The organism is Streptococcus sanguinis (assembly GCF_003943655.1).
Taxonomy (GTDB): Bacteria; Bacillota; Bacilli; order Lactobacillales; family Streptococcaceae; genus Streptococcus; species Streptococcus sanguinis_F.
This window is the reverse complement of the sequence record NZ_RJMM01000011.1, coordinates 1-57671: the sequence shown is the minus strand read 5'-3', so window position 1 is coordinate 57671 and position 57671 is coordinate 1. Positions and strand designations below refer to the sequence as shown.

54 protein-coding genes (1 of these 54 running past the window's edge) are annotated in these 57671 nt (G+C 42.3%); 46 read left to right on the top strand and 8 right to left on the bottom strand.

Annotated elements, in window-relative coordinates:
- The 12 genes from D8886_RS06235 to sdbB all read left to right on the top strand — a co-directional run.
- Nucleotides 1–132 carry the final stretch of an ABC transporter ATP-binding protein gene (locus D8886_RS06235; RefSeq protein WP_125434635.1) on the top strand. It extends 1605 nt beyond the left edge of the window, so 132 of the gene's 1737 nt are visible here — the last part of the coding sequence; its start codon lies off the left edge, out of view; the stop codon is at nt 130–132.
- Between the two features lie 13 nt (nt 133–145).
- Entirely contained in the window at nt 146–1924 is a 1779-nt protein-coding gene (locus tag D8886_RS06230) for an ABC transporter ATP-binding protein (protein ID WP_125434633.1), read from the top strand.
- A 55-nt stretch (nt 1925–1979) separates the two neighbouring features.
- The gene (locus tag D8886_RS06225) at nt 1980–2534 is read left to right on the top strand and encodes a GNAT family N-acetyltransferase (protein WP_125434631.1); all 555 of its coding nucleotides are present in this window, start codon (nt 1980–1982) and stop codon (nt 2532–2534) included.
- 412 nt (nt 2535–2946) lie between these two features.
- A complete protein-coding gene (gene brnQ, locus D8886_RS06220) occupies nt 2947–4275 on the top strand; it encodes a branched-chain amino acid transport system II carrier protein (protein WP_125434629.1) in 1329 nt (442 codons plus the stop codon).
- 157 nt (nt 4276–4432) lie between these two features.
- On the top strand, nt 4433–5143 hold the full coding sequence (gene ccdA2, locus D8886_RS06215) for a thiol-disulfide oxidoreductase-associated membrane protein CcdA2 (protein WP_125434627.1): 711 nt from the start codon (nt 4433–4435) through the stop codon (nt 5141–5143).
- A gap of 27 nt (nt 5144–5170) precedes the next feature.
- Nucleotides 5171–5491, top strand: coding sequence for a hypothetical protein (locus tag D8886_RS06210; RefSeq protein WP_125434625.1), 321 nt, complete (start codon nt 5171–5173; stop codon nt 5489–5491).
- A gap of 70 nt (nt 5492–5561) precedes the next feature.
- A complete protein-coding gene (locus D8886_RS06205; RefSeq protein WP_125434623.1) occupies nt 5562–6125 on the top strand; it encodes a redoxin family protein in 564 nt (187 codons plus the stop codon).
- A gap of 15 nt (nt 6126–6140) precedes the next feature.
- Complete coding sequence (msrB, locus tag D8886_RS06200) at nt 6141–7250, top strand: peptide-methionine (R)-S-oxide reductase MsrB (RefSeq protein ID WP_125434641.1); 1110 nt, start codon at nt 6141–6143, stop codon at nt 7248–7250.
- 59 nt (nt 7251–7309) lie between these two features.
- A complete protein-coding gene (locus D8886_RS06195) occupies nt 7310–8044 on the top strand; it encodes a response regulator transcription factor (RefSeq protein WP_125434621.1) in 735 nt (244 codons plus the stop codon).
- A complete protein-coding gene (locus D8886_RS06190; RefSeq protein WP_125434619.1) occupies nt 8041–9753 on the top strand; it encodes a cache domain-containing sensor histidine kinase in 1713 nt (570 codons plus the stop codon). The genes D8886_RS06195 and D8886_RS06190 overlap by 4 nt, the downstream gene beginning before the upstream one ends.
- 212 nt (nt 9754–9965) lie before the next feature.
- Nucleotides 9966–10673, top strand: coding sequence for a thiol-disulfide oxidoreductase-associated membrane protein CcdA2 (gene ccdA2, locus D8886_RS06185; protein WP_125434617.1), 708 nt, complete (start codon nt 9966–9968; stop codon nt 10671–10673).
- A gap of 14 nt (nt 10674–10687) precedes the next feature.
- The gene (gene sdbB, locus D8886_RS06180) at nt 10688–11248 is read left to right on the top strand and encodes a thiol-disulfide oxidoreductase-associated lipoprotein SdbB (RefSeq protein WP_125434615.1); all 561 of its coding nucleotides are present in this window, start codon (nt 10688–10690) and stop codon (nt 11246–11248) included.
- 203 nt (nt 11249–11451) lie between these two features.
- On the opposite strand, the gene D8886_RS06175 is transcribed toward sdbB, so the two are convergent.
- The 3 genes from D8886_RS06175 to D8886_RS06165 form a co-directional block, all read right to left on the bottom strand.
- Nucleotides 11452–12696, bottom strand: a complete 1245-nt coding sequence (locus tag D8886_RS06175; protein WP_002895552.1) for an NAD(P)H-dependent oxidoreductase — start codon at nt 12694–12696, stop codon at nt 11452–11454.
- Between the two features lie 17 nt (nt 12697–12713).
- Nucleotides 12714–13319, bottom strand: a complete 606-nt coding sequence (locus D8886_RS06170; protein ID WP_002906610.1) for an NADPH-dependent FMN reductase — start codon at nt 13317–13319, stop codon at nt 12714–12716.
- A gap of 169 nt (nt 13320–13488) precedes the next feature.
- Nucleotides 13489–14424 carry an FAD:protein FMN transferase gene (locus tag D8886_RS06165; RefSeq protein WP_125434613.1) on the bottom strand — a complete coding sequence of 312 codons (936 nt, stop codon included), beginning with the start codon at nt 14422–14424 and terminating at the stop codon, nt 13489–13491.
- A gap of 258 nt (nt 14425–14682) precedes the next feature.
- Between D8886_RS06165 and nox the strand changes: the two genes are divergently transcribed.
- From nox to D8886_RS06090, 15 genes are all read left to right on the top strand, one after another.
- On the top strand, nt 14683–16059 hold the full coding sequence (gene nox / locus D8886_RS06160; protein ID WP_125434611.1) for a H2O-forming NADH oxidase: 1377 nt from the start codon (nt 14683–14685) through the stop codon (nt 16057–16059).
- 149 nt (nt 16060–16208) lie between these two features.
- Nucleotides 16209–17765 carry a H(+)/Cl(-) exchange transporter ClcA gene (locus tag D8886_RS06155; RefSeq protein ID WP_125434609.1) on the top strand — a complete coding sequence of 519 codons (1557 nt, stop codon included), beginning with the start codon at nt 16209–16211 and terminating at the stop codon, nt 17763–17765.
- 117 nt (nt 17766–17882) lie between these two features.
- Nucleotides 17883–18755 (top strand): iron uptake system protein EfeO, encoded by an 873-nt coding sequence (gene efeO, locus D8886_RS06150; RefSeq protein WP_101771334.1) that lies wholly within the window; start codon nt 17883–17885, stop codon nt 18753–18755.
- Nucleotides 18756–18759: 4 nt separating this feature from the next.
- Nucleotides 18760–19968: an iron uptake transporter deferrochelatase/peroxidase subunit gene (efeB, locus tag D8886_RS06145; protein WP_125434607.1), complete on the top strand. Its 1209-nt coding sequence runs from the start codon at nt 18760–18762 to the stop codon at nt 19966–19968.
- A complete protein-coding gene (locus D8886_RS06140) occupies nt 19946–21637 on the top strand; it encodes an FTR1 family iron permease (protein ID WP_125434605.1) in 1692 nt (563 codons plus the stop codon). The genes efeB and D8886_RS06140 overlap by 23 nt, the downstream gene beginning before the upstream one ends.
- Before the next feature lies 1 nt (nt 21638).
- Nucleotides 21639–22355 (top strand): twin-arginine translocase subunit TatC, encoded by a 717-nt coding sequence (gene tatC, locus D8886_RS06135; RefSeq protein ID WP_125434603.1) that lies wholly within the window; start codon nt 21639–21641, stop codon nt 22353–22355.
- The gene (locus D8886_RS06130) at nt 22355–22543 is read left to right on the top strand and encodes a twin-arginine translocase TatA/TatE family subunit (protein WP_002897604.1); all 189 of its coding nucleotides are present in this window, start codon (nt 22355–22357) and stop codon (nt 22541–22543) included. Before tatC ends, D8886_RS06130 begins: the two co-directional genes overlap by 1 nt.
- A 64-nt stretch (nt 22544–22607) precedes the next feature.
- Complete coding sequence (locus tag D8886_RS06125) at nt 22608–23189, top strand: xanthine phosphoribosyltransferase (protein WP_125434601.1); 582 nt, start codon at nt 22608–22610, stop codon at nt 23187–23189.
- Between the two features lie 115 nt (nt 23190–23304).
- The gene (locus D8886_RS06120; protein ID WP_125434599.1) at nt 23305–24648 is read left to right on the top strand and encodes an MATE family efflux transporter; all 1344 of its coding nucleotides are present in this window, start codon (nt 23305–23307) and stop codon (nt 24646–24648) included.
- A 227-nt stretch (nt 24649–24875) separates the two neighbouring features.
- Nucleotides 24876–27119 (top strand): ATP-dependent Clp protease ATP-binding subunit, encoded by a 2244-nt coding sequence (locus D8886_RS06115; RefSeq protein WP_125434597.1) that lies wholly within the window; start codon nt 24876–24878, stop codon nt 27117–27119.
- Between the two features lie 196 nt (nt 27120–27315).
- On the top strand, nt 27316–28656 hold the full coding sequence (lpdA, locus tag D8886_RS06110) for a dihydrolipoyl dehydrogenase (protein WP_125434595.1): 1341 nt from the start codon (nt 27316–27318) through the stop codon (nt 28654–28656).
- 15 nt (nt 28657–28671) lie between these two features.
- On the top strand, nt 28672–29745 hold the full coding sequence (locus D8886_RS06105; protein ID WP_125434593.1) for a thiamine pyrophosphate-dependent dehydrogenase E1 component subunit alpha: 1074 nt from the start codon (nt 28672–28674) through the stop codon (nt 29743–29745).
- 18 nt (nt 29746–29763) lie between these two features.
- A complete protein-coding gene (locus D8886_RS06100; protein WP_004186958.1) occupies nt 29764–30795 on the top strand; it encodes an alpha-ketoacid dehydrogenase subunit beta in 1032 nt (343 codons plus the stop codon).
- A gap of 13 nt (nt 30796–30808) precedes the next feature.
- Nucleotides 30809–32068 carry a dihydrolipoamide acetyltransferase family protein gene (locus tag D8886_RS06095; RefSeq protein WP_125434591.1) on the top strand — a complete coding sequence of 420 codons (1260 nt, stop codon included), beginning with the start codon at nt 30809–30811 and terminating at the stop codon, nt 32066–32068.
- Between the two features lie 241 nt (nt 32069–32309).
- On the top strand, nt 32310–34910 hold the full coding sequence (locus tag D8886_RS06090; RefSeq protein ID WP_125434589.1) for a PRD domain-containing protein: 2601 nt from the start codon (nt 32310–32312) through the stop codon (nt 34908–34910).
- 112 nt (nt 34911–35022) lie between these two features.
- Here the strand turns inward: D8886_RS06090 and D8886_RS06085 are convergent, their stop codons facing one another.
- The 3 genes from D8886_RS06085 to D8886_RS06075 form a co-directional block, all read right to left on the bottom strand.
- Entirely contained in the window at nt 35023–36408 is a 1386-nt protein-coding gene (locus tag D8886_RS06085) for an MATE family efflux transporter (RefSeq protein WP_185761264.1), read from the bottom strand.
- Between the two features lie 115 nt (nt 36409–36523).
- A complete protein-coding gene (locus D8886_RS06080; protein ID WP_125434587.1) occupies nt 36524–38485 on the bottom strand; it encodes a family 20 glycosylhydrolase in 1962 nt (653 codons plus the stop codon).
- A gap of 83 nt (nt 38486–38568) precedes the next feature.
- On the bottom strand, nt 38569–39006 hold the full coding sequence (locus D8886_RS06075; protein ID WP_125434585.1) for a DUF3284 domain-containing protein: 438 nt from the start codon (nt 39004–39006) through the stop codon (nt 38569–38571).
- 371 nt (nt 39007–39377) lie between these two features.
- Here D8886_RS06075 and D8886_RS06070 point away from each other — a divergent pair, with 371 nt between their 5' ends.
- From D8886_RS06070 to D8886_RS06055, 4 genes are read left to right on the top strand one after another with little or no spacing between them, the layout of a single operon-like run.
- On the top strand, nt 39378–39710 hold the full coding sequence (locus D8886_RS06070) for a PTS sugar transporter subunit IIA (RefSeq protein WP_002895529.1): 333 nt from the start codon (nt 39378–39380) through the stop codon (nt 39708–39710).
- Complete coding sequence (locus D8886_RS06065) at nt 39707–39997, top strand: PTS sugar transporter subunit IIB (protein WP_002909758.1); 291 nt, start codon at nt 39707–39709, stop codon at nt 39995–39997. Before D8886_RS06070 ends, D8886_RS06065 begins: the two co-directional genes overlap by 4 nt.
- 13 nt (nt 39998–40010) lie before the next feature.
- Nucleotides 40011–41318 carry a PTS sugar transporter subunit IIC gene (locus tag D8886_RS06060; RefSeq protein WP_002909757.1) on the top strand — a complete coding sequence of 436 codons (1308 nt, stop codon included), beginning with the start codon at nt 40011–40013 and terminating at the stop codon, nt 41316–41318.
- A complete protein-coding gene (locus tag D8886_RS06055) occupies nt 41315–42700 on the top strand; it encodes a glycoside hydrolase family 1 protein (protein ID WP_185761263.1) in 1386 nt (461 codons plus the stop codon). Before D8886_RS06060 ends, D8886_RS06055 begins: the two co-directional genes overlap by 4 nt.
- A 68-nt stretch (nt 42701–42768) precedes the next feature.
- Here the strand turns inward: D8886_RS06055 and D8886_RS06050 are convergent, their stop codons facing one another.
- A complete protein-coding gene (locus D8886_RS06050) occupies nt 42769–42969 on the bottom strand; it encodes a 4-oxalocrotonate tautomerase (protein ID WP_223313121.1) in 201 nt (66 codons plus the stop codon).
- Nucleotides 42970–43074: 105 nt separating this feature from the next.
- On the opposite strand from D8886_RS06050, the gene D8886_RS06045 reads away from it, so the two are divergent.
- From D8886_RS06045 to D8886_RS06005, 9 genes are all read left to right on the top strand, one after another.
- A complete protein-coding gene (locus D8886_RS06045) occupies nt 43075–43647 on the top strand; it encodes a thymidine kinase (protein ID WP_125434583.1) in 573 nt (190 codons plus the stop codon).
- 36 nt (nt 43648–43683) lie between these two features.
- The gene (gene prfA, locus D8886_RS06040; RefSeq protein WP_125434581.1) at nt 43684–44763 is read left to right on the top strand and encodes a peptide chain release factor 1; all 1080 of its coding nucleotides are present in this window, start codon (nt 43684–43686) and stop codon (nt 44761–44763) included.
- A complete protein-coding gene (gene prmC / locus D8886_RS06035; protein WP_125434579.1) occupies nt 44763–45593 on the top strand; it encodes a peptide chain release factor N(5)-glutamine methyltransferase in 831 nt (276 codons plus the stop codon). The genes prfA and prmC overlap by 1 nt, the downstream gene beginning before the upstream one ends.
- Nucleotides 45586–46182, top strand: coding sequence for an L-threonylcarbamoyladenylate synthase (locus D8886_RS06030; RefSeq protein WP_125434577.1), 597 nt, complete (start codon nt 45586–45588; stop codon nt 46180–46182). The genes prmC and D8886_RS06030 overlap by 8 nt, the downstream gene beginning before the upstream one ends.
- A 40-nt stretch (nt 46183–46222) precedes the next feature.
- Entirely contained in the window at nt 46223–47485 is a 1263-nt protein-coding gene (gene glyA / locus D8886_RS06025) for a serine hydroxymethyltransferase (protein WP_125434575.1), read from the top strand.
- A 1-nt stretch (nt 47486) separates the two neighbouring features.
- Nucleotides 47487–48461: a nucleoid-associated protein gene (locus D8886_RS06020; RefSeq protein WP_125434573.1), complete on the top strand. Its 975-nt coding sequence runs from the start codon at nt 47487–47489 to the stop codon at nt 48459–48461.
- Entirely contained in the window at nt 48461–49063 is a 603-nt protein-coding gene (locus D8886_RS06015; RefSeq protein ID WP_125434571.1) for a lysozyme family protein, read from the top strand. The genes D8886_RS06020 and D8886_RS06015 overlap by 1 nt, the downstream gene beginning before the upstream one ends.
- A gap of 114 nt (nt 49064–49177) precedes the next feature.
- Nucleotides 49178–50032, top strand: coding sequence for an alpha/beta hydrolase (locus D8886_RS06010; protein ID WP_125434569.1), 855 nt, complete (start codon nt 49178–49180; stop codon nt 50030–50032).
- A gap of 276 nt (nt 50033–50308) precedes the next feature.
- Nucleotides 50309–51289, top strand: a complete 981-nt coding sequence (locus tag D8886_RS06005) for a DUF1002 domain-containing protein (RefSeq protein WP_125434567.1) — start codon at nt 50309–50311, stop codon at nt 51287–51289.
- A 136-nt stretch (nt 51290–51425) separates the two neighbouring features.
- Here D8886_RS06005 and guaA read toward each other — a convergent pair whose 3' ends face one another.
- Entirely contained in the window at nt 51426–52988 is a 1563-nt protein-coding gene (guaA, locus tag D8886_RS06000; RefSeq protein ID WP_125434565.1) for a glutamine-hydrolyzing GMP synthase, read from the bottom strand.
- Nucleotides 52989–53311: 323 nt separating this feature from the next.
- Here guaA and D8886_RS05990 point away from each other — a divergent pair, with 323 nt between their 5' ends.
- The 6 genes from D8886_RS05990 to D8886_RS05965 form a co-directional block, all read left to right on the top strand.
- The gene (locus D8886_RS05990) at nt 53312–54010 is read left to right on the top strand and encodes a GntR family transcriptional regulator (RefSeq protein WP_002909746.1); all 699 of its coding nucleotides are present in this window, start codon (nt 53312–53314) and stop codon (nt 54008–54010) included.
- Between the two features lie 152 nt (nt 54011–54162).
- A complete protein-coding gene (locus D8886_RS05985) occupies nt 54163–54495 on the top strand; it encodes a putative DNA-binding protein (RefSeq protein ID WP_032907526.1) in 333 nt (110 codons plus the stop codon).
- A 2-nt stretch (nt 54496–54497) separates the two neighbouring features.
- Nucleotides 54498–54713 (top strand): 2-oxoglutarate:acceptor oxidoreductase, encoded by a 216-nt coding sequence (locus D8886_RS05980; protein ID WP_125434563.1) that lies wholly within the window; start codon nt 54498–54500, stop codon nt 54711–54713.
- A 28-nt stretch (nt 54714–54741) separates the two neighbouring features.
- Nucleotides 54742–56316 (top strand): signal recognition particle protein, encoded by a 1575-nt coding sequence (ffh, locus tag D8886_RS05975; protein WP_002909742.1) that lies wholly within the window; start codon nt 54742–54744, stop codon nt 56314–56316.
- Nucleotides 56317–56394: 78 nt separating this feature from the next.
- Entirely contained in the window at nt 56395–57195 is an 801-nt protein-coding gene (locus D8886_RS05970; protein ID WP_002909741.1) for an alpha/beta hydrolase, read from the top strand.
- A 52-nt stretch (nt 57196–57247) separates the two neighbouring features.
- Nucleotides 57248–57671, top strand: a 424-nt coding sequence (locus D8886_RS05965) for a MepB family protein (protein ID WP_125434561.1), incomplete at its 3' end; no start/stop codon positions are given.

Below are 57671 nucleotides of genomic sequence, written 5' to 3'. Positions count from 1 at the left end.
GACCAAATTATCGTTCTGGATCAGGGGGAAATCGTCGGACGCGGGAAGCATGAAGAGCTGATGGAAACCAATGATATTTATCGTGAAATTGCGGATTCGCAGCTGAAAAATCAAGCTTTGACAGAGGAATAGAAAGGAAACTGATATGAAAAACACATCTAGTTTTGCTCGCCTGTGGAGCTATCTAAAAGTTTATAAGTTTGCAGTCGCCTTTGCGATCTTCCTCAAAATCCTCAGCGTCGTTATGAGTGTCGTCGAGCCCTTTGTCTTAGGTCTAGCCATTACGGAACTGACAAATAATTTGCTGGATATGGCTAAAGGTGTGGCTGGCGCCCAAATTAATGTGTCTTATGTCGGCTGGGTCATGGTCTTGTATTTTGTGCGAGCGATTTTTTATGAAATCGGTTCTTACTATTCTAATTACTTTATGACCAATGCAGTGCAGGCTACCATTCGTGACTTGCGCGATGAACTTAGTCATAAGATTAATCGTATCCCCGTTTCTTACTTTGATAAGCATCAGTTTGGTGATTTGCTGGGGCGTTTTACCAGCGATGTCGAAGCTGTTTCAAATGCTTTGCAGCAGTCCTTTCTGCAGGTTATCAATGCAGTCTTCACTCTGATCTTGGTTATAGTCATGGTATTGGTGCTCAATCTGCAGTTGGGTATAATTGTGGTAGTTTCGATTCCGATTACCTACCTCAGTGCTCGCTTTATCGTGAAGAAATCCCAGCCTTACTTTAAACAGCAGGCAGATGCACTAGGAGCTATGAATGGCTTTGTTCAGGAGAATTTGACAGGCTTTAATATTTTGAAGCTCTATGTCAGAGAAGAAAGCTCCCAGGAGGATTTTCGTCAAATTACGCAAAATCTGCAGAAAGTAGGTTTTAAAGCCAGCTTTATTTCTGGTTTGATGATGCCTGTTTTGAATGTTATTTCAGATCTGACCTACCTCTTGCTGGCTCTGCTGGGCGGTCTTCAGGTTATTGCAGGGCGATTGACAGTCGGAAATATGCAAGCCTTTGTTCAGTATGTCTGGCAGATTAATCAGCCCATTCAAAACCTGACTCAGCTGGCTGGTCAGCTGCAGAGTGCCAAGTCTTCTTTAGACCGGATTTTCCAAGTGCTGGACGAAGCAGATGAAGTCAATGATAGGACAGAAAAGCTGGAGCAAGATCTGACAAGTCAGGTTAGCTTCAAGGATGTGGACTTCCAGTATGTGGCAGACAAGCCGCTCATTCGGAATTTCAATCTGGAAGTCAAACCTGGAGAAATGGTAGCTATTGTAGGTCCGACTGGTGCTGGTAAGACCACGTTGATTAACCTGCTCATGCGTTTCTACGATGTAACCCGAGGCGCGATTACAGTTGATGGGCATGACATACGACATCTGTCCCGCCAGGACTACCGTAAACAGTTCGGTATGGTGCTGCAGGATGCCTGGCTTTATGAAGGGACTATCAAGGAAAATCTTCGCTTTGGCAATCTGCAAGCCACTGATGAAGAAATTGTAGAAGCGGCCAAGGCAGTTAATGTGGACCACTTTATCCGGACCTTGCCAGGCGGCTACAATATGGAAATGAACCAAGAATCTAGCAATATCTCGCTGGGTCAAAAGCAGTTGCTTACGATTGCGAGAGCTCTTTTGGCCAATCCTAAGATTCTGATTTTGGATGAAGCGACCTCATCTGTCGATACACGGCTGGAGCTCTTGATTCAGAAGGCTATGAAAACACTTATGCAGGGCAGGACTAGTTTTGTCATTGCTCACCGATTATCGACCATTCAGGAAGCGGATAAGATTTTGGTGCTTAAGGATGGTCAGATTATCGAGCAAGGAAATCATGAGAGCCTCTTGGCTGATAAAGGATTTTATTATGACCTCTATCAGAGCCAATTTTCTAAAAAGGCGGAAGAAGCTTGATAATGCTTGCTAAATTTTTTGACAACTGCTAGAATATAAGCAAAGTGAGGTAGCAATGTCTTTAACGAGTCAAATTATTACAGCAGAATTTCCTGATTTGGATAAGGTTGAGGTCTTAAACCGCGAGGCTTTTCCTGAAGAAGAGAGAGTTCCTATTAGTAAATTTCTTCGTTATACAAACGATAAGCGGTCTCATTTCTTTGCCTTCTACAATGAGGAAGAATTTGTTGGTTTTGCTTTTGCAGTTTATAACGACAAAATGTTCTACGTTAGCTTCTTTGCGATTATGCCGCACCTTCGCAGCCATGGCTATGGGGGAGAGATTATTCATAAACTGACAGAGTTTTATCAAAAAACTATGGTTCTAGAGGTAGAACGTGTCGATGAAGAATGTGATAATTTAGAGCAACGTCAAGCACGTATGGACTTCTATAAGTGTAACGGCTTTCGAACGACCAATGCTTTTCTGGAATATGAAGGCTTAAGCTTTGAAATCTTGTATTTGGGACATCATTTTGATGAGGAGGCTTATCGAGATATTTTCCATATGCTGCAAGAGAAGAACTTCTTTGAATTCGAAATTAAGTACAGAAGATTTAGCGATGTGTAAAGATTGCTAGATGATTTATAGCCGTTTTTAAAAGGTTGAGATAAGATGTCTCAACCTTTTTACTATGAAAAATCTCTTTTATTTTGTTTTGGATCAGGAAGTACAATATTGTATTTCTCACGCATTAAGCAATAATAGACAATGTCTGCTTAAAGTAAGTAAACCATCAAAAAAGATAGAGAGAGGTTGCTAAAATATACGATTTAAAACAAATTTATTTATATTACTTTAAAATGAGCCTTAAATCTGTGGATAAGTGAGGGTTTTGCCCAAAATTCCGGATAACTAATTCGATTTAAATCAGATATACCCTTTTGGTTTGAATCAATATTCTGAAAAATTCAAAAGTCTTGCGGAGCGGGCTTCTTCCGTATATAATGATAAAGCATGAAAAAATTTAAAGGAGATTCCTGTGATTAAAAAAGGTGCCTTGACAGGCTTGCTCTTGTTTGGAATATTTTTTGGTGCTGGGAATTTGATTTTCCCGCCTTCACTTGGAACATTATCTGGCCAGCATTTTTGGCCAGCTATTGCAGGATTTGTCCTGTCCGGGGTTGGGCTTGCTGTTCTGACTTTGATTATCGGGACACTCAATCCTAAGGGCTATATCCACGAGATTTCTCAGAAGATTGCACCTTGGTTTGCTATTGTCTATCTTGTAGCCTTGTATCTGTCAATCGGGCCCTTCTTTGCTATCCCGCGGACTGCGACAGTAGCTTATGAAGTTGGAATTGCTCCCATGCTGTCTAAAAACATGACTGATATAGGATTGATTGTTTTCACGACCCTTTACTTTGCGGCTGCTTATCTGATTTCTTTGAATCCATCTAAGATTTTGGATCGAATTGGGCGTGTTCTGACGCCAGTTTTTGCAGTTTTGATTATTATCTTAGTCATTCTAGGAGCTTTGAAATACGGAACAACGACACCTCAGCAGGCTTCACAAGCTTATTCTTCGTCAGCTTTTGGGCAAGGGTTCTTGGAAGGTTATAACACTTTGGATGCCTTGGCTTCCGTGGCTTTCAGCGTAATTGCTGTAACAACTCTTAACCAGCTAGGTTTCAAGAATAAAAAGGAATATGTTTCAACCATCTGGGTTGTTGGTTTGATGGTAGCGTTGGGCTTTAGCGCCATGTATATTGGTTTGGCTTTTCTGGGCAATCATTTTCCAGTTCCAGCTGAGATTATTGCCAAAGGCAATCCAGGTGTTTATGTCCTATCGCAGGCGACACAGGCTATCTTTGGACCTACAGCACAGATTTTCCTTGCAGCTATGGTTACTGTGACTTGCTTTACGACAACAGCAGGACTTATTGTATCGACTGGGGAATTCTTCCATAAAACTTTCCCTAAGGTATCTTATAAAGTGTACGCAACTGTCTTTACTTTGATTGGGTTTGCGATTGCTAATCTTGGCCTTAATGCTATTATTCAATATTCAGTTCCGGTACTGCAAATTCTTTATCCAATTACCATTGTTATCGTACTGATTGTCATTGTCAATAAATTCTTGCCACTATCCAAAATCGGTATGCAATTGACGTTAGCAGCAGTGACTCTGATTTCCTTTGCGGGTATTCTTGGGCAGCAGTTCCATATCACTAGGATAAGTGATATTGTAAATGCCCTTCCATTTGCTCAGGCTTCTTTGCCTTGGTTGGTGCCGGCTCTAGTTGGAATCCTACTTTCTCTCTTTTTGCCTAACAAGCAGAAGAGTGAGCGTTTTGAGATGGAAAGCTAATAGATAACATCCGCCACAATGTGGTGGATGTTTTTGCCCAAACCAGAAATCTCAAGCAATATAACATCAAATTCAAGTTTTTTCAAATCTTTCTCCCTATTTTTAGGGGGATTTTTATTTTATACTAGATTCAGAAATTGATAGAGAGGTTTTTGAAATGGCAACAAGTTTTTTGTTCTTTATTTCTGTTTTTCTGGCGGGGATTCTCTCTTTTTTCTCGCCCTGTATTTTACCGCTTATGCCAGTCTATGTGGGAATTTTGCTGGATTCAGATCAGCCGANAACGGTTCGGTTTATGGGAAAAGATGTTTCCTGGTATGGTCTAGCTAAGACTCTCTGCTTTATAGTAGGTCTATCTACTGTGTTTTTGGTTTTAGNTTATGGAGCTGGTGCTTTGGGGCAAGTCCTCTATGCACCTTGGTTTCGCTACGTTCTTGGCGGGATTGTCATTCTACTGGGAATCCACCAGATGGGAATCATTAATATCCAGCAGCTGCAAAAGCAAAAGAGCATCCAACTTAAAAAGAACAGTAAAAGAAGTGATTTTCTTAACGCTTTTCTCTTGGGTATTACCTTTAGCTTTGGTTGGACGCCCTGTGTGGGACCTGTTCTGAGTTCTGTTTTAGCAATTGCAGCTTCAGGAGGCAACGGCGCTCTTCAGGGAGGCTTGCTTATGTTGGTTTATACACTTGGATTAGCCCTTCCTTTTCTAGCCATGGCTTTGGCTTCTGGCTGGGTATTACAGCGCTTTGCGAAACTCAAACCTTATATGGGAACGTTTAAGAAAATCGGCGGTGCACTCATTATTCTCATGGGAATTTTGCTCATGCTTGGAAATCTAAACGTTTTAGCATCATTATTTGGATAAATATTATATAATTAAAGGAGAAACATCATGAAAAAAATCGCTACACTTACAATCGCTGCACTTAGTGTCTTTGTCCTAGCTGCCTGCTCTAATCAAAAATCAGATTCTGATATGAAGAAGATGGATGACAGTAGCATGATGAAGAAGGATGATATGAAAAAAGACGACATGAAGAAAGAGGATATGAAAGACTCTAACATGTCTGATGATAAAATGAAAAAGGATGATATGAAGGACTCTTCTATGATGTCCGACAGCAAGTCTGACATGAAAGATGATATGAAATCAAGTGATTCAAGCATGAAGGATGACATGAAAGATTCATCCGAAATGTCATCTGACAAATAAGAATTCCACCATAGGAAAGAAAGTCGTCAGTTTTGTCGGCTTTCTCCTTATTTTGAAAGGAAAGAAAACGATGAAGAAGATATCGATATTGACTGTCAGTCTGCTTTGTGTCGGCTTTTTGGGAGCCTGTTCAAATCAGAAGATGAACTCGGAAGTTTCTAAAAGTGATAAAAGTAATATGGAAACAAAAGCTGATTCTGAGCAATCTACCAAGATGGCCAAGGACTTTAGTCTGCAAGGAGTAGACGGCAAGACCTACAAGTTGTCTGATTTCAAAGGCAAGAAAGTCTATTTGAAGTTTTGGGCTTCTTGGTGCTCAATCTGTCTATCTACACTTGGAGATACCAATGATTTGGCTAAGGAGCAGTCAGGAAAAGATTATGTTGTCCTTTCGGTGGTGTCTCCGACTTTTAACGGAGAAAAGTCTGCCGATGATTTCAAGGAATGGTATAAGTCTTTGGATTACAAAGACTTCCCAGTTCTCATGGACACCAAGGGGGAATTGCTGAAAGAATACGGTATTCGCTCTTATCCATCTGCTCTATTCGTAGGCAGCGATGGTTCTCTTGCCAAGACACATATTGGCTACATGAGCAAGGAAGATATTGAAAAAACACTAAAGGAAATCAAGTAGAAAGGTGCAATGAAAATGGAAGGCAAATGGAAGATTTTTCTGGTTTTGATGAGCTTGCTTGTCTGCTTTGGGTTGGTATATGTGATTGCGGGGAATGGTAAGCAATCATCTCCTGAGCAGATTAAGAAAGCCTCTATGAGCAAGACAGAGGCTGTATCCCAACAAAAGCAAGAAGACGTCAAGGAAGAAGATAAGCGGGAGATTTATCTAGCTGGCGGCTGTTTCTGGGGAGTAGAAGAATACTTTTCTCGCGTGCCAGGTGTACTTGATGCAGTATCAGGCTATGCAAATGGTAAGGGCGACACGACCAAGTATGAATTGGTCTCCCAAACTGGCCATGCTGAGACTGTTCACATCACTTACAATGCCAAGAAAATTTCGCTAAAAGAAATTCTGCTTCACTATTTCCGCATTATTGATCCAACTTCTAAAAACAAGCAGGGAAATGATCAGGGTACCCAGTATCGAACGGGTGTTTATTATAAGGACGAAGCTGATCTTGGTACTATTAATCAGGTCTTTGATGAGATTGCTAAGAAATATGATAAACCTTTAGCTGTTGAAAAAGAAGCTCTGAAAAACTTTATCAAAGCAGAAGATTATCATCAGGATTACCTGAAGAAGAATCCTAATGGATATTGCCATATTGATGTCAATCAAGCTGCTTACCCAGTTATCGAAGCTAGTCGCTATCCTAAGCCTAGCGATGAAGAGATTAAGGCTAAGCTCTCGCCAGAAGAATACGCTGTCACACAAAAGAATGACACAGAGCGAGCTTTTTCTAATCGATATTGGGATAAGTTCGATGCTGGTATCTACGTGGATGTGGTGACGGGCGAGCCTCTCTTTTCATCAAAGGATAAGTTTGACTCAGGCTGCGGTTGGCCGAGTTTCACCCGTCCTATCAGTCCAGATGTTGCAACTTACAAGGAAGATAAGAGTTTCAACATGACTCGAACGGAAGTTCGTAGCCGAGTTGGAAATTCCCATCTGGGCCATGTTTTCACAGATGGTCCTAAGGACAAGGGCGGCTTGCGCTATTGCATCAATAGTCTGTCAATTAAGTTCATTCCAAAAGCTGAGATGGAGGAGAAGGGCTACGGTTATCTTTTGGATTATGTTTAAGAGCATTTTGATTAAAAATTTGCTATAATAAATCCAGTATAAATAAGGAGTTGAATCTTGTGTATTCAATTATGATTGTAGAGGACGAGTATCTGGTAAGACAGGGGATTGCGTCCTTGGTAGACTATGAACAGTTTGGTATGCAAGTCATTGCCCAGGCTGAAAATGGAATAGAAGCTTGGCAGAAATTTCAGAAAAATCCTGCCGACATCCTGCTGACCGATATCAATATGCCCCAGATGAACGGTTTAGAACTAGCCAAGCTGGTCAGAGAGCAAGCACCTACTTGCCATATCGTTTTTCTGACAGGCTATGATGATTTTGACTATGCTCGGTCGGCCATTAAGTTAGGTGCAGATGACTATCTTCTCAAGCCATTTTCCAAGGATGATGTTGAGGAAATGTTGGCCAAGCTGCAGACAAAGCTTGATAAAGAACGCAAAAAAGCCCAGATTCAAAACTTGGTTGATCAGGGGCAACGCTCTGAGTTGGAAGAGGCCATTCACGCGCGTCTAGCTGATTCAGAATTAAGCCTGAAAAGTTTGGCTTTCCAATTGGGGTTTAGTCCGTCCTATCTTAGCGTTCTTATCAAAAAAGAATTAGGCTTGCCCTTTCAGGATTATCTGATCCAAGAGCGGATGAAAAAAGCAAAACTCCTACTCTTAACTACAGATTTGAAGATTTATGAAATAGCAGAGCAGGTAGGTTTTGAAGATATGAACTATTTTTCTCAGCGCTTCAAGCAGGTGGTCGGGCTGACACCCCGGCAGTTTAAAAAAGGAGAGGAGAAATGAAACGATATCCGCTTCTTATCCAGTTGATTGTCTATATTTTTCTGTTGGTTCTTTTACTCTTGGGGGTTGTTGGGAGTCTTTACTATCAGACTAGCTCGGGGACTATTCGACAGCTGACAGAGCGGACGACGCGTAATAGCATGGAGCAAAGCGGGCAGTTCATTGCTTCCTATTTGCAGAAATTAAAACAAACCACCTCCACACTTAGTAAGAATGAAACGATTCGAACCTTTGCTCAAAATCAAGAAAGTAGTGAAACATCAGTTCAGACTTTGATGAAAACCATCATTGAAACAGATCCTGATTTGGTGTCGGCAGTATTGGTTACCAAGGACGGACGCGTGGTCTCAACAGATTCTCAAATCAGCATGCAGACATCTTCTGATATGATGAATGAAAAATGGTATCAGGAAGCTGTTCATACCAAAGCCATGCCTGTCTTGACTCCTGCTCGCAAGGAGTCTCTATCATCAGAGAAGGAGAAGTGGGTTGTTTCCGTCACTCAGGAAGTGGTGGATGAAGCAGGACAGAATCTCGGTGTTTTGCGTCTGGATATCGGCTATAACAGTCTCAAAGGCTATCTGGATCGGCTTCAGCTAGGGAAGAAAGGCTTTAGCTTTATTGTCAATAGCCAGCATGAATTTGTCTATCATCCTAAGAAGAGTGTTTATTCCTCTAGTCAGGAAATGAAAGCTATGCAGCCCTATATCTCGGTCAAGGATGGTTATGCAGACCAGAAGCAGGCTTTTGTCTACCAGATTGATATTGTGGACAGTGATTGGACTTTAATTGGCGTCGCCTCATTAGAGCAATTGCAGATGCTTCAGTCACAGATGCTTTATTCTTTTGTAGGAATGGGCGTTTTAGCCCTCCTGATGTGCTTGACTGGTATTTGGTTTGTTCTGCGTTTGTGGATTAAGCCTCTGCAGAATCTGCAGACTGTCATTCTGAAGATTGGGGCAGGTGACTCAAATCTGCGAGCGGAAGCTACGGGGTCTCCAGAGTTGGTTAACTTGGCTCAGCAGTTCAATAAAATGCTGGATCAGATTGAACAACTGATGGAAGCTGTCAAGATTGAAGAGCAAAATGTTCGCCGCTATGAGCTCCGAGCTCTCTCTGCTCAAATCAACCCCCATTTCCTTTATAATACCTTGGATACTATTGTCTGGATGGCTGAATTTAACGACAGCAAGCGTGTTGTTGAGGTAACAAAGTCACTCGCTCAGTATTTCCGTTTGGCGCTTAATCAAGGGCACGAACAGATTTCTCTTAGAGATGAGATTGATCACGTTCGTCAGTATCTCTTCATCCAGAAGCAGCGCTATGGTGACAAGCTCCAGTATGAGATTGAAGAGGATGAATCCATAGCTGATTATAAACTGCCCAAGCTGGTACTTCAGCCTTTGGTTGAAAATGCCATCTACCATGGCATCAAGGAAATTGACCGACAGGGCATGATTCGGGTGACGTCGGCAGCAGAAGAGGGACAGCTGATATTATCTATCTATGATAACGGCCGAGGCTTTGATGTCAACGCCTCTATGGATGCGACTCTCCTTCGCTTAGGTGGTGTCGGTCTGAAAAATGTCGATCAACGCTTAAGATTGCAGTTCGGAGACGACTACCATATGGAAATCCAGTCCGAACCAGATAAATTTACCCAGATTAGTCTTTATTTGCCACTAGTTACAGATGATCAAATCTATTAAGTTTTAAAATATTCAAGCCGGTAGGATTTTCTCCGGCTTTTTACTGTTTGAAAAAATGCACAGGTTTTGCTGTTCATCGAGCGAAATTTTCTCTTTTCCTAGTCTCATGAGTTTGCAAGAAAATTACCGTAGCGGATTTGTGAAAAATCTATAAGATTCATTTATAATGATAAGTGAATGTATATTCTACGTAAGTAGTTAGAGGAGAGAAAATGGAATCACCTTTATTTTTTGTTTCAGTTTTTTTAGCTGGTATTTTGTCCTTCTTTTCCCCTTGTATTTTTCCCTTATTGCCGGTTTATATTGGCATTTTATTGGATGACAAGGAGGTCAAGACCCTGAAAGTATCTGGCCGAGAGCTTGCTTGGCAAGGCATGGTTAAAACGCTCTTTTTCATTGCAGGCATCTCAACAGTCTTCTTTTTGCTAGGTTTTGGAGCAGGCTTTCTAGGAACAATTATTTACAGTTCGACCTTTCGTTATGTGATGGGGGGACTCATCATTCTGCTAGGTCTGCATCAGATGGAGCTTATTAATATTCGCCAGCTACAGATTCAAAAGAGTTTGACTTTCAAGAAGAAAGGCCAGAAAAATCATTTTTGGTCTGCATTTTTACTGGGGATTACCTTTAGCTTTGGCTGGACTCCTTGTATTGGTCCCATTCTCAGCTCAGTTTTAGCCTTAGCAGCTTCGGGTGGGAATGGTGCTTTTCAGGGAGCAATTCTGACCTTGATTTACACTTTGGGAATGGCTCTGCCTTTCTTAATCTTAGCTTTGGCGTCTAGCTTTGTTATGCAGTATTTTAATAAAATCAAGCCTTATATGGGCCTGATGAAGAAAATTGGCGGAGCCCTGATTATTCTGATGGGAATTCTGCTGATGCTAGGACAGCTTAATGCCCTGTCTGGACTTTTTGGATAAAAGGAGAAAGAAATATGAAAAAAATCGTTACGATATTAGCAACTGTGTCAGCTGTAGCCTTTTTGGCGGCCTGCTCGGAGCAGGAGGATAAGCCTATGACTATGTCCACAACCAGCAGCTCGTCTAGTGAGACCACTCAGACAAGCACAGTCGCCCAAGAGGCGCCTGACTTTACTTTGCAGTCTATGGATGGAAAAACAGTCAGACTTTCTGACTACAAAGGCAAGAAAGTTTATCTAAAATTCTGGGCTTCTTGGTGTGGACCTTGTAAGAAGAGTATGCCGGAATTGGTCGAATTGGCTGGTAAAACAGATCGTGATTTTGAAATCTTGACAGTTGTAGCACCAGGTCTCCAAGGAGAGAAATCTGTCGAGGAATTTCCAAAATGGTTTCAAGAACAAGGTTATAAAGATGTACCAGTTCTATTTGACACTTCAGGAGAAATTTTCCAAGCCTATCAGATTCGCAGTATCCCGACTGAAATCCTCATTGACAGTCAAGGGAAAATCGGTAAAATCCAGTTTGGAGCTATCAGTAATGCTGATGCAGAAGCAGCTTTCAAGGAAATGAAATAAAGCAAAAAAGAGGCTGGGACAAAAGTCCTAGCCTCTCAATTGTCTTTGGATTGTCGAGCAAGACGCAGTGGTTGAGTGGGCTCTACTACGCTGATTTCATCAGCTTTTACAGCCCTACTCAACTGTGCGGAGGTGGGACGACGAAATCGAATTCTAACGAATTCCCGATTTCTGTCCCACTCTCTTTTTAGTTTGTAAGGTAATTAAGCACTAGCACCTGATGTTGCATCAGCTCCTCCGTCTCCATGACCTCCATCGCCTCCAGCATCAGAAGCACCAGAAGTAGCGTCTGCGTCTCCATGACCTCCGGCAGGAGCAAATGGTCCGCTGCCTCCAACCAAACGTTGACCAGTTTCTTTTAAGTACCAGTCGAGCCATGGTTGGAAATTAAAGACGATTTCATTGATTCCTGCGTATGATCCGTCAGGATAGTACATAGCTTGGTAGTTGTGAGTATTGATAACGCCTGCAGGTGAACCTGGGACGATTGTACGAACGTATTCTTGATTTCCGTTGCGAAGTGTTCCGATAACCCACTCTACATTTTTCATCCGAGCTGGTGGAAGAGAGCCATGAACTGTTGACATGCGGCTACCTGATTGAGGTGGCACACGTTTGGCAAACATGGTGTCTGGGTCTTGGTGGGCGTTGTTGTAGTAGAGGAATTGGTTGTTATCGTCAGCGTATGTCAATTCAAATGGCATAGCTTTTAAGAACATATCAATTTGATTAACGGTCAAGATACCATGGTCGAGCTTGACATAAGTATCGCCTGAAACAGCGCCAGTGATTTCAGCGACTTTTTCCACCCATTCTGGATCATCTGGATCAACTTCTGTAATTGTCGTAGCGATTGGTTTTCCGCAGTCTAAGTCTTCAGGTTCAATTGGTTTTGGTTTTTTCAATTTTGAAACGACCTCTACATATTTGATAAAGTTATCTAAGCATGTTTCAAGGAAATTCACAGTTCCTTCGTTTGTAATATTACCATCATTGTCAAAAGCTTCCTTGGCTTTGCCCAGCAAGAACTCATTGCCTGGGAGGGTGTAAGCATTGACGCCAGGAGCATCTAGGATTTTACGTAGGTGAACTTGAGCACGAGAAGTTCCTTGGTCGTAGTAAGAAGCACCGACAATCATGACAGGCTTGTTTTCGAAAGGATGAACCTCGTAAGAGAGCCATTCTAAGACACTCTTCAAAGGAGCGCTGATAGTATGATTGTGCTCAGGGGTTGCGATGATGACACCGTCTGCACGTGTGATTTTGTTATACAAATAACGCAATTGGAAGCTTTCATCCCATTTTTCATCCTGGTTAAACATTGGGACTTCATCGATTTCTAAGACTTCCAATTCAAATTTAATTTTGAACTGACGACGGATGAATTCCAATAATTTTCGGTTATATGATTGTTCGTAGTTTGATCCTACAATTCCAACAAATTTCATTCTTTCAGTCTCCTATCTTACAATTTTTCCCAATTAAATTCTTCAGCATCTTTGCGAAGCAATTCTTGTGCGTTGCGCAATTTTTCAGTGATTTTGACAAAGATACGGAAGTCATCAAAGATAGCATCCAATTTTTTGACAACGTCAAGATCTACCAAGTCTCCGCTTTGGTCAAAAGCTTGAAGAGAATGTGAAAGCAAGAACTCATCTGGAAGAACAGTTGCCTTGATTTCTGGAGCGTTCAAAATTTGACGGAGCTGCAGCTGGGCACGAGAGGAGCCAAGTGTACCATAAGAAGCACCAGTGATCATGACCGGCTTGTTCAGCAGTGGATAGATACCATAAGAAAGCCAAGCCAGAGCATTCATGAGCACAGCTGGGATAGAATGGTCGTATTCAGGTGTGCCGATAAGTACGCCATCCGCAGCATCGATTTTTTCGGCAATTTCTGATACCAATTCAGGCACGTTTCTATCAGCAGGTTTATTAAACATTGGGATATCTTTAATCTCAACCAGCTCGATTTCAGCCTTGTCAGCGAAGTGCTTAGACATATATTGAAGAAGTTGCCGGTTTGTAGAACGGTTAGAATTTGTTCCAACAATTGCAATAAGTTTTAACATAAAATTTCCTTTCTGAAATGAAGATACAAATCCCTCGTAGGTGCATTTATTTTTCTTAAGGCAAGTAAAAACCTGAAGAAAAAGAGGGTGTTTTTAAATGGGCATGTTTATAAAAGCTAGAGCGATAGAGGTACCGCTTTTGTGGCAGTAAAATTATCACTTTTGAAAATTAAGAAGCAGGAATTATCTGCTCTAAAAGGCCTGAGCTACAGAAGAGCTGACTATCCTGGGTGATAATCAAGGCTTCAATCCCTGTTTGCTGTTCAATCTGGGACAGAATTGATATCGGACTTTCACCAAATAGGCGAGTCGTCCAGATTTCGCCATCTACCGACTTGTCTGAAACAATGGTCAGACTAGCTAATCGATTTTCGATAGGATAACCTGTTTTACGATCCAGAATGTGATGGTAGTTCCGCCCATCCACTGTAAGGGTTCGCTCGTAGATTCCTGATGTGACCACTGACTGATTGGTGATAGCAAGTATAGCTGAGTGATTGCCGCGTAACAGCTTGGGATTTTGGATGCCAATCCGCCAGGCGCGCTGGCTGACTGCATTTTGCCCAATGGTTAGTACATTGCCACCAAGATTGATAAGAGCAGAAGTCACTCCCTGACTCAGCAAATAGTCCTTAATCTTATCAGCGATATAGCCTTTAGCCAAGGCGCCTAGATCCAGTTTCATGCCTTTCTTAGCCAAAAAGACACTACGGTCTTCTGGATTCAGCTCAAGCAAGTTTGGGTCAGTCAGGCTCAGAGCTTGCTGAATCTCCTCTGTACTTGGGAGACGGGCGTCTGAAAATCCTATCCGCCAGGTCTGGACTAGAGGGCCGATTGTGATATTTAAGTGGCTGCCTTCTGCTAGGCTGTGATATTTTCCCAGCTCAATCAGCTCAAAAAGCTCTGGATGAACTGAGACACTTTTAATTCCTGCTAGATGGTTGATAGTCATAAGTTCAGAGTCTTCATCATTGGCACTGAAGCGATTTTTATAGACATGAAGCAGTTGGACCGCCTCATCTAAGAGTATTTCCGCTCGCTCATGATAGAGAGAGATGCAAATCGTACTCCCCATCAAATGGAGCGAGCGAGAAGCAAAGTCCACATTATCACAACCTTTCTAAAATTAACCTCTCTGACCTTATTATATCAAAAAGATACCGGTTTCACAATCTTAAATTTGTTATATTTTCAGAAAATGAAACATTGCAAAAGGTAGTTTTTCTGAAGCATTTAGACTACAGTGGTACAACTTTTTAGGTAGCCTAAGAATTTTTGAAAATTTCGAGCAAATTTCTTGTAAACGCTCACAGGAGATGATATACTTGTTTAGTAAATTATAAATTAAGGTAGGACTATTCTTATGAGTAAAATCGTTGTAGTTGGTGCAAACCACGCAGGTACAGCGTGTATTAATACAATGTTGGATAATTATGGTGCAGAAAATGAAGTAGTTATTTTTGACCAAAACTCAAACATTTCATTCTTGGCATGCGGAATGGCCCTTTGGATTGGACAGCAAATCAGCAAGCCAGATGGACTTTTTTATGCAGACAAAGAAACTTTTGAAGCAAAAGGCGCAAAAGTTTATATGAATTCACCAGTTGAGTCAATTGATTATGATGCAAAAACAGTTACAGCTATCGTTGATGGCAAAGAGCATGTAGAGTCATATGACAAATTGATTTTGGCAACAGGTTCTCAGCCGATTTTGCCTCCGATTAAAGGTGCTGAGATGGATCCTAACAGCCGCGAATTTAAGTCAACCTTAGAAAATCTGCAGTTCGTAAAACTGTATCAAAATGCTGCAGATGTTATCGAGAAATTGCAAGACAAGAGCAAACATATCGAACGTGTGGCAGTAGTAGGAGCTGGTTACATTGGGGTTGAGTTAGCAGAAGCCTTCAAACGCCTTGGTAAAGAAGTGATTCTGATTGATGTTGTGGATACTTGCTTGGCTGGTTATTATGACCACGACTTGTCTGATATGATGCGCCAAAACCTTGAAGACAATGGTGTTCAATTAGCCTTCGGTCAAACTGTTCAGGCTATTGAGGGTGAAAGTAAAGTAGAACGCATTGTAACAGATAAGGCTAGCTATGATGTAGATATGGTTGTCTTAGCAGTTGGCTTCCGTCCAAACACTGGTCTTGGTGCTGGCAAGTTGGAAACATTCCGCAATGGTGCTTTCTTGGTGGATAAGAAGCAAGAAACTAGCATCAATGATGTTTATGCAATCGGTGACTGTGCGACTGTCTACGATAATTCTATCAATGATACAAACTACATTGCCTTGGCTTCTAACGCCCTGCGCTCTGGTATCGTAGCAGCTCATAATGCTTGTGGTCATGAATTGGAATCTAACGGTGTTCAAGGTTCTAATGGTATCGAAATCTTTGGTCTGAAGATGGTTTCAACTGGTCTGACCGAAGAAAAAGCTAAACGCTTTGGTTACAGCCCAGCTGTGGTTGAGTTTAAAGATACTCAAAAACCAACCTTCCTTGAAAAGGTTGAGCATCATGATGTTACAATTAAGATTGTCTATGATAAAGATACACGTGTAGTTCTTGGGGCTCAGATGGTTTCTAGAGAAGATATGTCTATGGGTATTCACATGTTCTCATTGGCCATTCAGGAAAAGGTTACAATTGATAAACTAGCCTTGCTGGATCTCTTCTTCCTGCCACACTTCAACAAACCATACAACTACATCACTCAAGCAGCTTTGCGCGCTAAATAAGAAAATAAGTAAGTCTGGGACAATTCCCGGACTTTTTTGTGTAAATCTTTTAAAAAGAATACTGAAATAAGAAATTTATATTTCATCTGTTTATCAGGCATGCTTTGTGCTAGAATATTGGTAAAGTAACTATTTAGAGGAGATTGGGAATGGCAAAAGAGGCTAGCTCACGTGAGGACGACATCAAGAGAGAATTTAATTTCGCAACTCATTCGATTATTTCCCAGGTTTTGCGAGGTGTTTTAGTTGGGATTTTTGCTGGACTAGTAGTAGGGATTTTTCGCTTTCTGATTGAAAAAATCTTTCATTTAGTGCAGGTTGTCTACCATAGGAGTNAGCAGTCTATGCTTTGGTTACTGGCCTTGGTATTGCTTTATTGTTTCATCGTCTTGCTCAATGACCGCTTGGTAAAGTCGGAGAAAAATATCAAGGGGTCAGGGATTCCGCAGGTCGAAGCAGAGCTGAAGGGTCTGATGTCTCTTTCTTGGTGGAGTATTCTCTGGAAGAAGTTTGTATTGGGGATTTTAGCCATTTCCACTGGTCTGATGCTGGGGCGAGAAGGACCAAGTATTCAGTTAGGCGCTATGAGCGGCAAAGGAGTCTCTAAATTCTTGAATCTGAGTGCTGCTGAGGAGAGAGCGCTTATTGCTAGCGGTGCGGCGGCAGGCTTAGCAGCAGCTTTTAATGCACCAATCGCTGGTCTGCTATTCGTAGTAGAAGAAGTTTACCGTCATTTTTCACGTTTTTTCTGGGTTTCTACACTGGCGGCCAGTCTAGTTGCTAACTTTGTCTCGCTATCCATGTTTGGACTGACGCCAGTGTTGGACATGCCGGATAATATCCCGGTCATGAGGCTGGAGCAGTATTGGATCTACCTAGTCATGGGTTTGCTGCTGGGCTTGTCAGGCTATATTTATGAGAAAGTCATTTTGAATATTCAGCTGGTTTATCAGTTTTTTGGTCGGTTGTTTAAGATTTCAGAAGCCTATTATCCTATTCTGGCCTTTGCCTTGATTCTTCCAATTGGTTATTTCCTGCCTCACTTGTTGGGCGGGGGCAATCAGTTGATTTTATCTTTGACTGCTGGTCATTACACTGTGGAAACCTTGCTCTTGTTTTTTGCTCTGCGTTTTGTCTGGAGTATGTTAAGTTACGGGAGTGGATTGCCGGGTGGGATTTTCCTGCCTATTCTAGCTCTGGGTTCATTGCTTGGCGGAGCAATGGGTGCAGTCTGTCTGCAGCTTGGTTTGATTTCTCAGGAGCAATTTCCAATTTTCATTATCCTAGGCATGAGTGGTTATTTTGGCGCCATTTCCAAGGCTCCGCTGACAGCCATGATTCTAGTGACTGAAATGGTCGGTGATATCAGTAATCTTATGCCTCTGGGACTGGTCACTCTGACTGCTTACATTATCATGGATTTGCTAAAAGGAGCGCCCGTCTATGAAGCCATGCTGGAAAAAATGTTGCCAGACAGTATTGAGGATCAGGGAGATACGACTTTAATTGAAATCCCTGTTTCTGAAAAGATTGCTGGTCGTCAAGTGCATGAGCTAAACTTACCAGATGGAGTCTTGATTACCATGAATGTCCACAAGGGCAAGACTCAAACAGTCAATGGCAGCACGCGCCTCTATTTGGGGGATACGATTTACTTGGTGCTGAAAAAGACGGAGATTGGGAAAGTTAAAGAAGAGCTGCTTTAATGGTCTTAATATATAGTTTTTGATTAAATTGTCAGACAATTTCTTGAAATATGAGAAAAAAACTGGTATAATTTACAGGAAATAATCTCATATCAGAGAGAAAACAAAGGAGTCACCATGAAAAAACTTGGCATCGTCCTATTTTCAACGGCAATTTTACTGACTGGCTGTGCAGCCAACAATTCTACAAATAAGACTGGCTCAAGCAGTCAAGCATCCAGCAGCCAAACGGCCGTCAATCAGAAAGAATTGGACAAGGCGACAGCAGATTACAAAACGTTTGTCCAAGGACAAATCGATCAACTCCTGACAGATACGGAGAAGTTTCGTGATACCCTTAAAGAAGGCAAGCTTGATGAGGCCAAAAAGCAATATCCGCTTATCCGGATGGCCTACGAGCGCTCGGAGCCGATTGCTGAGAGCTTTGGTGAATCAGATGTTAAAATTGACTTCCGCCTGGTCGACTATGTAGACGAAAACAAGACCGAAGAAGGCTGGTCTGGTTTCCACCGCATCGAAAAAATCATGTGGGAGCAAAATACAACCAAGGGAACGGAAAGCTATGCCGATCAGCTGGTCAACGATATTAAGGAGCTGAAAGCTAAAATCGCAACAGTTGAAGTGACTCCAGATATGATGCTGACAGGTGCTGTTGACTTGCTCAATGAAGTAGCGACCAGCAAGATTACAGGTGAGGAAGAAGTATTCTCCCATACAGATCTCTATGATTTCCGAGCAAATATTGAAGGAGCAGAAAAGATTTTTGAGCTCTTCAAGCCATTGATTCAGGACAAGGACGAGAAGCTTGTCAAGACCTTGGAACTTGAGTTTAAAAACGTCAATAGTCTCCTAGATAAGCACATGACTGACTCTGAAAACTACAAGCTCTATACAGAATTGACAAAAGAAGACACCAAGGAGCTGGCGGAAGCAGTTACCAAACTGGGTGAGCCTCTTTCACAAATGGGAGTCATTCTAGACGGGGAGTGATCATATGACAAACGACGAAAAATGGTTTAATAAAAAGATGGATCGTCGTGAATTTCTTAAAAAAGCAGGGATTGGAGGCGCTGGTCTTGCACTGGGTGTCTCTGGTGCATCTGCTTTTTTCGCTAATCAGTCGAAGGAAGATAAGAAATTCGCTGACGGTGAGGAAGAAATTAGCTTCTATGGGGAGCATCAGGCAGGTATTACAACTCCGATGCAGAAGAATATCTACTTTGTTATTCTGGATTTGCATACGACAGATAGGGAGTCCATTATCCAGCTCTTCAAGGACTGGACGGCCTACAGCGAGAAGCTAGTAGACGGAGAATTGGTCAAAAAAGATAATTCTAATGCTCTTTTGCCGCCAACAGACACTGGAGAAACTGTTGGTCTCAACCCTTATCGACTGACCTTGACCTTTGGTGTCTCAGCCTCTTTTCTGAAAAAAATGGGCTTATCAGACAAACGACCTAAGGCTTTTCGGGATTTGCCGCCTTTTCCAAAAGAGCAGCTCAAAGAAAAATACTCGGGTGGCGATATTGTTATTCAGGCCTGCGCAGATGATGAGCAGGTAGCCTTTCATGCGGTCCGGAATCTAATCCGTAAGGGCAGAAATGCCATCACCATGAAGTGGAGTCAGTCAGGCTTTGCAGCTATCGGAGACCGGATGTCAACGCCTCGTAATCTCTTTGGATTTAAGGATGGCACGGCCAATGTGACCAAGGAAAAAGATTTTGAAAAGGTCATTTGGTGCGACAGCAAGGACTGGATGCAGGGCGGCTCTTACATGGCTGTCCGCCGAATCCAGATGTTCCTTGAGACCTGGGACCGGACCAATCTCCAAGAGCAGGAAAATACTTTTGGCCGCTATAAGGAAAGCGGAGCGCCTTTTGGCAAGAAAGACGAGTTTGACGAGGTTGACTTAGACTTGCTGCCAGAGGATTCACATGTCCGTCTGGCCAAGGAAGTCGATAAGCCAATATACCGCCGGTCTTACTCGTACTCTGATGGGATTGATGAGAGTACTGGTCAGTTCGACACAGGCTTGCTCTTTCTTTCCTTCCAGAAAGATCCAGATAGCTTTGTCAAAGTTCAGACCAATCTAGGCGCTCAAGATAAGATGAATGAATACGTCACACATGTCGGCAGTGGCTTGTTTGCTTGCTTTGGCGGAGTGAAAAAAGGAGAGTACCTTGGTCAAAAATTATTTGAATAAAAGTCTCTTGATATTGGGTCTCTTGATAGTTGTTTTAGCTAAGCCAGTTTTAGCGGATGAGAGCTACAGCAGTTTATTTGTCAAAATCACTGATGCCAGCACTGCGGTCAAGCAGAAGGAGCAGGAAAAAGCCAAGCAGCTAGTCGGAGAAATCAAGACTGAGTTTGATAGAGTGGCTAATCACGACTCAGCAGCGGGACAAGAGGTAAGCAAGGCACTAGACTTATCGGGTCAGGTGACTGAGGAGAAGCTGACAAAGATTTCTTCAGCCCTCTTGAAATTTGAAAAAGAGCAGAATCCAGTCGACTTAGAGGCCGAGAAAAAGAAGCTTCTCAGTAAGCTAGAGCCAAAATTTGAAAATCTACAAAAGGCTATTAGTGCTAAGGATTTAGAAGCGACAAGAGAAGCATACAAAAAAATGAATAGCACCTGGACTACCAATGAAAGCGTGGTGCGAGACAACAGCACAGCCCATTACGGCAAGGTAGAAACAGCTATTTCATTCCTGCGCAGTGCCATTGAGACGGAGCCTACTGACTTTGACATGATTCAGACTTCTTTTGATGATTTGAAAACCGCCATTGATAATTTTGTCAAAGGAGAGAAAGTCCAAGAAATTGCTGGCAATCTGACGCTGAAAGATGGAATTAAGCTCCTAGAGGAAGCCTTGAGTCTCTTTCAAAGCGGAGATGATAAAAAGGCCGCTGCTAAGATGAAAGAATTCATCACCATTTGGCCAACGATTGAAGCAGATGTCAGCGTCAATAATCCTTCGCTTTATACCAAGGTTGAGAGTCAGACACCTCTTATTATGGTCAAGGGGAGCGAAGAGAAGTATCAAAAGCAGCTGGAATCCTTGATTAGTGAGCTGTCGCAGATTGACACGACAGCTTCCTATCATTTCTTTGATGCTATGCTGATTTTGCTGCGTGAGGGTGTAGAAGCGCTCTTGATCGTCATGGCTTTGATAACGACCCTAAAAGCCTCCAAGCTGAAAAAAGGACTCAAGTGGGTCTATGCCGGCGCAGCAAGTGGAGTTCTAGCCAGTGCTGCGATTGCAGCTTTGTTGCAGTTTCTTTTCCCGGCAGTTGCTTCTGGATCCAATCGTGAGATTATCGAGGGTGCAGTGGGAATTTTCGCCGTCGCCATGATGATATTAGTTGGTATCTGGCTGCACAGCAAGGCATCTATCGAGAAATGGAATGACTTCATGGAAAGCCAAATGAAGGCTGTAACAGCCACAGGCAGTTTTCTTTCCATGTTTGCTCTTAGCTTTCTGGCAGTTTTCCGCGAAGGGGCTGAGACCATCCTCTTTTATGCAGGAATTCTGCCGCGCATTACTATGACTGATTTCCTTTTGGGAATCGGCTTGGCTCTTCTAGTCCTGGTCTTGCTGGCCTTTGTCATGAGCAAGGCGTCAGGTCTTCTCAAGCCACACAGCATTTTCTTCTGGCTGACCTGGCTAATCTATGCACTGGCCTTTAAGATGCTGGGCGTCAGCATCCATGCCCTTCAGCTGACCAATATCCTCCCGACTCACCTAATCAATGGCTTTGTGACAGTAGACTGGATGGGGATTTATCCAAGCCTAGAAGTGGTCGTCAGTCAGGCGCTCTTTATCCTGCTGGTGGTCTATGTTAGCTTCAAAAATCTGAAAAGCGAGCAGTAGCATGGATAAAAAAGAACAGACTATTATTGAGCATTTGATTGAGTTCAGACGGCGTTTCCTAGCGGTATTGGCTTGCTTCTTCATAGTTTTTCTGGTTGGCTTGCTCTTTTCAGCCGATATTTATCGATGGCTAACTAGTAATTTTGAACAGAAACTGCTGGTGCTGGGGCCGGATTATATCCTCTGGATTTATATCAGTCTGGCTAGTCTGGTCGCTTTTTCCTTGACCTTGCCATTTTTGGTTTATCAGGTCTGGGAGTTTGTCCGACCAGCTTTACGAGCCAATGAAGCGCGAGCCGTTTTCGTCTATATCCCAGCTACCTTTATCTGTTTTGTTCTTGGGCTGGCTTTCGGCTTTTACTTTGTGACTCCGGCTATTTTACAGGTGTTACTGTCGCTGGGTGAGGGTCTCTTTGAGACTCGACTGACAGCGCAGAATTATCTAAGTTTCGTCTTCCATACCACTATTCCGATTGCATGCCTTTTTGAGCTGCCAGTTCTTGTGTCCTTTCTGACTTCTATTGGTTTGCTCAATCCGAAATTTTTGGTAAAATATAGACGATACGCTTACTTCATTTTGCTGGTTTTAGCTGTTGTCCTGACACCGGCCGACTTTATCAGCGATCTGACTATGACAGTACCTTTGATTTTGCTCTATGAAGTCAGCATCTTGCTCAGTCGCATCATTTATCAAAGAAAATCAATGAGGAGAAATTAATGGGACTTTTAAAAGACATCGGAGTACCTGGGGTAATCATTATTGTTCTGGGAGCCCTGCTCATTTTTGGACCAAAACGTCTGCCCGAACTGGGGCAATCTATTGGTAAAATGTTTTCAGAATTTAAAAAAGCAGTCAATCATGCTGGAGAAGAAGACAAGACCGAGAATAAAAATGAAAAAGAGTAAATGAAAAGCACGGATAGCCGTGTTTTTCTGCTAGAGTGAAGTTGGTTTGTGAAAAGGAGGATAAATGAAAAAATTAGAAGAACGGATTCTCAGAGATGGACAAGTGTTAGGTGAGAATATCCTAAAAGTTGACTCTTTTCTGACCCATCAGGTTGATTTTTCATTGATGAAAGAGATTGGCCAGGTCTTTGCGGAGGCGGTAAAGGACGCAGGAATTACCAAGGTAGCAACTATTGAAGCTTCTGGTATTGCTCCGGCTGTCTACGTTGCAGAGGCACTGGGTCTACCAATGATTTTTGCTAAGAAGGCCAAAAATATCACGATGACAGAAGGGATTTTGACGGCTGAAGTTTATTCTTTTACCAAGCAAGTGACTTCGACCATTTCGATTGCTGGGAAATTTCTCAACTCTGATGATAAGGTACTGATTATTGACGATTTCTTGGCGAATGGTCAGGCAGCCAAGGGATTGATTACCATTATTGAGCAAGCAGGAGCACAGGTTGAAGCAGTTGGTATTGTCATTGAAAAATCCTTTCAGAATGGCCGCAAGCTTTTAGAAACAGCTGGATATCGTGTCCTTTCTTTGGCGCGAATCGCAGGATTTGAGAAAGGTCAGGTTGTCTTTACTGAGGCAGATATATGATTTCCTTTTCCTTTTGACTATCTGTCTGGCTTATAGTATAGTAAAGATAGTTGATATTTTAAAAATCTAAGCTCATTGATTTTACTTGGGTAGAAAAAGTTTTTGAGGGATTTCTATGCACCAAACTCATAATTTAAATCAGCGGATGCGGCTCTTTATTTCTATTTTTTTGCCAATTTTGATCTACCAACTGGCCAATTTTTCAGCCTCATTTGTCGATACGACCATGACTGGCCAGTATGACACTCTGCATCTAGCTGGTGTTTCCATGGCAACTAGTCTTTGGATTCCATTTTTCGACCTGCTGATAGGGATTGTTTCGGCCTTGGTACCCATAATCGGGCATCATTTAGGACAGGGAAAAAAAGAAAAGATTGCTTCTGATTTTTATCAGTTTATTTATCTTTCTTTGGGGCTATCGCTAATTTTATTTGCCTTGGTATTTGTGGGCGCTCCTCTAGTTTTGTCTCACCTTGGCCTAGAGCCTTTGGTAGAAGAAGTGGCTAAGAACTATCTTTGGTATCTGGCGCTTGGTATTATCCCTCTTTTGCTCTTTAGCACCATCCGTTCTCTGTTTGATGCTCTGGGGTTGACCAAACTTTCCATGTATCTCATGCTCTTACTCTTGCCCTTGAATGGCTCTTTCAATTATGCCCTAATCTACGGAGCATTTGGCTTTCCGGAAATGGGCGGAGCTGGAGCTGGACTTGGGACTTCTTTGGCTTATTGGGTTTTGCTCCTCATATCCTTGTTAGTAGCAGTCAAACATCCAAAAGTCCGAGCCTATGAGCTGTGGAAGATTCGACCGCTAGATAAAAAGGGCTTCATCGAAGGCATTCGACTTGGACTGCCTATTGGCGGAACGTTTTTTGCAGAAGTTGTGATTTTCTCGGTTGTCGGCTTGGTCATGGCTAAGTTTTCGTCTCTAATCATTGCTAGTCATCAGGCGGCCATGAATTTTTCAAACTTAATGTATGCCTTTCCTATGAGTATTTCAACCTCAATGTCTATTATAGTTTCTTATGAAATTGGAGCTAATCGTCCTGACGATGTTAGGAAATTCTGTAAACTTGGGCGGCTGACGGCTTTGGGAATCGCTGGATTTACCTTTCTCTTTCTCTATATCTTACGCGACCGTGTGGCTGCTCTCTATGGGTCGGATACCGAGTTTATCCGTATGACATCTGTTTTTCTGACCTACAGCCTCTTTTTCCAATTAGCAGATACTTTTGCGGCTCCTTTGCAGGGTATTCTTCGGGGATACAAGGATACTCAGGTGCCATTTTACTTAGGTTTGATTGCTTATTGGGGAGTTTCGCTGCCCCTGGGACTCTTCTTAGATCATTTTACCAGCTTGGGCCCTTATGGATATTGGATTGGTCTCATTGCTAGTTTGGTGACGAGCGGCATTCTCTTTCAGTGGCGGCTTAACCGTTTGGCTAAAAATATCATAACTTAAAGAGCGCTGGCTTGTCCTTTTAGGATAAGTCAGTGTTATTTTTTTCACAAACTTTTGTTAAAATTAGATTAAAACGGTAAAACGCTTACATATTTTCTAGTATATTGATTGTGAAAATGATATAATAGTCATAAGATTATCAAGTCAAGTTTTTGTTAAAATAGGTTAATTTTTAAAATATTGTTTACAGTTATCTTTGGTTTTCAGTAGAAAAGCGAGGGAACTATATGACTGAACACTATACCCATCTTTTACAAGAAGTACTAAATGCTGCAAAGGAATTAGCTATTCAAAAACACAATTATCAAGTGGACATTCCGCATGTCTGGACAGTGCTGACCCAGCCTCAGGCTTTTGCCTTGGAATTCTATACCAGTTTGGACCTTGATATTAATGAATTTATCAGCGTCATCAATCAGGAACTAGCCAAGATTCCTGTATTTTCACACACGGACAAGAACCGATTTGGACGTCAGTATAGCCAGCGTCTCAAGAATCTTTTAGATGATGCGGAGGCTGAGAGGGCGGAACTGAGGGACGAGGTAGTAACAGTAGAACACCTGATTCTCAGTCTATTTCATCAGCAGCGAAATCCGATAACTGTCTTTTTGAAGCAGGCAGGGATTGATAAGGAGCTAGTTGCGAAAAAGTTGAATAAGGTTCGTCAAGGCAAACGAGCAGTCTCTTCCAGTCAGGAGAGTCGCTATCAAGCCCTGAGCAAATATGCAATTAACTTTAATCAGTGGTTAGCAGACCAGACCGGTAGGAAGGTGATAGGCTGCCAAGAGGAAATCAATGATATTATCCGTGTCCTTTCCAGAAAAGACAAGAGCAATGCCATTCTCATAGGCTTTCCAGGTGTTGGAAAATCCAAGGTAATGGAGGGATTTGTTGGCAGACTGCTTGCTGATGATGTTCCAGAACATTTACTGGGCAAGGAAGTTTTTAAGTTAAATCTAGGCGGACTGATTGCCGGGACTAAATATAGAGGAGAGTTTGAAGAGCGCTTCAAGGCTGTTTTGGATGAGGTGCTGGCTGCTAAGGGGAAGATTATTCTTTATATTGAGGATATCCACCAAATCGTGACAGCAGGTCGTACAGAGGGCTCTCTTGATGCAGGCAATCTTTTAAAGCCGCTCTTGGCTCAGGGACAGATTAATATCATCGGCACAACGACTTTTGCTGCCTATCGAGAAAGCTTCGAGCTAGATCAAGCTTTGGAGGGGCGCTTCCAGCGCATTCGCATTGAGGAGCCTGATCAAGATAAGGCATTGACAATTCTGCAAGGACTGCGAGAGAATTATCAGGACTTTCACGGAGTTAGGCTGACGGACGAAGCTCTGCAGGCAGCGATTAGTCTTTCAATTCGTTATCTGTCAGATCGTTATTTGCCTGATAAGGCACTGGACTTGATTGATGAGGCGTGTGCTGTCAAGAAAATCCAGCTAGCTCAAGCAGGAACTGAGCAGGTAGACGTCAGTCGTGAGGATATAGCCAGTATCGTAGAACGTATAACAGGAATCAAAGTGCAGGGAATCATGGACAATGAGCGCGAACACCTGCTAAATCTAGACAAGCTCCTGCGCAAGAGAATTGTAGGACAAGACCAAGCTGTTCAAAAAGTTTCGGAGGCCATTTTACGCTCGAGAGCAGGAATTCAAAATCCAAAGCGTCCTATTGGTTCTTTCCTCTTTCTGGGGCCTACTGGAGTCGGAAAGACCGCTCTGGCAAAAGCCCTTGCTGAGCGGCTGTTTGGCAATGAGCTGGAAATGGTCCGACTGGACATGTCTGAATACATGGAAAAACATGCCGTAGCTCGTTTAGTTGGTCCGCCACCAGGCTACGTAGGATTTGAAGAGGGAGGACAGCTGACAGAAGCTGTTCGTAGGAGGCTTTATTCGATTGTCTTGCTGGATGAGATTGAGAAAGCCCATCCGGATGTATTTAACACCTTGCTGCAAGTCTTGGACGAAGGACGCTTGACAGACTCTAAAGGGCGTACTATTGATTTTAAAAATACTATTTTGATTATGACAAGCAATATTGGCTCCCAGCAGATTTTGGAAAGTCTAAAAAGTAAACAGGGACTGACTGCTGAAGCGCAGGAAGAAGTTCTGTCCCTGCTGCAACATAGCTTTAGAGCAGAGTTTTTAAATCGGATTGACGAGACGGTTATTTTCAACTCTCTGAGGGCAGAAGATATGATTAATATCGTAAAAATTATGGTTCGGCAACTTCAGGAAAGGTTGAAACATCAGAAGATTCAGCTTCATCTGAGCGAAGAAGTCTATGCTTTTTTAGCCCAGAAAGGTTACCAACCAGAATTTGGTGCCCGTCCTATTCAAAGAAGCATTATGCGCTATCTCGAAACGCCTTTGGCTCGTTATTTGGTAGAAAATAAGGAAACAACTGAAATGACAGTTCAAGTCAGTTTGAAGGATAGGCAACTGGATTTTAATTATTTGGTATAAGTTTCTTCTAAAAGTAAGCGCTTACTATGTATATACAAAGAAAGGGGGTTCATGGTTTCTGAGCAGACTCTATCCTGAGATTTTGAAATGAGTCTTAGAAATACGTAAAATAATGAGATACTTTTTGTATCTATAGCCGACAGCAATCATTTTGATTGTTGGAGCACCCTTTGTATTTTATGAAAGGAGGAGTGTTTTGTCTGTTTATGATGTTTTGATTATCGGTGCTGGACCGGGCGGTTATGTGGCTGCTGAAGAAGCAGCTCGTTTAGGTAAGAAAGTCGCCGTAGTAGAAAAGAAGTCTATCGGCGGAACCTGCCTGAATGTGGGATGTATACCGTCTAAGGCCTATCTCCAGCACGGTCATTGGTTGCTGACAATGGAGGAAGCTAGGCGTTATGGCATTGAGAGCAAGCTTGAAAGGATTGATTTTGAGAAATTGGTAGACCGAAAGAATCAGGTTGTTGCCAGTTTGCAATCTGGAATTCATGCTAGCTTTAAGTCTTTAGGTATTGAATATATCCAAGGGCAGGCCAAGTTTGTCAAAGACCGAACTTTTTCCGTCAATGGTAAAGAAATCAGTGGCAAAGATGTGATTTTGGCTACTGGCAGTTATCCTTTTGTGCCTCCTATCAAGGGATTGGAACAGGTTGACTATCTAACGACGGATACGTTTTTTGACTTGAGGGAGCTTCCTGAGAAGTTAGTCATTATCGGAGGTGGCGTTATCGCAATTGAGCTAGCTTTCGCTATGGCTCCTCTGGGTGTCGCTGTCACTGTTATTGAGGTTGCGCCGGAAATTCTTTTGACCGAAGAAGCTGAAGCGCGACATGTGATTCAAAAGAAACTAAAGAAAATGGGGGTGATGATTTATCAGGGAGCGCAGATAAAGGAAGTAACTGCTAATTCTGTCTTACTTGAGAACGAGCAGGTTGCTTTCGACCATCTTTTGGTCGCTACTGGCCGCAAACCAAACCTAGAGCTAGCCAAGGATATGGGATTAGCCTTGACAGATCGGAATTTTGTCAAGGTAGATCAATACTATGAGACATCAAAAGAGCATGTGTATGCTATCGGTGATCTTTTGGAATCTTATATGTTGGCTCACGTAGCTAGTGCAGAAGGAATAAAGGCTGTAAGAGCTATCTGCCGGAGAGCTGAAGAAGCAGTTGATCCGCTGGGTGTTCCCCGTTCACTCTACACCAATCCTGAAGTGGCTTCTTTTGGTCTCAGCAAGGAAGAGGCTGAGAAGGCGGGCTATGATGTTCTGGTCGAGCAGCTGCCTTTCTCTTATAATGGGCGGGCTATCGCTATAGGTGAGACGGAGGGCTATGTCAAGCTAATCTCAGAAAAGCAATACCATCTTCTGCTAGGTGCAGTCATCGTCGGTCCGAACGGTACAGATCTTCTGCAGAATTTGATTTTGCTGAGGCAGGCCGAAGCAACGCTGGATCAAGTTCTTGAAACGGTTTTTGCTCATCCTACCACATCAGAACTAATACAAGAAGTCGCTAAAAGACTCGTTCAGGACGATTAATGAGGAGGTAAAAATATGTCAAATTATAAAGATTTACCACAACGATTGACCAAAACAAGAAACCAAAGTGCTGTATCAGAGCTAGTCGATTTAAAAGTCCATGATGCTACCGAAGTTGAGGTGGAGCAGATTTCCAAAGAAAAAGCCAAAACCATGTATAAAACCATGTGGGATATCCGAAATTTTGAGGAAAATACACGGCGTTTCTTTGCTGCAGGACAGATTCCTGGCTTTGTTCACCTTTATGCTGGAGAGGAAGCGATTGCTACTGGTGTCTGTGCCAATCTGACAGACCAGGACTATATTACAAGTACTCACCGGGGACACGGTCACTGTGTTGCTAAGGGCGGTGATTTAAAGGGAATGATGGCAGAAATTTTTGGCAAGGAGACTGGGCTTGGAAAAGGAAAAGGCGGATCTATGCACATCGCTGACTTGGACAAGGGAATCCTCGGTGCCAATGGTATGGTTGGTGGAGGCTTTGGTCTAGCTACCGGTGCAGCAATGCGCAACAAGTACTTGAAAACCGACAGTGTAGCTGTCTGCTTCTTCGGTGACGGTGCGGCCAATGAAGGGAATTTCCACGAATGTCTCAATATGGCATCAATTTGGAAACTGCCAGTTATCTTTGTCAATGAAAACAACTTCTTTGCAGAATCGACACCGCAATGGTATTCTTCAGCGTCTGGCACCATTGCTGAGAGAGCGGCTGCTTATAATATGCCCGGCGTTCGGGTTAATGGTAAGGATTTATTCGCTGTCTACCAAGTAGCCAAGGAAGCTGTAGAGCGGGCTCGTAGAGGTGAAGGTCCTACCTTGATTGAGGCTGTAACATATCGCGACAATGGTCACTTTGAAGGGGATGAGCAGAAGTATAAGGCTTTGGAAGGTGAAGAAAAAGACTGGGCTGATGTGGATGCTCTAGATGTCTTCCGTGACTACGCTATCGAGCACGGCCTCTTGACTGAAGAGGAACTTGATGCCATATTAGAGGAGTCTAGAAAGGATGTGGAAGAAGCTATCAAATTTGCTCAAGACAGTCCGATTCCTCGTTCCGAGTCTCTGCTGGAAGATGTATTTGCTGATTGATAGAAGGAGGTTGATCAAATGGCTAGACAACTGTTATTTATGAAAGCAATCAATGAAGCGCTGGATCAGGCAATGGCAAAAGATGACACCGTAATCCTTCTGGGAGAAGATATTGCTGGCGGTGTAACAATCAAGCACTTGGAAGAAGAAAACGAAGATGCTTGGGGCGGTGTAATGGGTGTAACCAAAGGGCTTATGCCAAAATATGGTCGAGAACGGGTAATTGACACTCCAATTTCTGAGCACGGATACGTGTCAGCTTCTGTTGGAATGGCTCTGACTGGCTTGCGTCCAGTACCGGAGCTGATGTTCAATGACTTTATCGGTTTCTGCTTTGACGCCATTTTGGGGCAAGGCTCAAAAATGCGCTATATGTTTGGCGGTAAGGCAAAGGTTCCGATGACAATGCGGACCATGCATGGGGCAGGAGCTTCGGCTGCAGCTCAACACTCGGGTTCATATTACGGCCTCTTCGGATCCATTCCCGGCATTAAGGTAGTCGTTCCGGCAACACCTTACGATGCTAAGGGCTTACTGCTGGCTTCTATTGAAGATGATAATATCGTCATTTATTCAGAAGATAAGACTCTCTATGGTATCAAGGGAGAGGTACCAGAAGAATATTATACAGTTCCAATTGGGAAGGCTGCTGTCCGCCGTGAGGGAACTGATCTTACTATCGTCACTATCGGTAAGATGCTCTATGTAGCCTATGAAGTAGCGGATCGCTTGGAAAAAGATGGTGTTTCGGTTGAAGTGATTGACTTGAGAACGGTAGCTCCTTGGGATGAGGAGACTGTCTTTGAATCAGTCAAGAAAACTGGACGGCTGATTATCGTTGATGAATCCAACCCTCACAATAACACAGCGACAGATATTGCAGCAGCAGTGACAGACAAATGCTTTGACTATCTAGACGGCCCAGTGAAATGCGTCTGCGCGCCAAATGTGCCGGTACCATTTGCAGTGAATTTGGAACAGCTCTATATCCCTAATGCTGATAAGGTTCTGACTGTTGCTGCAGAATTGATTGACGATCTGAAGAGATAGAAGGGAGGCAAGTATGGCTACAGAAATTGTAATGCCTAAGCTAGGCTTAACAATGACCGAAGGTCTGATTAATAACTGGCTGGTCAAGGAAGGCGACACCGTAGCTGCTGGTCAGCCTGTCTTGGAAATCAGTTCTGAAAAATTGACCAGCGATGTAGAGGCGCCAAGCGCAGGGGTGATTTTAAAAATTATCAGTCAGGCAGGCGATACTGTCCCGTGCAAGAAAGTAATTGCATGGATTGGTGAAGCAGGAGAATCTATTCCAGGTATGGAGACGGAAGAAGTCTCTGCGAATAAATCAGAAAGTGATAAGGGAGCAGTTGATTCAGAGCCAGAGCTAGCTGAAAAAACTGTGGCAGCAAGTTCCAACACTGTTGGAAAAAGTGAACAGGGACGTATTTTTATCACTCCGCTGGCCCGCAAGATTGCTAAGGAAAAAGGATATGATATTTCCATGATTTCAGGAACGGGAGGCAAGGGCCGCATTACCCGACGTGATGTAGAGAATCATAAACCAGAGGCACTCCCAACCCAAGCACCGGAAAGTAGTTTAGCAGTCCTTCAGCCAACTAGTCAGGCTGACTACGGTGCAGGATTGACAGGTATGCGTAAGACTATTGCAGAGCGGATGATGACCAGTCTGCAAGCATCTGCTCAGGTCACCTTGCACCGTAAGGTTGATATCAGCAAGCTGATAGCCTTTAGACAGGATATGAAGGATAAGGTAACTTCTCCATTAGAAAATGGCGAAATCAACATCACAACTCTGCTTACAAAGGCTGTTGCCAAGGCGTTGAAAGATCACCCTCAGCTCAATGCTTGGTATTTCAATGGTCAATATCAGGAAGTAGAAGATATTCATATTGGTATCGCGACGGCACTTAGTGATGGTTTGGTGGTTCCGGTCATTCGTCACGTGGATAAGCTAACACTGGCCGACTTGGGCTTAGCTATCAAAACGGAAGCCAATCAAGCTCGTAAAGGAACTTTGGATCCAGCTCTTTACTCAGGTTCAACCTTCAGTATTACTAATCTCGGGGGAGCAGGAATTGAGTATTTCACTCCTATCCTAAATACACCAGAAGTAGCCATTTTAGGAGTTGGTGCCTTGCAAACGTCCTTGGCTCTTGACAGCCAAGGACAGGTCTACGAGCAAAAATTCCTGCCGCTCAGCTTGACTTTTGACCATCAAGTCGTAGATGGTCAGCCCGCAGCGGAGTTTCTAGCCAGTCTAGCGGACAAATTGGAGTCTCCTTACGACTTGGTTTTCTGATAAAAGAATGAATGGTGAATTTCATTCCTGAATGATAAAGAAAAAGGCCAGCTGTTTAAATCACTCATTAACAGTTGGCCTTTATGTATTATATCATCCTCTTCTTCAAATTTATAATGAATAGGTAAGGAAATGACAGGTTGGTAGGGAGTGAGTTCTAAGACTCTAAGTAGGTAAAAAAGCTGCATTATAAGATAAATTGAATGACGATAATGGGAGAAAAATATCAGTGAGGTAGAATATGAAGGTTGCCAAAACACTAGTCTTAGAATATCTAGAGCAAGAATTACTAAAGAATAATAAGCAAGGCCTTGAAACGAAAGTAATTGCTGCTGCTTTAGGAATGCAACGCTCAAATGTGAGCACTATTTTGAATCAATTGGTAAAAGAAGGGATACTCGTTAAAGGAAATAAACGGCCAGTTCAATACAAGTTAAAAGAGGTATTTGTGGAAAATCCTTTGGATTTTCCAAGCATTATAGGTGAAAATGGCAGCTTGCGAACAGCCATCCAGTTAGCACAGGCAGCTATTTTATACCCAAATTATGCCCTTCCAGTACTCATTTTATCCGAGGTCGGTGCTGGTAGAACTCACTTCGTTAATAAAATGATGGAGTTTGCTATTCAAAATCAAGCGATTAGTAAGCCTCAGTTGTTTGAAAAAATTAACTGCTTAGACTATATTGATGTTCTAGATGATTTGCTGAAGTTGTTATTTGGCTCAGAGGCGACGAAGTCTGTATTTGAGAAAGTGGCAGAGGGAATTTTATTTATAGATAACATACAAGTTCTATCTTCGGCGGATCAAAATAGATTGATTTCCTGGCTGAATCACAGAGAAGGAGAACAAAAGAGACGTCAGAAGAAAGGTTTGGTAATTATCGGAAGTAGCGCTAAGCTATCTGAACATTTATCCAATAAACTTCCTGTTGTAATCNAGCTGCCTTCTTATCCGAATCGACCGATTAGTGAAAAGCTAGAGTTACTAAATTACTTTTTAGCTATCGAATCAAAGAATTCTGCGCATGATATTCAAGTGCCGCGTGATGTCATTCATTCCTTCATCCTATCAGCGAATATTAGCAATATAAAAGAATTAGAATATGCAGTTCGAACAGCTTGCGCTAATGCTTTTGTAAGAAGTCTGAGGTCGGAGCTAAAAGATTTAACACTCAGTAATGACGATTTACCCATTCCTTATCAAGGGATTCGTCATTTAGGTAGTCATAATGTAGTTAAAATTGATGAATTGATTGGCAAACGTAAGGTGCTAATTTATGATAAGGAGTTGGGATTGCTGGATTTTCCAGAGCAAGAGTCGGATGATTTATATAACAAAATTAAATCAGAATATACTCAGTTATCAGAAAGAGGCATTGAGCAGGATGATGTTTTTGAGGCAGTGAGAAACTATATTCAAAGCTATATTGAATACAAACCTTTTGTCGAGAAAGAAGATGAGTTGGAAAATCTTAATCAGCTTGAGACGATTGTTTCTGCTGAAGTGATTCAGTTGGTACAAGCCTTTGTTTTATCTGTTCAAAAAGAACTCAATATAGAGCTTAATTCGACGGCATATTACGGCATCAGTCTTCATGTCAATGCGATGATTAAGCAGAAAGGCTCGTTGAATCGGCAGTTGGATAATGATGCTATTGTGAAAGTGATTCGGGATTATCCAATAGAGTATGCACAATGTTCTAAATTTGCTAGGCAACTAGAAACAAGATTTCAACTAGCTGTTCCAATAGATGAAATCGTCATCCTAACCATGTTTATTATTGAATCCGAAAAGAAACAAGATAGTCTACGACCTATCTTGCTCTACGTTCTGCACGGTAAAGGGGTTGCCAAGTCCTTGGCTGAGTCAACCAAGATGTTGACCAAAAATAGCCAAGTGTATGGCTTTGATATTCTATTAGAAGAATCTCTAGAGGAAAGCTATCGTAAATTAAAAGGGCAAATTGAGGAACTAGACCAAGGTTTAGGGGTCATTGTCCTCTATGATATGGGATCGATTAAGGAAATGCTGGATAAAATTCGAGAAGAAACTCTGATTAAAATCAGAGAATTTGAAATTCCCATTACTATGATTGGCATGGGGATTGCACGGCGCTGTTTGATAGAAAATGATATTGACAGTGTCTTTCACGCTTTTCATATGGAAATGAATCAGCTTTATAAAAATCGGAACCAAGAAAAAATCATCATCACGCTCTGTTATACCAGCGAAGGTGGTTCTCTTCAGCTCAAGCACTATCTTGATCAGTATTCAAAGCTGGGTTACCGTGTCATTGCTTTGTCAGTTGCTAATAAGGAGATGTTGATTGAGGAAGTGATGGCCTTAAGAAAGACCTATCAAATTCATGCTTTTGTTGGAACTTTCGATCCTCAAATTATGGGTATNCCTTTCATTTCCATTAAAGATGTTTTTGAGCAACCCCAGGAGCACCTAGATAAATTATTGATGTTTGTACCGACCTCTGTCAATAGCTACGATTATGAGAAAGTTTACCAATTTTTAGAAGAGCAATTTGTCTATACTTCCTTAGCTAAGATTAAAAAGATTCTTCCTGCTATTTTAGATGAATTTGATTTTTATTATCAGCTGACAGAGGAGCAAACAATAGGCTTGTTTGTTCATATTGCGTGTCTGGTGGAGCGAACCCTTTCAGGAGAATGCCTGAAGAAGGGCAGTAAAGAAATTGCTGGTGTTATCGAAAAATTCCCTGATGACTATAAGCATGTTAGGAAAATCATCCGAACAGTGGAGCGAAGCTTTAAGATTCTTATAGATGACGCAGAGATTAGTGTTTTAATTCAGATGCTGCGCAAGTTATAAAATTGTATGTTAGAGTAGCAAACCAATAAAAAAGCACCTAACTCTCATTACCCTGTTTAGTCGGGATTTGCACTTCCGATTTCTGTGGTAATGTTGTGATTTAGATGCTTTTTTACATGCGCTCTTGCACAAGATTATGCAGCCATTTTCCTGAGAAAACACGAGGGATGCCCCAGATTGGTTTGAGAATATCTTCGCCATTTATCACAAGAAAGATTAGCCAAATGGGAGCCTGCAGACTAACCAGAGCATAGCCAAGTGGAATGCTGAAGAGCCAGACAGGTAAAACATCTAGCAGGCAGGCATAGTTGGTATCGCCTCCGCTACGTAAAATCCCGACGATTAAAACAACACTAAAAGCTTTTGGGATAAACAATAGGGCATTTAACTGAATCATCAGGATGGTTAGCTGCTCTGTCTGATTGCTTAAGTTGTAGAGTTTCAGGGCTAAGGGCATAGCCCAGATGAGTAGGATGCTGACGATGAGCCCGATGAGAGGTAATAGAAGTAAGAAGCGCTTGGCATCTTGTAAGGCTTTTTCTATTTGATTCTCTCCGATGGTATTGCCTAGCATAACAGCTACGGCATTTCCCGCACCGCGTACAAAGACAAAACCAATTTGGGCAATGGCGCTAGCAATCTGGGTGGAGGCCACCACTTCAGTACCTAATAGTCCGATAATAGCCAAGCCAATTGATGTTCCAAGAGACCAGGCGCCTTCATTGAAGACGACTGGCAAGGTTTTTTTCAAAAATTGATAAACGAAGTCTTTGTGGAAAGCAAAGAGTTCAGCTATGCTAGCGGCTCCAGCCATCCTTGTTCGATAGACACCAAAGACTAACCAGCAAAGCTCTAGCAATCGAGCCATAAAGGTAGCAATAGCGGCACCAACCAGTCCAAGTTTAGGAAACCCAATCAGCCCAAAAATAAGGACGGCATTGCCAATGATATTGGTCGCCATGGATAGGAGACTAGCAAGAGTTGGTAAGAAAACTTCGTTACTACAGCGACACATAGTAGCCAGAGAAGTTGTAATAGCTGTCATCAGGTAGGTCCAGGAGACGATAGATAAGTACTGGGCGCCCAACTGAATAGCTTCGGTATCATGAATATAAAAACCAATCAGTTGCTTGGGAAAAAGTAAAGCGACTAAAGTAAAGGAAGCGGAGATGAGCCCGCTCAGCATATAGACTAATCCCAAGGTTTTTCTCATATCAGCAATTCGCTGGGCTCCCCAGTATTGGGCCATGAAGACAGAAGCTCCGCTACCGATACCAAACTGTACAATAGTCAAGAGAAAGAAAATCTGGTTGGCAGCACCAGCAGCTGCGATTTGTTTTTCCCCTAGCTGTCCAATCATGACAACATCAGCTAGATTGACAGCGCTAGCCAGTAGAAATTGAAGAGAAAACGGTAGACTGAGACGTAAGAATTGTTTCAGAAATGTTTTCTTTTCACTCACTCTCCCACCTCCTTTCGTTTCAAATAGGATAAGCAATCAGTATGTCTAGTAACCTGATATCTAGAAAGTTTCTGCTTTTTTTGAATTGGATGATTCTGATTCCTCATAAACTTCGTTCTTTCTACCTGATAGCTTGAACTAAGCCTCAAGTTTAGTGATAATAGGCAATTTGATCAACAAAAATTTGACAATCTTTGTCAGCTTCTGTTTGAACTTCTACATTCTTCAATTCCTTTTCAGGATAAGGGTTTTGAATAGGAAATGCGAAGAAGGTCTGACCGTCTTTCTGATAAGGTTTGGTGCTAAGCGAGACTTCAAATAATTGCTCATTTACTTTATAGATAGGTTCACCAGGTAAAGGGTTGGTATTGGTAGTCCGATCCCATTCAACACTTGTTTTGCCAATGTTTTCTCCAAAGATAATGGGAAGAGTGAACTCGGTTTGATCAGTATAGGTTAGTAGGATATTTCCGATTTGATAGGTTTCCATTTCAGGGAAGACACCGTCCACAAACCATTGGTATTCCACAAAATAGTCAGTAGCATAGCCGATTTCAATCCAGCTGGGATGCGCCAGTGCTTCAAGACTGCGCGTGTGGTTTTGCAGGTCGGGATAGTGGTAATGGAAGAGATAAGATAAGGTTTTATCACGGATAGTCGCATAGTCTTCATCACGATAGTCATGATTCCAAAACATCTCGTAAGCATAGGCCAAGCCGAAGAAAATGACATTTCTCTGCAGGATTACCTCATTTAAGGTGCTCCAGTTGGAGATGATAGCTCCCTTGCTCCCCTTCTTCAAATGCTCAGCCCAATGCGGAAAGAGATAGCCTTCAAAATTACCATAACGGATGCTAAAGCCTTCTTCCAAAACTTCATCTTCCAATGTTTCATCCAAACTCCAGAGCCAATGGAGAATCTCGACATCTTTGGGAATCTGATGAATGGCCTGCCAGGTTGCCGGCATAATGCCAACTTTTGTGCCTGTATCTTTTTTGAACTGGGGAGTGTACATGATGATTTCTGCTCCACCAAAAGGCCCAGCATCAGGAACGATAGCGTTTTTCAGTAACTTGTCTCCCCAAATCATGGTTCGGACATTTTTCTGCTTGAGGTGGTCATAAATCTTGATAATGTCCTCTGCAAAGATATCAGCTCCAGCCTTCCCTTTGCAACGCTCACACATGGCAATTGAATAGTATTCATCATGCCCGATATTGATGACTTCAGGTTCAAAGACCTCAATGATTTCATCCAGAACATCAAAGAGGAGTTCATAAGAGGCAGGATTTGATGGGCAGTAAGTGTCTGGATAAGGATCTTCAGGGATTTCTGCAATTTCTGGGTGGCCAAGCATCAAATAATCGCAGTGACCGAGGGATGGCACTTCAGGAATCACCTCAAAAAATCGTTCCTTGCAGTAGAGGACCAGATCTTTCACATCATTTTGACTTAGAAACTCCCCGTCACCATTCTCCATGTGAATGGCATTCTTGTACCAAGGGAAGGTATAGTCTTGGATTTCTTTGGTCTTGCCAGAGTATTCAGCCATTTCAGAACAATATTTGATCCACTCTTGATTAATTTCAGGGTGTTTTTTATATTCCATAGCACCGCCGATTTCAATCATGAGGGTATTGTACTTGAAGAAAGCAAGCATATCCACAAATTGCTTGAAGAAATCCATATTCTTACGAGACGGTAAAAAGACTTTGAGGCCACGCTCGGAACAGACAGGTTCGTCGTAGGCCAAGCCATAAGGCAAGTAGCCATCCTGCAACATTTGGATAATTGAAATAGCCCCATAAAATAAGCCACGCTGGGATAAGGCATAAACGAAAATACCGTTTTGAGCAACCTTTACGATGTGCGCTTCAGGGTTGGATGGATAGGGAAGTGAAAAGGACTGCATAACCTCTTGTCCGACTTCTCGGGAAATCCCTTCTATGAAATGAATGGCAGGGAAAGCCAGCTGGCCATCATTTCTTACTTTTGGATGAGCCAGTAAGGTGTCGGTCAAAATAGGCAGAGGGCTGAATATTTGAGTTTCTTTAGTGAAATAGCGACCGTTGTTTTCTTGTTTCCAATATTGAGGTGTGATGCCTTGTTTCATGATCTACTCCTTGAACTATCTGAATATCTGCGAGTCATAAAAAATTTGGTAGCAGAAAAGAAGGTATGGATCGGATTTGCCTTTTACTGAGTTTTCGCTTTTCTAGCCTTTTCAATTTCCCCTTGAATCTTATAAAGATTTTCCGAAAGGCGACCAAAGTAGAGAAGCTCTCCCATCCACTTGATGAGCTTGCTTTTTGAATTTTTTGTCAATTTATTTTGTTCTTGTTCTAGCGTAACCTCAAGCCCTTTTGAGCAAGGCTTGGTCTTGTAGCAAGTAATCGTTTTTTCACTGTGGGACGAGATTTGAATGACGTAGGTTTCATGGCGACGATAGTCCAGAATCTCATAATCAGTCTTGGTATAGACATTGTCTGACAATTTTGAGTAACGAAGTCCTTTCTTTAACCTATCTATCTTTTTTGTTTGATTGTCAGTTTGATTGATTTGATTCAGAAACTCGCTTTCCAAGAAGTCATAAAATTCATCTGAAGTGACTTGGAGTTCTCTAATAATCTTCATAAATTAAGTATATAATAAGCCCTTGCGGAAAGTAACCCCCTGAGGAAAAAGAGACGGATTTTAATGAAATTTATACTCTTTAGCTTTGTGTTATACATTATCATAAAAAACGATTAATTTTTATACACTAATTTTACGATAGGTTCTAAAATATATTAAAGGAACTATTTAAAAATAACAGAGTACCAGAGGTAAAGCACGTAAGAAACTGTTGCTTTAAATTTTTTATAATAAATTGAGTATGAATGGCATTTGAAAATGGATACACTAAGCTAGAAAACTGTATATTAAGAAAATATAAACGCTTTTGACAGTAGAATAGAGCTATAGTAAACTTTGGGTAAGAAGTCAAATTGAAAGGAGGAGTTTGTATGGAAGAATGGAATAGTTCAGCGGAGATTATTGCCATGTCCTTAATTGCCAATTCTGGTGCAGCCCGATCCTTAGCTTTTGAAGCACTTAAAAAAGCAAAACTAGCAGAATTTGATGCAGCTAAGGAATTAATGGATGAGGCAAATAGTGTTATTTTAAAAGCCCATCATTCCCAAACAGATTTATTGCAGGAAGAAGCACAAGGAAACGGTCATCAGTTGAGTATACTGCTTGTTCATGCACAAGATCATTTTATGACGAGTCTCTTGGCCATTGACCTTATCACTGAGATGATTGAGCTGTATTCCAATCGAGAAGGAGAAAGACAATGAAAATCTTATTAATATGTGCAGCCGGAATGTCCACGAGCATCCTGATGAAAAAAATGGAGCAATATGCAAATGACCAAGGTATTGACCTCGATATCAAAGCGGTTGGATTGATGGACTATCAAGATTATGCTCAGGACTATGACGTAATTTTATTAGGCCCTCAGGTTTCTTATAAACTTGATTCAGTCAAAGAGACAGTTTCAAAACCTGTTGCCACCATCCCAGCTATGGATTATGCAATGGGAGATTGTAAGAATATCTTTCAATTAATTAAAGCAATATCTTAAGGAGGTTTTTCTGATGGAAAAATTCTTTAACAGTAAATTCATGACCAAACTTCAGGAAATTGGTTATAAACTGGCCAACAATGTGTTTATACAGTCTTTACAAGCTGGATTAGGCTCTCTCTTGGGATTGATTACCGTGGGTTCCTTATTTCAAGTCTTAGCTGCGATTGGAAATGAAACAGCTCTAGGTTGGTTCAAAACAGGGGATGCAGTGTATAATACATTGACCTTGCCTTTCCGTTATTCAATGGATTTTATTTCTATCTGGGTTGCTATCTTCTTTGCTTATCATTATGCTAAGAATTTGAAATTGAAATCCCCTATTATGGCAGCTGTTGATACAGCAGTTACTTTCATGCTTGTGGCAGGAGCTTTTGTTGATACTGAAGAATTCTCCGGTCTGCAATTAGACTATCTCGGCTCACAAGGTATGTTTATCAGCTTCTTTATTGTCTTTGTCGTCGTACAGATTGAAAAATTCTGTTATGAAAAAGATATTAAAATAAAGATGCCAGATGTTGTGCCGCAGTTCCTGCAAGATAGTTTCGGCTCTATTCTGCCGGTATTCTTCTCCATCACTCTCTTCCTCTTGCTGAATGTTGGAATTGGAGCCTTGACAGCAGGAGCTTATAATGTTCCGTCTGGTTTTATGGCTCTCTTGCGTGCACCGCTTGGCGCTGTATCATCTGTTCCAGGTATTGTGATGCTTTGTATGTTAGCGCTGATTCTTTGGTGCTTCGGTATTCATGGTACCCTCATCATTATTCCAATCATTTCTCCGCTTGGGATTCAAGCGGCAACAACCAATGCTGCTCTTCATGCGAACGGTCAGCCAATGCAATTCTTCCCAGTCTTACTCTACACTTCCATGGCTTTAGTTGGAGGTACAGGGAATACCTGGGCCCTGGTCCTGATGGGCTTACGATCAAAATCTAAACAAATCAGTGCCGTGTCTAAGATTTCTCTCATTCCTGGATGGTTTGGTATCAATGAGCCGGTAACATTTGGTATGCCAATTATGTTCAACCCAATTCTTTGTATCCCTTATGTACTCAATGTGCCTATTATGATGATTTTGACTTATTTTGCTTACAAAACAGGCTTTATCATTCCGGCTTGGATTGTTGTCAGCGCTCAGTTGCCAATGGGCTTTAGTAACTATCTGACCACCCTTCGTTGGCAAAACTTTGTTTGGGACTATATCTTGATTTTACCAGCTATGTTAATCTACTATCCATTCTTCAAAAAATACGAAGAGCAATTGGTTAAGCAAGAAGCTGAAATGGAAGCTCTAGAAGCCAAAGGAGGTGCAGCAGCTTGATTGATGTGACAAAATTTTCCAGAGACTTTCTCTGGGGATCGGCTTCAGCAGCCTATCAAGTTGAAGGAGCTTGGGATGAAGATGGTAAGAGTCTGTCTATCTGGGACATCTTTGTCCGCCAGCCTAATAGGACCTTTAAAAACACGACAGGCGATGTGGCAGTGGACCATTATCATCACTACAAAGAAGATGTTAAACTGATGGCCGAAATGGGCCTAAAAGCTTATCGATTTTCTATTGCATGGACCCGTATTTTGCCCGAAGGACGAGGAGAGGTCAATCAGAAAGGGATTGAATTTTATTCAAATCTGATTGATGAGCTTCTCAAATATAATATTGAACCCATTATCACGATCTATCACTGGGATTTGCCTCAAGTACTGCAAGATGAGTACGGCGGTTGGGAATCCAGAAAGATAATCGACGATTTCCTGTATTATGCAGAGATTCTGTTCAAAAACTTTGGAGATCGAGTGAAATATTGGATTGGACTCAATGAGCAAAATGTTTTTGTTGGACTAGGCTATCGGGATGGTCTTTTTCCACCAGGAATCAAAAATATTCAGTTAATGCACCAGGTGAATCATATTGTCAACTTGGCTAATGCGACGATTATCAAACGATTCCATGATTTAAAAATAAAAGGTCAAATCGGTCCAAGCTTTGCTTTTCCTGTCCTTTATGCTCTGGATAATCATCCAGAGAATGTTCTAGCTATGGAGAAATCCTTGGATGTTAATGTTTGGTACTGGATGGATGCTTATCTATTGGGCCGTTATCCAAAGACAGCCTTAGCTTATCTGAAAAATCAATTCGGGATAGAATTAGATATCCGAGAAGGAGATTTAGAGATTTTAAAAGCTGGTCGTCCAGATTTCGTTGGTGTCAACTATTACCAATCTCATACTTTTGCTGCTAATGTACCGAATGCTGAAGCTGGTGAGCCGGACCAGTTTAAGCATGTGCCAAACGAACACTTAGAGCGTACTAGCTGGGAGTGGGAAATAGATCCAATTGGTTTACGAATTGCTTTACGGCGGATTACCAGCAGATATGACATCCCGATTATGATAACTGAAAATGGGCTAGGAGAGTATGATACCTTAACGGAAGATAGAAAGATCCATGACCCATATCGGATTGAATATCTTGATAATCATATTACAGCTGTACAAAATGCCATAGAAGATGGTTGCCAAGTCATCGGCTATTGTACGTGGTCTTTCACAGATCTACTTTCATGGCTCAACGGTTATGGCAAGCGCTATGGATTCGTTTATGTAGACCGTGATGAGGAAGAAGGGGGTAGTCTAGAGCGGATTCGAAAAGATAGTTTTTACTGGTATCAAAAATTAATTAAAGAATTTGAGAGCAAAAGATAAAACAGTAGAAGCCATTCATAGAAAAAAGCCAGCAGTTTGTATCCCTATACACTGCCAGCTTTTCTTTTTTATTTTTCCCTCATTTCTCCTTGTGGGAAGTAGGTTCCTTCTGGCATGTCGTTAATAATGACATGGACAGCAGACTGAGGTGCGCCTGTATTTCTGACAACGGCTTCAGTTACTTCCTTGGCAAGAGCTTTTTTCTGCTCCAGAGTACGACCTTCAAATAAATCAATTCTAACAAATGGCATATTTTCTGCCTCCTTTATTTCTTTATCATTATTTTATCACAAATGAGGTTTTAAAGAGTAATGAATTATGGTAAAATAATGTGAAGTAAAAATGGAGATAGTGAATTAGCAAAGATTTAAATTATGGCTCAGTTATACTACAAATATGGCACGATGAATTCGGGCAAGACCATTGAAATTTTGAAAGTGGCCCACAATTATGAAGAACAAGGCAAGAGCGTCGTTATCATGACCTCGGCTGTTGATACCCGGGACGGCTTTGGTGTCGTTTCTAGTCGTATCGGTATGAAGCGGAATGCTATGGCTATTGAAGATCAGACCGATATTTTTGGCTATATCCAGCAGCTGCCTGAGAAGCCTTATTGCGTTTTGATTGATGAGGCTCAGTTCTTGAAACGCCATCATGTCTATGATTTGGCTAGAGTGGTGGATGAGTTGGATGTTCCAGTTATGGCTTTTGGTCTGAAAAACGACTTTCGCAATGAACTATTCGAAGGCTCCAAACATCTCTTGCTCTTGGCTGACAAGATTGAGGAGATTAAAACCATTTGCCAATATTGCTCTCGTAAGGCAATCATGGTTTTACGGACTGATAACGGAAAGCCGGTTTATGACGGAGAACAGATTAAAATTGGCGGCCACGAGACCTATATCTCAGTCTGCCGCAAACACTATTTTAACCCCGACATTAAGTAATCCAACGATAGAAACAAAGGAGATGATGAAAAATATATGAACATCTATGAACAGTTACAAGCGGTAGAAGATCGCTACGAAGAGTTAGGTGAGCTTTTGAGTGACCCTGATGTGGTCAGTGATACCAAGCGTTTTATGGAGCTTTCTAAGGAAGAAGCCAGCACCCGCGATACAGTGGCAGCTTACCGCGAGTATAAAAAAGTTCTGCAAAACATCACAGACGCCGAAGAAATGATTAAAGACGCCTCTGGTGATGCGGACTTGGAGGAAATGGCCAAGCAGGAGCTCAAGGATGCCAAGGCTGAAAAAGAAGAATACGAGGAAAAACTAAAAATCCTTCTTTTACCCAAAGACCCAAACGATGATAAGAATATTATCCTTGAAATCCGCGGTGCAGCAGGAGGAGACGAGGCGCAGTTGTTTGCAGGAGATCTCTTGCAGATGTATCAAAAATATGCTGAAAGCCAAGGCTGGCGCTTTGAAGTTATGGAAGCTTCTTACAATGGTGTAGGTGGAATCAAGGAAGTGGTCGCTATGGTCTCGGGTCAGTCGGTCTACTCAAAGCTTAAGTATGAATCTGGTGCTCACCGCGTACAGCGGGTTCCTGTAACCGAGAGCCAAGGCCGCGTTCACACTTCGACGGCAACAGTGCTGGTAATGCCAGAAATCGAAGAAGTAGAATACGACATTGATCCTAAAGATTTGCGGGTGGACATCTACCATGCTTCAGGTGCCGGCGGACAGAACGTCAATAAGGTTGCGACTGCTGTTCGTATTGTTCACTTGCCTACCAATATCAAGGTCGAAATGCAGGAAGAGCGTACCCAGCAGAAGAACAGGGATAAGGCTATGAAAATCATCCGAGCTCGCGTGGCAGACCACTTTGCTCAAATTGCTCAAGATGAGCAAGATGCAGAGCGCAAGTCAACGATTGGTACTGGCGATCGCTCGGAGCGGATTCGCACCTATAATTTCCCGCAAAACCGGGTGACAGACCACCGTATCGGATTGACTCTGCAAAAACTGGACACGATTTTAGCTGGGAAACTGGATGAAGTCGTTGACGCTCTGGTTCTCTATGACCAAACGCAAAAACTAGAAGAGCTGAATAAATAATGACATTAGCTCAATATTTGGCGGAGTTAGAGCAAGAGCTGGTAGCAGCTGGAGAAGAAGCAGAAAGCCTGACTTTCGTTTATCGGGCTCTCAAGAATCTCTCCTTTACGGAATTTGTTCTCAAGCTTCGGACAGAAGTCAGCCAAGAAGATCGTGACCAGCTAAAAGCAATTCAAGAGCAGCTGCTTGCTCATAGGCCAGCCCAGTATATCATTGGCAGCAGTGACTTTCACGGCCTGGCTCTCAAGGTTGATGAGCGGGTTCTAATTCCTAGGCCTGAGACGGAGGAGCTGGTGGAGCTGATTTTGTCAGAAAATCCTGAAAGTTCTCTGTCTGTCTTGGATATCGGAACAGGTAGCGGAGCCATTGCTCTTGCACTAGCAAACAGCCGTCCAGACTGGCAGATTACTGCTTCTGATCTCTCAAGCGATGCTCTTTCCTTGGCAGCAGAAAATGCTCAGTCTTGCGGACTCAACCTCACTTTTGTCCAATCTGATTGTTTGGAAGCAATTAGAGGGAGCTTTGACATCGTTGTCTCCAATCCGCCCTATATTTCAGAAGCAGATAAAGACGAAGTCGGACTTAACGTTCTGACCTCAGAGCCTCACATGGCCCTTTTTGCAGAAGAGGATGGCTATGCCATCTACCGAAAAATAGCAGAGCAGGCAGGGGCCTATCTAACAGAAAAAGGAAAAATTTATCTGGAAATTGGCTATAAGCAAGGAGACGCTGTTAGGGATTTGTTGAAAGAATCCTTCCCGCAAAAACGAATCCGAGTTCTGAAAGATCAATTTGGCAAAGATAGAATGGTGGCGATGGACAATGGATAAGATAGAAAAGACCCTGGCAGCAGGCGGAGCGGTCGTTCTGCCGACAGAAACTGTTTATGGCCTCTTTGCACAGGCTTTGAATGAAGAGGCGGTTGAGCGAGTCTATGAATTAAAACGAAGACCTCGCGACAAGGCTCTTAATCTTAATGTGGCTAGCTTAGAAGAGATTTATGCTTTTTCTAAGAACCAGCCCACTTATCTAGATCAACTCTACCAAGCCTTTCTGCCTGGGCCACTGACTATTATCCTCCAAGCCAATGACCAAGTGCCGACTTGGATAAACTCAGGTATGGATACTGTAGGATTTCGGATTCCTAAACATCCAGTTACCCTGGACTTGATTAGCAAGTACGGTCCCTTGATTGGTCCATCCGCCAATCTTTCTGGAAAAGCCAGTGGAACTTCTTTCCAGCAGATTATGATGGATTTTCAAGAGGAGGTCTCAGGTGTAGAAGATGATGCATTCTTGACAGGTCAGGATTCAACTATTCTAGACTTGTCTGGAGAAAAGGCACTTATTCTACGCCAGGGAGCGATTACTCGCGAGGATATTCTCGCCCAAGTAAATGATATAAAATTTCAACTTTAGGACCGAAGGTCCTATTTTCGCAAAAGAAGGGAGACACCTTATGATTTTTGACCAAGAAGACTACAAAGCATTTGACCCAGAGATTTGGGAAGCAGTTGCTAAAGAAGAAGAACGTCAGCAGCATAATATTGAGCTGATTGCTTCAGAAAATGTCGTTTCTAAAGCTGTCATGGCCGCTCAAGGTTCTATTTTGACCAATAAATATGCCGAAGGTTATCCAGGACGCCGTTACTATGGTGGGACAGATGTAGTGGATGTGATTGAGAGTCTAGCGATTGAGCGCGCCAAGGAGATTTTTGGTGCCAAGTTTGCCAATGTGCAGCCTCACTCAGGCAGCCAGGCAAATTGTGCGGCTTATATGGCTTTGATTGAGCCAGGTGATACAGTTATGGGCATGGATCTGTCTGCTGGCGGCCACTTGACTCATGGTGCATCAGTCAGCTTTTCTGGTCAAACCTATAATTTTGTATCCTATAGTGTTGACCCAGAAACAGAATTGCTTGACTTTGATGCCATCCTCCAGCAAGCCAAAGAAGTACAGCCTAAACTTATTGTAGCGGGTGCTTCAGCCTACTCTCATATCATTGACTTTTCAAAATTCCGTGAAATTGCTGATGCAGTAGGTGCCAAGCTTATGGTAGATATGGCTCACATTGCTGGTTTGGTTGCTGCAGGTCTCCATCCAAGTCCTGTTCCTTATGCAGATATCACGACAACAACGACCCACAAGACCTTGCGAGGACCTCGCGGTGGCTTGATTTTGACAAATGATGAAGAATTGGCTAAGAAAATCAACTCAGCTATCTTCCCAGGCATTCAAGGCGGACCATTGGAGCATGTCATTGCAGCCAAAGCTGTGGCTTTCAAAGAAGTGCTGGATCCAGCTTTCAAGGTTTATGCTCAGCAGATTTTGGACAATGCCCAAGCCATGGCCCAAGTCTTCCGTCAGCTTGACAAGTTCCGTGTGATTTCTGACGGTACTGAAAATCACCTTTTCTTAGTGGATGTCACTAAGGTTGTAGAAAATGGGAAAGTCGCTCAAAATCTCTTGGATGAAGTCAATATAACCCTTAATAAAAACTCCATTCCTTACGAGACTTTATCACCATTTAAGACTAGCGGAATTCGTATCGGTACAGCAGCTATTGCAGCTCGAGGCTTTGGCGTAACAGAAAGTATCAAGGTAGCCGAGCTTATTATCAAGGCTCTGGAAAACGCTGAAAACGAAGCGGTGCTGAATCAAGTGCGAGCAGAAGTTCGCGAACTAACAGACGCTTTTCCACTCTATGAGGGCTTGAACTAAGATGGATATTTACGTAAAAAAAGCGATTATTCATCAATTCAGCCCAGCTGATACCGAACTGCTGCTAGCGGATAAGTTTCTCAACATCACTCCTAAGATAGAAGAATATCTGCGCAAAAAAATCGAGCGGGTCTATTCTGACGATGCTAAAACAGGTGTTTTCGATCCCGAAAACGTCTTTTTAGCCCAGCTTTCAGACGACTTACTGGAAACATCAGTGACAGTGGCCAAGCTTTGGCAGGAGGAGTTTTCTGTCAGTGAAAACCAGAAAACCAACGATCTGATTTTTGTCCAGTTTGACAAAGAGGGCGTGGAGCACTTCGCTTTTCTGCGGATTGCTCTGCGGGAAACCCTGACCCACTTGGGTGGTGAGGTGGACAATCCTATCAAACTGACGCAGAACAATCTGCCTGGCTTTGGTACAGGTGCGGACGAGGCTTTGGTCATCAATCTTAAATCTCGCAAGTACCATCTGATTGAAAAACGCATCAAGTATAACGGTGCCTTTCTCAATTATATGTCAGATAATCTCTTGCAGGTCAATCCGACAATCTCAGCTAAGAAATCAATCAAAGCTCTGGAGAAGACTGCTCAAAAAGTTGCCGAGAGTTTTAATAAAGACGATTTTCAGTTCCAGTCCAAGGTCAAATCCAGTATTTTCAAAAATTTGGAAGAAAATGACGAACTGTCGCCTGAAAAACTGGCTGATGATCTTTTTGACAACAATCTGACTGCCCGACTTACCTTTATTGACCAAGTCAAGGAAGCTATTCCTGAACCAGTCAAGTTTGATGAGATTGACAGCAGCCGCCAGAAGAAAAAGTTCGAAAATCAGAAACTCTCCCTTTCAAACGGAATTGAGCTCATCGTTCCCAATAATATCTATCAGGACGCAGAGTCTGTAGAATTTATCCAGAACGATAATGGGACCTATTCTATTTTGATTAAGAACATCGAGGATATCCAAAATAAATAATGTTTAAATTTTTAAGAAGACTGATTTTAGTCCTTTTTGTGCTCTTTGCTGGCTGCAAGATTTATCAGGTTCATCATGATGTCAAACAGGTCATGAAGTATCAGACTTTGGTCAGAGAAGTGCTGGACGAGCAGGACACAGCAGCCAATGAAGAATTGGTACTGGCCATGATTTATACAGAAACCAAGGGGAAAGATACTGATGTCATGCAGTCCAGTGAAAGCGCGACTGGTCAGATCAATGCCATCACGGACAACAAAGAAAGTATTCGCCAGGGAGTTCAGACCTTGTCTGATAACCTAGAGTTAGCCAGCGAGAAAAAGGTGGACGTTTGGACAGCAGTACAAGCCTATAATTTCGGTCAGGCCTATATCGACTACGTCGCTAAAAACGGTGGTGAAAATACGCTGGACCTGGCTAAGAAATATTCCAAAGATGTAGTAGCGCCAAGCTTAGGAAATGTAACTGGCAAGACCTACGGCTACTATAACCTGATTTCAATTTTCCACGGTCCAGAGCTCTATATCAACGGCGGAAATTATTATTATTCCCGTCAGGTCAAGATGAACATGCACATCATGCGCCTCTTAAAATGGTTTTAGAAAGAAGTTTTCAAGCTTCTTTCTTTTTTGATGGTGAAGTAATAATCCGGATATTTGTAACCACGATGGATACATGATATAATTTTGTACATCTATCATAAAAAGGAATGAAAAATGAACAAGAAACTCGGTTTTAAGCTCCTCATTCTGGTTTTAGTGACAATTGCCGGTCTAACAGCTTTTTACAACCATAAAGAAGCCACTAACCTCAATACAAAATACTATGTGCAGTCAACAACTCCGACCTTGTTTTTCCATGGTTTTGGATCCAGCTCTAATGCTGAAAATCATATGACAGAGGCTGCCAAAAAGGCTGGAGTCACTCAGACAATTATCACAGCAAATGTCAGTAAAAACGGGCAAGTAAGCTTATTAGGAAAGATACCGGAAGGTGCTATCAATCCCATTATTAAGGTAAACTACGAAGATAACCGCAATGCCGACTATGCTCAAGATGGCAAATATGCAGCAGCTGTGATTCGTAAGTTACAAGAGACTTATGGATTTGATAAAATGAATCTAGTAGGACATTCGATGGGGAATATGTCCGTCCTCTTTTATATGCTGGAGAACGGTCAGGATGAAAAGCTGCCCGAGCTGCAAAAGCAGGTCAATATTGCCAACCATGTTAATGGTCTGCAAGGAAGGGACTTACCTGAAGATTTGAGAATCCTAGATGACCAAACTGGCAAGCCTAGTGCTATGAGCCAGACTTATCAAAAACTACTGGGATTACGAGAAGTTTACCCGCAAGAACAAGTAGATGTTCTGAACATTTACGGTGATTTTAAAAATGAATCCGACGGTTCTGTCCTCAATATTTCTTCTCGCAGTCTCAAATATCTCCTGGTTGAGAATGCCAAATCTTACCAGGAAAAGAAAATCACAGGTCAGTTGGCTCAGCACAGCCAATTGCATGAGAATCCAGAGGTAGATGAATTGCTGATTGACTTCCTCTGGAAAAAGTAGAAAAGAGCAGTTGCTGGCTAGCAAATCCAGCGACTGTTTTTTCTTTGAACTTCTTTGAGAAATGTTGTAAAATGTATCTATTATCTCGAGCCATTTATGGATGAGATAATAATAACTCCATCATTGCAGCAACTCAACTGAAGTACTCTGAATATCAAAAGGAGCGAAAATCACAAGCTCAAGAAACAGAAATTCGAGGCACTCAGATAAAAAGTTTGCTCTATAAAAAAGCTATAGAATTTGGGAAACTATAGCGGGAGGAAAAGAGGAAAAAATATGAAATTCAAAAAAACTTTAATGACAGCAGGAGCCTTGCTGGCTACTCTGTTTACTGTATCGACCGCAGCTGCCGATTCAAATGTTCAGAAAGTCATTGATGAGACATACGTGCAGCCAGAGTATGTGCTGGGTTACTCCTTAGATGAGAACCAAAAACAGCAGACCTTGCAGATGTTGGGCTACAATTCATCCAGCGATAGCAAGCCGCTTAAAACCATGACGCCTGAAGTCTACTCAAAAATCATGGATGTTGCCAACGACCCTAGCCTGCAGCTTTATTCTTCTGTAAAAATCCAGAAGTTAGGCGGCAACAAGCCATTAGAAGTAAAAATCGTCACTCCGCAAAATATCACTAAGGTTACGGAAGATATGTATCGCAATGCAGCTGTTACTCTGGGTGTCAAGCACGCGCAGATTACCGTTGCAGCACCGATTCCGGTAACAGGTGAGAGCGCCTTGGCAGGGATTTACTACTCTCTGGAGGATAATGGCGCGACCATTCCTCAGGAAAATAAGAATCTAGCACAAGAAGAACTGGCTGCCCTTTCTGGTATCAATGCTGAAAACACAGGTAAGGAAGGCTATGACGCAGACAAGCTCAACGTAGCTTTGGCAGATATCAAAGCGGCCATCGCCAATGCTAAGAAGAACAACAGCAATCTCACAGCAGATGATGTTCGTAAGATTGTTGAAGAAACCTTGAAAAACTATGGACTGACTCAGTCAGTAACTAGCGACCAAATCAACCTCATCGTTAATTTTGCTATCAATCTTTCAAACAGTGGAGTCATTACGGATTCTGACTTTACAAAGACACTTAGTGACTTGAAAGACAGCATTGTTTCAAAGGCAGGGGATACTTTTAACAATATTAACCTCAACTTTGATGCAAACGGCCTCCTTCAAGAAGGTGGTAATTTCTTTTCTAATATCTGGAATGCCATCGTCAACTTCTTTAAAGGATTGTTTGGCGGTTAATTCTAAGACTATGTAAAACAAGGCTGGGACATGTTAGTCCCAGCCTTGTTTGTTATTTCTTAATATGTTAAATCCTCCATCAGAAGCGTTCTAGTGGAGGATTTTTACTTTTAATATTTCAAATTAGATTTATTTCTTACTCCCACTCTACAGTTGCAGGTGGTTTGCTGGTGATATCGTAGACGATGCGGTTGACATGGTCTACTTCGTTGACGATACGAACAGAGATTTTTTGCAGAACATCCCAAGGAAGTTTGGCAAAGTCAGCTGTCATACCATCAATAGAAGTGATAGCACGAATCGCAATTGTGTAGTCGTAAGTCCGGCCGTCACCCATGACACCAACAGATCGGACTCCAGTATTAACAGTAAAGTATTGCCAGATGTCGCGGTCAAGACCAGCTTTGGCGATTTCTTCACGGAGAATTGCGTCAGATTCGCGGACAGTTTCCAATTTTTCCTCAGTGATTTCTCCCATAACACGAATAGCAAGTCCTGGTCCTGGGAATGGCTGGCGCCAGACGATTTCATCAGGCATACCAAGCTCTGTACCCAAAGCACGCACTTCGTCCTTGTAGAGCGTGTTCAGTGGCTCAATCAGCTCAAACTGCATGTCTTCTGGCAGACCACCAACGTTATGGTGGGACTTGATAGTCTGAGCAGTGTCGGTACCAGATTCGATAACGTCTGTATAGAGAGTTCCTTGAGCCAAGAATTTTACATCTTTTAGTTTGCTGGCTTCGTCGTCAAAGACATAGACAAACTCGTTTCCAATGATTTTACGTTTTTGCTCTGGGTCTGAGACGCCGGATAGTTTATCAAGAAAACGCTTAGCTGCGTCAGCCTTAATAATATTCAAACCAAATTTGCCGCCCAGCATATCCATGACCTGATCTGCTTCGCCTTTACGCAAAAGACCATGATCCACAAAGATACAGATTAGTTGATCGCCGATTGCTTTCTGCAAGAGAACACCGACGACAGAAGAGTCTACACCACCAGAAAGTCCCAACAGCACCTTCTTGTCACCAACGGTTTGCCGGATTTTTTGAATTTCCATGTCAATGAAGTTATCCATAGACCAGTCGCCTTTGGCTCCACAAATATTAAGAGCAAAGTTGCGCAGGATATCATAACCAAACTCTGAATGACGAACCTCAGGGTGGAACTGAATGCCATAGATTTTCTTAGCTGGATTTTCAATGGCTGCAAAAGGACAGTCAGCAGAAGTACCAGTACGGACAAAGTCAGCAGGAATTTCTGTTACTGCATCTCCGTGGCTCATAAGAACTAACTGGCTTTCAGGCGTACCGTTGAAAAGGCTGGAATTAGCAGTATGTGACAGAGTCGACTGACCATATTCTCGATTTCCAGCATGACCAGCAGGGACAACCTTGCCGCCTAGCTTGTGAGTTAACAGCTGCATACCATAGCAGATCCCCAAAATCGGGATTCCCAACTCGAAAATTTCTGGATCAATATCAAAAGAGCCGTCTTCATATACAGAATTTGGACCGCCGGAAAGGATAATCCCGACAGGCTGGATAGCACGGACTTCGTCAGCTGTAATCTTGTGGCTCTTGAGCTCAGAAAAAACACCGATTTCACGAATGCGGCGTGAAATCAGCTGGTTGTACTGGCTGCCGTAATCAAGCACGATAATCTTTTCGATATCTTGCAATTCAGTTCTAGTTGTCATCTGTTCCCTTTCTTAAAAGAAGTAATCTTTTCCCCTCATTTTATCACAAAAAAGGAATTTTTCCAAGGTAATAAAAAGTAAGAGTGATGAAAAAACGAATATGAGTCTTTAGTTTGTTTTTATCGTTTGTTTAGACTGACTTGCCATAGACGCCAGTGCCATCTCTGACTAAAATCAAATAAACAAGCTCTTAAAATGTTGATCTTTTTTGACAAAATAACTGATTTCGTGAGAAAAGCCTCCGCTCTTCAATATTTAGTTTGACATTTGAAGTATTTGGTACTAAAATAAAGGAAGGTACCAAATAAGAAAGAAGAGCCGACATGTTACCCGCATATATTAAAATTCATGATCAGATTAAGAAAGATATTGATGATGCCGTTTGGGAGATCGGGGAGCGCCTGCCCAGCGAGCGAGATCTAGCCGAAACTTTTAAAGTCAGCCGTATGACCTTGCGTCAGGCTATTACACTCTTGGTTGAGGAGGGAGTGCTAGAGCGTCGAGTCGGTAGCGGAACTTTCGTAGCTAGCACACGTGTTCAGGAAAAAATGCGCGGCACTACAAGCTTCACGGAAATCATGAAGGCACAAGGCAAAACGCCATCCAGTCAGCTTATTTCTTATCGACGTACTCTGCCGAGTGAGCAGGAAGTGGAGAAACTAGGCATCCACAAGACGGAAAATGTCATTCGGATGGAGCGGGTTCGCTACGCTGACGATTTGCCGGTGGTCTACGAGGTGGCTTCAATTCCAGAGAAGTTCATTAAGAATTTCAAAAAAGAAGAGGTGACTAGTCATTTCTTCCAAACCTTGCAGGAACATGGCTATAAGATCGGCAAGTCTCAGCAGACTATTTATGCTCGGCTGGCTAAGGAAAAAATCGCCAATTACCTCGATATTCCTCGCGGCCATGCCATCTTAGGACTGACTCAGATTTCTTATTTTGATGACGGAACAGCTTTTGAATATGTAAAAAGCCAGTATGTCGGCGATCGTTTTGAATTTTATTTGGAAAACAATTAATTATTGCAAAACTCTTAGTTATCACTAAGAGTTTTTAACTTGTCTTTTACAAGGAAGAAAAAGCTGATTGACCTTTTGCAATCTCATATTTCGAGTGTTTATCCCCCTTGTCAGACTAGAGTTTATCATGCTTTTCTGGTATAATGTTTCTTATGGAAATTGAAAAAACAAACCGAATGAATGCTCTCTTTGAGTTTTATGCGGCGCTTTTGACTGACAAGCAGATGAACTATATTGAGCTCTACTATGCGGATGACTACAGTCTGGCAGAGATTGCTGAAGAGTTTGGTGTTAGCCGTCAAGCCGTTTATGATAATATTAAGCGGACGGAGAAGATTCTGGAGGACTATGAGAAAAAGCTGCACATGTACTCGGACTATATCGTCAGAAGTCAGATATTTGACCAGATTACAGAGAAATACCCTGACGACAGCTATCTGCAGGAGCAGATCGGGATTCTGTCTGGTATTGACAATAGGGAGTGACCATGGCTAAACAAGTTAGCTACAAGGGAATGTCTTGCTGGTTGTTAGAGTTGGAAGAAGCTTTTCCTGCCAGGGTACAAATCATCTCCCCTGACGATCTTTCTAAGGCAACGCAAGAAGGCTTCAGCTGCTGGGGCTACCCAAATGAGATTATGAAAGAAGTCTCTGCTGAGGAATACGCTTGTTTAACACGTTTTGGAAAATTTCCACTGAATTGATCGAAATAGAAACTAGGAGAATAAAAAAATGGCATTTGAAAGTTTAACGGAACGTTTGCAGAACGTCTTTAAAAATCTGCGCAGAAAAGGAAAAATCTCAGAAAGCGATGTTCAGGAAGCAACCAAAGAGATTCGTTTGGCCCTTTTAGAAGCCGATGTTGCCCTGCCAGTTGTCAAAGACTTTATCAAGAAAGTCCGTGAGCGAGCTGTCGGCCATGAAGTTATCGACACCCTCAATCCAGCGCAACAGATTATCAAGATTGTTGACGAAGAGCTGACAACTATTCTGGGTTCTGATACTGCTGAGATTATCAAGTCACCAAAGATTCCAACTATTATCATGATGGTTGGTCTGCAAGGGGCTGGTAAGACCACCTTTGCTGGAAAGCTTGCTAATAAGCTCAAGAAAGAAGAAAATGCTCGTCCTCTCATGATTGCGGCGGATATTTACCGTCCGGCGGCTATTGATCAGCTGAAAACACTTGGACAGCAAATTGATGTTCCTGTCTTTGCTTTAGGCACGGAAGTTCCAGCAGTTGAGATTGTCCGTCAGGGTTTGGAGCAAGCCAAAGCAAACCACAATGACTATGTCCTGATTGATACGGCTGGGCGCCTTCAGATTGACGAAAAGCTCATGCAGGAGCTGTCAGATGTCAAAGCGCTGGCTAATCCGAATGAAATCCTCTTGGTTGTAGATGCCATGATTGGTCAGGAGGCGGCTAATGTCGCTCGAGAATTTAACAGTCAACTGGAGGTGACCGGGGTTATCCTGACTAAGATTGATGGCGATACCCGTGGTGGTGCAGCCCTGTCTGTCCGTCAGATTACTGGTAAGCCTATTAAATTTACTGGTACCGGTGAAAAGATTACTGATATCGAAACCTTCCACCCAGACCGCATGTCCAGTCGGATTCTGGGCATGGGGGACATGCTGACTCTGATCGAAAAAGCCTCTCAGGAATACGATGAGAAAAAATCGCTTGAAATGGCTGAAAAGATGCGGGAAAACACCTTTGATTTCAATGACTTCATTGATCAGCTGGATCAGGTACAAGGCATGGGACCTATGGAAGACTTGCTCAAGCTGATTCCAGGTATGGCCAATAATCCTGCTCTCAAGAATATCAAAGTAGATGAGAAAGAAATTGCTCGCAAGCGTGCCATCGTATCCTCTATGACACCAGCTGAGCGGGAAAATCCTGACTTGCTGAGTCCTAGCCGTCGCCGTCGGATTGCCAATGGTTCAGGTAACAGCTTCGTCGATGTCAATAAATTTATCAAAGACTTCAATCAAGCTAAGCAGATGATGCAGGGCGTTCTGTCAGGCGATATGAGCAAGATGATGAAGCAAATGGGGCTCAATCCAAACAATATGCCTAAGAACATGCCTGGCGGCGGAGGAATGCCCGACATGTCAGCTCTAGAAGGCATGATGGGTCAAGGCGGTATGCCAGATATGTCAGGCTTAGGAGGATCCGGCATGCCGGATATGAGCCAAATGTTTGGCGGCGGACTCAAGGGCAAGGCTGGAGAGTTCCTGATGCGCCGCAGCATGAACAAGATGGCCAAGCAAATGAAGAAAAACAAGAAGAAGCGGAAGTAATAACAAAAAAACAAGTCGCATAACTAAGTTTTATGTGGCTTGTTTTTGGAAACATCAGATTCAGATACGGAGACTATAATGAAACCTTTTTTTACTCGATGCATTCATCGACTTGCTAAAACCTTTCAAAAATTATTGAATAAGCTGCCTTCCCACCCTATTTCTCATCTACCTGCCAGCAAGGTCAAAATACATCCTATTATCATGATTCCAGGTAGTTCGGCGACAGAGAATCGATTTAATCGAATGGTTAAAAAACTCAATCGTAATCAGCATCCGCATCATAGTTTGCTCCGTATTAAAATTTGGAATGACGGGCATATAACTTACCGAGGGCATTTGAAGCGAAAGGATAGAAATCCCATTTTTGTAGTTGGCTTTCAAAATAATCGCGATGGTTATGAAAATATCAAGAATCAAGCAGCAATGTTTGACGCTGTCTTGACTGCCTTGCGAGAGAAGTATTCTTTTAACAGCTTTAAGGCGCTTGGACATTCTAACGGTGGTCTAGTTTATACATTATTCCTGCAGCAATACCTTGCAAACCATTCTGGGCTAGAGATGGAAAAGCTCCTGACTATCGGCAGTCCTTATAATCTGAACAAGAAAAATCTCAATCATCGAGTTGCGATGTTAGTTGACTTTGTAGACAACCAGGAAAAACTGCCTAAGAAGCTGGAGCATTTGTCAATTTTGGGAATCTTTTTCCGAGATGGCGACGGAATTGTCCATAAAAGCAGTGTAGAGGCTGGGAGTTTGATTTACAAAGGAAAAATCGCTTCACACAGAGAGGTCGTCATCGTAGGCAAGGACGCCCATCATTCTTCCTTGCCGCAAAATGAACAGGTAGTTGATTTGATTAGGGAGTTTTTATTCTAGTAAATATTTTACATAATTTAATTTTAGTAAAAATCAGAAAGGCAATAAAAGAATGAAAATGACAGACATTCTTTATAGGTATTATGGTGACTTTGATCTGGTAAATGAAAAATGGAACGAAGACTATGAAAGCATTTTAATTAAGCCAAAGGATAATCAAGAATATAAAAGATGCCGTTTGGCAAAGAAANCACCCAAAAAAGAAGGCTACTTTACAGTCTTTTGGAAAAAAGACCAAAACAACAAGAATATTCCTTATACTGATAGAGACTTGGGTGATGAACTAGTTATTGTCGTTATTGACGACTGTCATTGCGGTATATTTATAATTCCCAAAGGGGTGGCTATTAGTAAAAAAATTCTTTCTACAAAGGATTGTAAAGGAAAGATGGCTATGCGGTTTTATCCGTCCTGGTGCACAAATTTAAATAAAACAGCTCAGGCAACACAAAAATGGCAACTGGATTATTTTAAAA

What these genes read in the sequence shown, in the direction of transcription:
- D8886_RS06010 (WP_125434569.1), top strand. Translation starts at nt 49,178, where the DNA reads ATGAACAAGAAACTCGGTTTTAAGCTCCTCATTCTGGTTTTAGTGACA.
- D8886_RS06105 (WP_125434593.1), top strand. Translation starts at nt 28,672, where the DNA reads ATGTCAAATTATAAAGATTTACCACAACGATTGACCAAAACAAGAAAC.
- D8886_RS06100 (WP_004186958.1), top strand. Translation starts at nt 29,764, where the DNA reads ATGGCTAGACAACTGTTATTTATGAAAGCAATCAATGAAGCGCTGGAT.
- D8886_RS06080 (WP_125434587.1), bottom strand. Translation starts at nt 38,485, where the DNA reads ATGAAACAAGGCATCACACCTCAATATTGGAAACAAGAAAACAACGGT.
- D8886_RS06130 (WP_002897604.1), top strand. Translation starts at nt 22,355, where the DNA reads ATGGGACTTTTAAAAGACATCGGAGTACCTGGGGTAATCATTATTGTT.
- D8886_RS06125 (WP_125434601.1), top strand. Translation starts at nt 22,608, where the DNA reads ATGAAAAAATTAGAAGAACGGATTCTCAGAGATGGACAAGTGTTAGGT.
- nox (WP_125434611.1), top strand. Translation starts at nt 14,683, where the DNA reads ATGAGTAAAATCGTTGTAGTTGGTGCAAACCACGCAGGTACAGCGTGT.
- ffh (WP_002909742.1), top strand. Translation starts at nt 54,742, where the DNA reads ATGGCATTTGAAAGTTTAACGGAACGTTTGCAGAACGTCTTTAAAAAT.
- D8886_RS06045 (WP_125434583.1), top strand. Translation starts at nt 43,075, where the DNA reads ATGGCTCAGTTATACTACAAATATGGCACGATGAATTCGGGCAAGACC.
- D8886_RS06230 (WP_125434633.1), top strand. Translation starts at nt 146, where the DNA reads ATGAAAAACACATCTAGTTTTGCTCGCCTGTGGAGCTATCTAAAAGTT.
- D8886_RS06210 (WP_125434625.1), top strand. Translation starts at nt 5,171, where the DNA reads ATGAAAAAAATCGCTACACTTACAATCGCTGCACTTAGTGTCTTTGTC.
- D8886_RS05980 (WP_125434563.1), top strand. Translation starts at nt 54,498, where the DNA reads ATGGCTAAACAAGTTAGCTACAAGGGAATGTCTTGCTGGTTGTTAGAG.
- sdbB (WP_125434615.1), top strand. Translation starts at nt 10,688, where the DNA reads ATGAAAAAAATCGTTACGATATTAGCAACTGTGTCAGCTGTAGCCTTT.
- D8886_RS06005 (WP_125434567.1), top strand. Translation starts at nt 50,309, where the DNA reads ATGAAATTCAAAAAAACTTTAATGACAGCAGGAGCCTTGCTGGCTACT.
- D8886_RS06060 (WP_002909757.1), top strand. Translation starts at nt 40,011, where the DNA reads ATGGAAAAATTCTTTAACAGTAAATTCATGACCAAACTTCAGGAAATT.
- guaA (WP_125434565.1), bottom strand. Translation starts at nt 52,988, where the DNA reads ATGACAACTAGAACTGAATTGCAAGATATCGAAAAGATTATCGTGCTT.
- prfA (WP_125434581.1), top strand. Translation starts at nt 43,684, where the DNA reads ATGAACATCTATGAACAGTTACAAGCGGTAGAAGATCGCTACGAAGAG.
- D8886_RS06095 (WP_125434591.1), top strand. Translation starts at nt 30,809, where the DNA reads ATGGCTACAGAAATTGTAATGCCTAAGCTAGGCTTAACAATGACCGAA.
- ccdA2 (WP_125434617.1), top strand. Translation starts at nt 9,966, where the DNA reads ATGGAATCACCTTTATTTTTTGTTTCAGTTTTTTTAGCTGGTATTTTG.
- D8886_RS05990 (WP_002909746.1), top strand. Translation starts at nt 53,312, where the DNA reads ATGTTACCCGCATATATTAAAATTCATGATCAGATTAAGAAAGATATT.
- D8886_RS06170 (WP_002906610.1), bottom strand. Translation starts at nt 13,319, where the DNA reads ATGTTAAAACTTATTGCAATTGTTGGAACAAATTCTAACCGTTCTACA.
- D8886_RS06175 (WP_002895552.1), bottom strand. Translation starts at nt 12,696, where the DNA reads ATGAAATTTGTTGGAATTGTAGGATCAAACTACGAACAATCATATAAC.
- efeB (WP_125434607.1), top strand. Translation starts at nt 18,760, where the DNA reads ATGACAAACGACGAAAAATGGTTTAATAAAAAGATGGATCGTCGTGAA.
- D8886_RS06120 (WP_125434599.1), top strand. Translation starts at nt 23,305, where the DNA reads ATGCACCAAACTCATAATTTAAATCAGCGGATGCGGCTCTTTATTTCT.
- tatC (WP_125434603.1), top strand. Translation starts at nt 21,639, where the DNA reads ATGGATAAAAAAGAACAGACTATTATTGAGCATTTGATTGAGTTCAGA.
- D8886_RS06030 (WP_125434577.1), top strand. Translation starts at nt 45,586, where the DNA reads ATGGATAAGATAGAAAAGACCCTGGCAGCAGGCGGAGCGGTCGTTCTG.
- D8886_RS05970 (WP_002909741.1), top strand. Translation starts at nt 56,395, where the DNA reads ATGAAACCTTTTTTTACTCGATGCATTCATCGACTTGCTAAAACCTTT.
- msrB (WP_125434641.1), top strand. Translation starts at nt 6,141, where the DNA reads ATGGAAGGCAAATGGAAGATTTTTCTGGTTTTGATGAGCTTGCTTGTC.
- D8886_RS06065 (WP_002909758.1), top strand. Translation starts at nt 39,707, where the DNA reads ATGAAAATCTTATTAATATGTGCAGCCGGAATGTCCACGAGCATCCTG.
- D8886_RS06115 (WP_125434597.1), top strand. Translation starts at nt 24,876, where the DNA reads ATGACTGAACACTATACCCATCTTTTACAAGAAGTACTAAATGCTGCA.
- D8886_RS06070 (WP_002895529.1), top strand. Translation starts at nt 39,378, where the DNA reads ATGGAAGAATGGAATAGTTCAGCGGAGATTATTGCCATGTCCTTAATT.
- D8886_RS05985 (WP_032907526.1), top strand. Translation starts at nt 54,163, where the DNA reads ATGGAAATTGAAAAAACAAACCGAATGAATGCTCTCTTTGAGTTTTAT.
- D8886_RS06205 (WP_125434623.1), top strand. Translation starts at nt 5,562, where the DNA reads ATGAAGAAGATATCGATATTGACTGTCAGTCTGCTTTGTGTCGGCTTT.
- D8886_RS06020 (WP_125434573.1), top strand. Translation starts at nt 47,487, where the DNA reads ATGGATATTTACGTAAAAAAAGCGATTATTCATCAATTCAGCCCAGCT.
- prmC (WP_125434579.1), top strand. Translation starts at nt 44,763, where the DNA reads ATGACATTAGCTCAATATTTGGCGGAGTTAGAGCAAGAGCTGGTAGCA.
- D8886_RS06015 (WP_125434571.1), top strand. Translation starts at nt 48,461, where the DNA reads ATGTTTAAATTTTTAAGAAGACTGATTTTAGTCCTTTTTGTGCTCTTT.
- glyA (WP_125434575.1), top strand. Translation starts at nt 46,223, where the DNA reads ATGATTTTTGACCAAGAAGACTACAAAGCATTTGACCCAGAGATTTGG.
- D8886_RS06225 (WP_125434631.1), top strand. Translation starts at nt 1,980, where the DNA reads ATGTCTTTAACGAGTCAAATTATTACAGCAGAATTTCCTGATTTGGAT.
- D8886_RS06190 (WP_125434619.1), top strand. Translation starts at nt 8,041, where the DNA reads ATGAAACGATATCCGCTTCTTATCCAGTTGATTGTCTATATTTTTCTG.
- efeO (WP_101771334.1), top strand. Translation starts at nt 17,883, where the DNA reads ATGAAAAAACTTGGCATCGTCCTATTTTCAACGGCAATTTTACTGACT.
- D8886_RS06075 (WP_125434585.1), bottom strand. Translation starts at nt 39,006, where the DNA reads ATGAAGATTATTAGAGAACTCCAAGTCACTTCAGATGAATTTTATGAC.